We start from the raw sequence: 57,192 nt of genomic DNA on the forward strand, positions 1-57,192 counted from the left end.
CTGCCGCTTGCCTCGATGGAGCTGCGCAAGCCCAACCAGCCGTCCGATGCAAATGCTGCTGAACCTGTGGCGATAAGGGTAACGCCAACTAAAAAGTTTTTCATGCCGATTCTTTGAATTGCTGATGAAGCAACTCTGCAGGCCGCCAGTCCAGAGGGCAGGCCGCTGGTGACCTTGCCCCTGAATTCCGTATCCCATAGCTGGACTACGCGTTGACTTGCCGGCGTTGACCGGCGAGCCAGTTTTATTCGAACTGAGGTGTACTGTCAATTCCGGACAGTCATGGTCTGAGGTGGCCTGACTTTCCCGGACGCCCGCTTGAGGGCGGATTGACCGAAGAGGAAGCGATGAGGAAAACGACGACATACACGCCGGAGTTCAAGGTCGAAGCAGTGAAGCTGGTGACCGACCAGGGGCTGAGTCATCAGGAAGCCGCGGCCAAGCTGGATATCCCGACGGGCACGCTGAGCAACTGGATCAGCCAGCGCCGCAACCGCGGCGCTGGTGGTGCCGCCGCTGCACCTGGAGAGCTCACGCGAGTCGCGGCGCGATGGGGATGCCGCTCAGATTTTCGTCGAGGGGAGGGGCCAGCCAGTCGCCGGTTTACCCATTGGTTTACCCATTGAGCATTCAGCGGGCCGGAAAAGGAAAAAGGACTTAGAGGCTTTCGCTTCTAAGTCCCTGATCTACTTTAATAAAAATGGTCGGGACGGCGGGATTCGAACTCGCGACCCCTTGCACCCCATGCAAGTGCGCTACCAGGCTGCGCTACGCCCCGACTGAGCCTCGCAGTATAGCCCAAATTTTTCGACTCAACTCAAAAGCGAGGCGCGAATTGAAAGAAGTTCGGCCCGGACCTGTTCCAGCGACGTCAGTGGGTCGAGTGAACGCACGGGCAGCGTCATGGAGGCTTCGGTGGCCTTCAGGGGCTGAGCCTGGGCCACAGCGGCACGGGCGGCGGGCAGGTGGGCCAGATCTGCCGGCAGTTCGTTGTCTTCATCCTCGTCAGGACCTTCGTCCAGCGCCTGGGCGGCCTCGGCTTCGTCGCGGAAGTTCTGCGCTGAAGCGGGAGGCAGCCCTTCGTTGAGCTGGTTGCGGGCGCCACTGATGGTGAAGCCCTGGTCGTAAAGCAGATCGCGGATGCGGCGAATCAGCAGCACTTCGTGGTGCTGGTAATAGCGCCGGTTGCCGCGCCGCTTCATCGGCTTGAGCTGGGAGAACTCCTGCTCCCAGTAGCGCAGCACGTAGGGCTTCACACCGCACAGCTCGCTCACTTCACCGATGGTGAAGTAGCGTTTGGCGGGGATGGCGGGAAGCGCCTTTTCCATTGCAAATCAACAGGTTCGCGAGGGGAGGAAGCACTCTACTCGAAGTCTTCTCCGCCGGATGCATCGCCCTGCACCAACCCCTTGAGCTTGTGGCTGGCGTGGAAGGTCACGACGTTGCGAGCCTTGATGGGGATGGATTCGCCGGTGCGTGGGTTGCGCCCGGGGCGTGGAGCCTTGCGTCGGATGTTGAAGTTGCCAAAGCCGGAGAGCTTCACGTCCTGACCCTTGACGAGGCTGTCGTGCAGGATGTCGAAGAAGGCCTCGACCATGTCCTTGGACTCCCGCTTGTTCAGGCCCAGCTTGTCGAACAGCAGCTCGGCCAGTTCCGCCTTGGTCAGCGTGGGCGTTTCCAGGCTGCCGATGACGACGGCAGCCGGGTCCTTCTTGATGTCGTGGTCGTCCATGGTTTCTCCGGTCAACCGCGCAGGCGTGCCGCCAGCTGTTGGGTAGCGGCTGTCACGATGGCGGCTACGGCAGCGTCGATGCGCTCATCGGTCAGCGTGGTGTCGTCGTCGAGCAACTCCAGCCGCACGGCCAGGCTGCGCTCGTCGGCCTGCAGGTCGGTCGTTGCACCTGCTGCGGGCTTGAAGACATCGAACAGGCGGGCCGAGCGCAGCAGTGAGCCGCCAGCGGCTTTGATGGTGGTCATCAGCGCGTCGTGGCTGACGTTGTCTTTGACGACCAGGGACAGATCCCGCTGCACGGCCTGTTGGCGCGGCAACGGCCGGCCGTGCGGCAGCGTGCGGGTCAGCGCGGCGTCCAGATCCAGTTCGAACACTACGGGCGCGCCGCCGGTGATCTCATAGGCCTGGCGCCAGCGCGGATGCAGTTCGCCGACGACGCCGATGACGGCGCCGTTCAGGGCCACGCGCGCGCTGCGACCCGGGTGCAGGGCCGGGTGTTCAGCGGCTTCGAAGCTCAGCGTCTGCGGTGCGAACAGGGCTTCCAGGTCGCCCTTCACGTCGAAGAAGTCGACGGCCCGGTCCTTCTGGCTCCACTGCTGCTGATCGGCCGGGCCCCAGGCCAGGCCGCCCAGGCGCAGCGGCTGCTCGATGCCGGCGACGGATAGCGGGCCGTTGGTGACGGTTGCGTCACGCTTGAACACGCGACCCAGCTCGAACACGCGCACGCGTGTCGCGCGGCGGGCCTGGTTGTGGCGCAGTACCTGCACGAGGCTGCCGATCAGGCTGGTGCGCATCACCGACAGCGGCGCGGCGATCGGGTTCAGCAGCTTGATCGGGTCGGCGACACCGGCCAGCTCGCGCTCCCAGCGTTCCTCGACGAAGCTGAAGTTGATGGTCTCGAAGTAGTCACGCGCAGTAACCGCGCGGCGCAGCGCGTGCTTGGCCTGGCGCGATTCCGACCCTGTGCGGCCGACGATGGGCGCCAGCGGCGCGGTGGACGGCAGCGTCGGGTAGCCCAGCACGCGGATGACTTCTTCGATGAGGTCTTCCTCGATCTGGATGTCGAAGCGCCAGCTCGGCGGGGTCACCGTGATGGTGCCGTCAGCGGATGTGAACGGCAGGCCCAGGCGCGTGAACACGCCTTCGCATTGCGCCTGTGTGAGCGGCATGCCGATGACCTTGGCCGCGCGTGCAACGCGCAGCGTCACCGGCGTGGCGACCGGCACGTTGGGCGACTGGTCGTCGATCGGGCCGACCTGGGTCTCAGCGGTGCCGCAGATGTCGATGATGAGCTGCGTGATGCGCTCGATGTGCTCGACCGTCTTGGACGGGTCGACGCCGCGCTCGAAGCGGTGGCCGGCGTCGGTACTGAAGTTGTAGCGGCGGCCGCGGCCCATGACGGCCTCGGGCCACCAGAACGCAGCTTCGACGTAGACGTTCGTCGTGTCGTCGGACACGGCGGTGTGGTCGCCGCCCATGATGCCGGCCAGGGATTCGACCTCGCGTGCATCGGCGATGACGCCAACCTTCTCGTCGACCGTGATGGTGTTGCCGTTCAGCAGCTTGAGCTGTTCGCCCGCCTTGCCCCAGCGCACCACCAGCTCGCCGCTGATCTTGTCCAGGTCGAAGATGTGCGACGGACGGCCGTACTCGAACATCACGTAGTTCGAGATGTCGACCAGGGCCGTGACCGAGCGCTGGCCGCAGCGCTCCAGGCGTTGAACCATCCAGGCGGGCGTCTTGGCGGCGGTGTTGATGCCCTTGACGACGCGGCCCGAGAAACGGCCGCACAGGTCGGTGGCTTCCACGCGCACGGGGAGCTTGTCGTCGAGCGTCGGCTTGACGGCCGGGAACTCGGGCTTGAGCAGCGGCGCGCCGGTCAGCGCGGCGACTTCTCGCGCGACGCTGTAGACGCTCAGGCAATGGCCCAGGTTGGGCGTGAGCTTGAGCGTGAATAGCGTGTCGTCCAGCGCGAGGTGTTTGCGGATGTCTGTGCCGACGACGGCGTCAGGCGCCAGCTCCAGCAGGCCGCCGTGGTCTTCGCTCAATTTCAGCTCACGAGCCGAGCACAGCATGCCGAAGCTCTCGACGCCGCGCAGCTTGCCCACGCCGATCTTGAAGGGCTTGCCATCAGCACCTGGCGGCAGCTCGGCGCCCACGGTGGCCAGCGGCACCTTGATGCCCACGCGGGCGTTGGGCGCGCCGCAGACGATCTGCAGCGGCTCCGCGCCGCCGGCGTTGACTTTGCAGACCCGCAGCTTGTCCGCATTGGGGTGCTGCTCGGCTTCGAGGATTTCGGCGACGACGATGCCGTGGAAGGGCGGCGCGACGGGGCGCAGCTCTTCGACTTCCATGCCGGACATGGTCAGCAGCTCGGCGAGCTGCTTCGTGTTGAGCGGCGGATTGCAGAATTCGCGCAGCCAGGACTCGGGGAATTGCATAACGTTCTTATTACTTGAACTGCCTGAAGCTGGCGAGGCTCAGCGGAACTGAGCCAGGAAGCGGAGGTCGCCGTCGAAGAAGGCGCGCAGGTCGTTGACGCCGTAGCGCAGCATGGCCAGGCGATCGATGCCGGAGCCGAACGCGAAGCCGATGTAGCGCTCGGGGTCCAGGCCCATGTTGCGGATGACCTGCGGGTGCACCTGACCGGAACCGGACACTTCCAGCCAGCGGCCCTTCAGCGGGCCGCTCTCGAACATGATGTCGATCTCGGCGCTGGGTTCGGTGAACGGGAAGTAGCTGGGGCGAAAGCGCAGCTGCAGCTGGTCCGTCTCGAAGAAGGCGGTGATGAAGTTCAGGTAGACCGCCTTCAGGTCCTTGAACGAGATGTTCTCGCCCACCCACAGGCCTTCAACCTGGTGGAACATCGGCGAGTGGGTCGCGTCGCTGTCGACGCGATAGGTGCGGCCCGGCGCGATGACGCGAATCTCGGGCATCGTTGACTCACCGGCATAGCGCTTGGCATGGGCCTGCGCATAGCGGATCTGCATCGGGCTGGTGTGCGGACGCAGGTTCAGCCACGACCCGTTCTCGTCCTTCATGTCGACGTAGAACGTGTCCTGCATGGAGCGGGCAGGGTGGTTCTCGGGGTTGTTCAGCGCCGAGAAGCTGTACCAGTCGGTCTCGATCTCGGGGCCGTCGGCCACGTCGAAGCCCATGGAGGCGAAGATGGCTTCGATGCGCTCCATCGCACGCGTGATCGGGTGCAGGCCGCCGGTGCCGCGGCTGCGGCCGGGCAGCGTCACGTCCAGCGCTTCGGCCTTCAGTTGCTTTTCGAGCTCGGCGGCTGCCAGTGCGTCGCGGCGGGCGGTCAGGGCGGCCTCGATGGCCACCTTGGTCTGGTTGATCTCGGCGCCGCGGGTCTTCTTTTCCTCGATGCTGAGGGCCGAGAGGCCTTTCATCAGTTCAGTCACGCGACCGGATTTGCCGAGGAACCGGGCCTTGGCGTTTTCCAGCTCGGCGGGCGTGGGAGCGGCGGCGAAGTCGGCTTTGGCAGACTCCAGCAGTGCGTCGAGATCAGACATTCGGAATTCGGGATGACAAGGGCTGTGCCCCTGCGTCGAAGACAAAAAGGGCCGGTCACGCGGTGACCGGCCCCGAAAGGTTGCGTATCCCGACGCGAGCCGGGATGGGTCGCAATCAGGCGAGCGCGGCCTTCACCTTGGCGAAGATGCTGGCGAAACCAGCCGGGTCGTTCACGGCCAGATCGGCGAGGACCTTGCGGTCGATCTCGATCTGGGCCTTCTTCAGACCCGCCACGAACTTGCTGTAGGACAGACCCAGGCCACGCGAGGCGGCGTTGATACGGGCGATCCACAGCTGACGGAACACGCGCTTCTTGGTGCGGCGGTCACGGTAGGCGTATTGGCCCGCCTTCATCACCGCCTGTTTGGCGATGCGGAAAACGTTCTTACGACGACCGCGGAAGCCCTTGGCCAGGGCCAGGACCTTCTTGTGACGGGCGCGAGCGGTAACACCACGTTTGACGCGAGGCATATGTTTCTCCTTCTAGTCTTGGTGGATTACAGGCCGGCGAAAGGCAACATTTGAGCCATGTGGCCCATGTTGGTTTCGTGCACGTTCACAGCGCCGCGCAGCTGACGCTTGTTCTTCGTGGTCTTCTTGGTCAGGATGTGGCGCTTGAACGCCTGACCGCGCTTGACGGTGCCACCCGGACGAACGCGAAAACGCTTCTTCGCGCTGCTCTTGGTCTTCATCTTGGGCATGTGAATGCTCCTTTTAAGTGTGTCCCTGGGGCGGTGGCGGAGAGTCCGTCACGCTTGTTGGCCTCAGGAGACTTGTGAACCCACCGGCGACCAAACCGATGGGTTGAACCTGTTTTGGTCTCAGCGCTTTTTCGGCGCCAGGACCATGATCATCTGCCGACCTTCGAGCTTCGGCATGTTCTCGACCACCGCCACGTCGGCCAGTTCGTCGCGGATGCGCTCCAGCAGGCGCATGCCGATGTCCTGGTGTGTGATCTCGCGGCCGCGGTAGCGCAGCGTGACCTTGCCCTTGTCGCCGTCTTCGGCGATGAAGCGGCGCAGATTGCGCATCTTGATCTGGTAGTCGCCTTCGTCCGTGCCCGGGCGGAACTTGACTTCCTTGATCTCGATGATCTTCTGCTTGGCCTTAGCTTCGGCAGCGCGCTTCTGCTCCTGGTACTTGAACTTGCCGTAGTCCATCAGCCGGCAGACCGGCGGGTTGGCAGTGGCAGAGATTTCGACCAGGTCCACATCCAGATCGCCCGCCATGCGCAGGGCCTCCTGGATGCTGACGATCCCGATGGGTTCGTTCTCGGGGCCGTTCAGACGGACTTCGGGCGCCATGATTTCGCGGTTCAACCGGTGCTTGCGCTCCGGAATCGCACGACGGTCGGCAAACGTAGCGATGGTGTAGACCTTTCAACGGGCCCCAAGGCGAGGAGCCCCAATAAACAGAAGCGCGCCCGACAGGCTGTCAGACCTTGTTGGTGATGTCTGCGGAGATCCGGTCAAGGAAGTCCTGCAGGGGCATCACGCCGAGGTCCTGGTTGCCACGGGCGCGTACCGCAACGCTGCCATTCGCCTTTTCCTTGTCACCCACGACGAGGATGTACGGCAGCTTTTGCATGGAATGCTGGCGGATTTTATAGGTGATCTTCTCGTTGCGCAAATCGGCCTGGGCCCTAAGCCCTTGTTTTTGCAGCGATTTCACAATTTCACCGACGTAATCGGCCTGCGCATCCGTAATGTTGGCGACGACAACCTGCGTCGGAGCCAGCCAGGTGGGCAGCGCGCCGGCGTGTTGCTCGATCAAGATGCCGATGAAACGCTCCAGGCTGCCGACGATGGCGCGGTGCAGCATCAGGGGGCGTTTGTGCTCGCCGTCCTCGTCCACAAACGCGGCGTCCAGGCGCTCGGGCAGGTTGGGGTCGACCTGGATGGTGCCGCACTGCCATTCGCGCCCCAGGGCGTCCTTGAGTGTGTATTCGATCTTGGGGCCGTAGAACGCGCCTTCGCCCGGCAGGTAGGTGAAGTCGCAGCCCGAGGCCTTCAAGCCCTCGGCAAGCGCGGCCTCGGCCTTGTCCCAGCTCTCCTCGGTGCCGATGCGCTTTTCGGGGCGAGTGGAGAGCTTGTAGATGATGTCCGTGAAGCCGAAGTCCTTGTAGACCTTCTGCAGCAGCGTCGTGAACGCGGTGACTTCACCCTGGATCTGGTCTTCCATGCAGAAGATGTGGCCGTCGTCCTGCGTGAAGCCGCGCACGCGCATGATGCCGTGCAGGCCGCCGGTGGGCTCGTTGCGGTGGCATTGCCCGAACTCGCCGTAGCGCAGCGGCAGGTCGCGGTAGCTCTTCACGCCCTGCTTGAAGATCAGGATGTGGCCGGGGCAGTTCATCGGCTTGAGTGCGTAGTCGCGCTTCTCCGATTCCGTCGTGAACATGTTCTCGCGGTACTTGTCCCAGTGGCCGGTGGCTTCCCACAGCGTCTTGTCGAGCAGCTGCGGGCCCTTGACCTCCAGGTAGCCGTTGTCGCGGTAGACGCGGCGCATGTACTGCTCTACCTCTTGCCACACCGTCCAGCCCTTGGGGTGCCAGAAGACGACGCCGGGGGCGTGTTCGTCGATGTGGAACAGGTCGAGTTCCTTGCCGAGCTTGCGGTGGTCGCGCTTCTCCGCTTCCTCCAGCATCGTCAGGTACTTCTGCAGGTCGTCCTTGGTGGCCCAGGCCGTGCCGTAGATGCGCTGCAGCTGCTCGTTGCGGTGGTCGCCGCGCCAATAGGCGCCGGCCACCTTCATCAGCTTGAAGTGCTTGAGCTTGCCCGTGCTGGGCACGTGCGGGCCGCGGCACAGGTCTTCGAAGGCGCCTTCGGCGTACAGCGACACGTCCTGGTCGGCCGGGATGCTCTCGATGATCTCGGCCTTGTAGGCCTCGCCCTGGGCCTTGAAGTGGGCCACGGCTTCGTCGCGCGGCAGCACGCGGCGCACGACCTTCTCGTCTTTCTTGGCCAGCTCGGTCATCTTGGACTCGATGGCGGCCAGGTCTTCGGGCGTGAAGGGGCGCTTGTAGGCGAAGTCGTAATAGAAGCCGTTCTCGATGACCGGGCCGATGGTGACCTGGGCGTCGGGGTAGAGCGACTTGACGGCGTAGGCCAGCAGGTGGGCCGTTGAGTGGCGGATCAGCTCCAGGCCGTCGGCGTCCTTGTCGGTGACGATGGCGACCTGAGCGTCCTTGTCGATGACGTAGGAGAGGTCGACGACCTTGCCGTCGACCTTGCCGCCGAGGGCGGCCTTGGCCAGGCCGGTGCCGATGCTGGCAGCCACATCGCCGACGGTGAGCGCGGCGGGGTACTCACGGCGCGAGCCGTCGGGGAGTTGGATGGAAATCATGGGGTGCTCCGGGAGCGAGAAACAAAAAAGCGCGGCCACTTGCCGCGCTTGATTGGTGAAGTCCGAAAAGGACTGGCGTGACGTGCCGCGGCCGACTAGTTACCGGTGAAGGTGGTGGTCGTAGTTCGCGGTGTCATAACCAGGGTGCCTTTCTCGCTCTTGTTAAGGGAGTCTTGAGGGTGGGAGCGCGGATTCTAAAGCGGCAACGCCTGAACCGTGTCGCGCGCGGTCAACGTGGCGAAATCGTCGGCCAGGCGTTGGCTTTCGCTGACGGCCACGCGCCAGCGGCGGCGCCGCTCGGCGGTGTCCAGCGTCATGAAGTCGTTGCGGTCCGGCAGCTTGGCGCCGGGCAGCGTGGCGATCCACTCCGGCGACGGGCACAGCAGCACGACGTTGTCGAGGAAGGCGGTCGAGCGGTGGCGGTGCTTGAGTGCTTTGTCCAGCCAGCCGGGCACGACCTGCTGCTGGAAATGCGGGTAGAGCACCAGCGGCGCCGGTGCGGCTTGGAGGGCGCGGTAGTCCAGGTGCAGGTGGTAGTCGGTGATGCCGCCGTCCCAATAGGCGCCGCGCGGCGCGCCGGGGAGGTCGTGCTGGGCGCGCAGCCAGAACGGGATGGAGCAACTGGCCAGCAGCGCACCGCGCAGGTTGGCGCGCGACAGGTGCACCTCGCGGGTGGTGAAGTCCTTGAGCTTGAGCGGCAGGCGGTCGCGCGGGTCGGAGAACACGACGCGTTCGAGGAAGCGGCCCAGCAGCGGGCGCGACACGGCATTCGCCGCGAAGGCGCCGAGGTAGCCCAGCGGCGTGCGCAGCCGGCCCTCGCGGGCGAGCAGGCCCAGCCCCTTGTTCTGGCCGCGCGACGTGACGACGTGCAGCCGAAAGCGTGGGTGACCCAGCACCTCGGCCTCGCGGCCTTCGAAGATCTCCGCCAGGATCTCGCCGAAGCGCTGGCTGACGCCCTCGGGCCGCGGCCGCTTCTCGCCGGGGAGCACGTCGTACTCCTGCGTCACATAGGCCTCGGCCATCGTGTTGAAGGCGGTGGCGACGTCGCGGTGGGCCAGCGCCGCCGTGGCCATGCGCCAGGCGCCGATGCTGGCGCCGACGAGATGGACGGTTTGGTGGCTGCGCGTCAGCCAGTCGCCGAAGAGCAGGCGATCCAGGCCGTTGAGGATCAGCCCCTTGGGGCCGCCGGCGGCAGCCGGGATGAGGCCGATGTCCTCGGGCCGCAGCCCGCGCTCGGCGAGGCGGGCGCGGGCTGCGGGGCCGGCGAGGATCTGCAGGGCGGTCATCAACGGGCGCTGGTGCTCAGAGCTTGATCTCCAGGTTCACACCGTACCAGGCGCGGGCTTCGCGGTCGGTGAACGTCGTCGAGCCGTTGGACACCGTGGTCAGCGACTGGGTGTCGAGCGGCGCCAGGTTGTTGGCCGACACGCGCAGCGACAGGCTGGGGTTCAGCACCCACTGCGCGAACAGGTCCAGCGAGCGGTTGCGGGTCTGGTCGAGCACCTGCGTCTGGGTCTGGCGCGTGCTGTAGCCGGGCGTGAACGCGAGGTTGGCGCCGGTCGTCAGCGGCAGCGTGGGCAGGCGGTAGTCGAAGCCCAGGTTGCCGGACCAGGGCTGCTGGCCATCCAGCCGGTTGTCCGGGCCGGGCAGCGCGTCGACGCGCGAGTGGTAGAAGCTGACCGAGCCGCGCAGGTTGAGCGCCGTCTTGGCGTCGAACAACGCCGGCATCAGCTCGGACGCCCGGCCCTTGAGCTCCATCTCGATGCCGCTGGTTTGCGCCTTGGAGAGGTTGATCGGGCGCGACACGTACCGGGCCACCGTGCCGCCGGCCGGCACTTCCCGCGTCGTGGCGTTGCGGATCAGGTCCTGGATGTCGCGGTGGAACAGCGCGATGCTGAACATGCCGCCGCCGGTGAAGTACTTCTCGTAGGCGATGTCCACGCCGGTGGCCAGCTCGGGCTTGAGCAGCGGGTTGCCGACCCGGTCGGGGTAGAGCTCCTCGTTGGTCTGCGCCGCCGAGGGGTATTTGCTGTTCAGCGAGTAGCGCCCCAGCATGGCGCTCAGGTCCGGCGCCTTGTAGCTGCGCGTGAGGCTGCCGCGGATCAGGTCGCGGCCCTTCGGGTCGAGCTTGTAGTTGAGGTGCCACAGCGGCGTCAGCACGCTGCTGACGTTGCGGGCGTCCAGCGCGTTGCCACGGCTCGTGGTGACGATGCGCTCGTTGCGCAGGCCCAGGTAGGTGGACCACTGCGGCGCGATCTCCCACTCGTCCTGCACGAAGAACGCCTGGCGCTCGATGCGCGCGCCGAAGGTCTCGCCGTCGAACTGGGGCAGCTGCGACTGGCCGTTCACGGTGGTCGTGCGGGTCTCGTCGCGGCGGCGCCATTCGAGGTCCCAGCCGACGGTCAGGCTGTGTTCCTCGCCCACCAGCTGGCTGTACTTGCCGGCCTGCGTGAAGTTGCGGTCGATGTTGTCGCCGACGCTGCGCACCGGCGTCGTCGTGTCCACCGTCAGGTTGTCGAAGCCGCCCTTGGCGCGCTGCACGCCGGCCTTCAGCTCCACCTTCTGCGTTTCGCTGAAGCGGTTGTTCCACTGCACATTGCCGCGCAGCATCTGCCAGTGGCCCTTGTTGTCGGCGTCGTCATCGAGCCCGCTGCTGGCGATGCCGCTGCTGGACAGCGTGTCGTAGCGCAGGCGGTTGTTCCACCAGCCTTGCTGGCCGAAGCCCATCAGCGTGAGCGTCTCGTCATCGCTGATGCGCCAGTTCAACCGAGGCGTGGTGTTCAGGCCGTGGCCCCAGTTCAGCTGCTCGCCGCGTTGTTCGGAGTCGCCGCTGCTGCCGTTGTCGCTCACGACGTGGCGCTGCGTCGTCGTCTCGCCGAGGTTGCGCCAGGAGAAGAGCGACACCGGCACCGACAGCGCGGCCGCACCGATCTTCTCGCCGAAGGTCAGCGTGGCCGACGGCGTGGGGCGCTCCACGTTGTAGCCCAGGCCCAGGCGCAGGTCGCGCTGCGAGAGGCGCGGTGCGTCCTTCAGGATGATGTTGATGGCGCCGGCCACGGCCTGGGCGCTCTGGTCGGCGGTCGGCCCTTTCGTGACCTCGATGCGTTCGACCTGCTTGGGGTCCAGCTGGTCGAGCTGGAAGCCCGGGGGGGCCGGGTCGCCGTTGATCAGGATCAGCGTGTAGCCCGAGCCCAGGCCGCGCATGCGCGGCGCGCCACCGGAGACGTTCACGCCGGGCAGGCGCTTGAGCACGTCGGCCACGTTGGTGTCACCGTACTTGTCCAGTTCGTCGCGCCCGAACACCTGCTTGGCCACGGGTGCGCGGCGGCGCAGGTCGGTGTCGCTCAGGGTGCGGCGCACCTCCACACGCTCCAGCTGGTTGTTGTTGCCGGGCAGCGGCGGACCGTTGCGGTCGGCCTCCTGCTGCGCCAGCAGAACGGCGGGGCTGAGCAGCAGCAGCGAAGCGAGTTCGGGGCTTTTCAAGACGGACTCCGGGAAGACGGGACGGCGCGAACGATAGCCAGCCGGACCGGTGCGTTGGTGCGGCTTGCGACCAAACGCGGAATGTGGGGCGCCAGGCGCCGAAAGTGCAGCGTGGCGGGCGCTCGCATGATGGCGATGAGGCCGCGCCATGACGAAGGTCAGTGGCGCGGCAGCGACGCCACTCAGCGCTTGGTTTGCAGCTTGGCGAAGGCGGCCGCCATGGCGCCGCCGGCGGGTGCGGGCGCCGGCGCCGCACGGCCACCGCGCTCCTGGCGGCCGGCGGGCTTGAAGCTGTTGTCGCCGCGGCCGGCACCGGCGCGGGGTGCCTGTGCATCGAGCTTCATCGTCAGCGAAATGCGCTGGCGCGCCAGGTCCACCTCCAGCACCTTGACCTTGACGATGTCGCCCGTCTTGACCACTTCGCGGGCGTCGTTGACAAACTTGTTGGACAGCTGGCTGACGTGGATGAGGCCGTCCTGATGCACGCCCAGGTCGACGAAGGCGCCGAACTGCGCGACGTTGCTGACCGTGCCTTCCAGCAGCATGCCGGGTTGCAGGTCCTTCACGTCCTCGACACCGTCGTTGAAGCGGGCGACCTTGAAGTCAGGGCGCGGGTCGCGGCCGGGCTTCTCCAGTTCGGCCAGCACGTCCTTGACGGTGATGAGGCCGAACTTCTCGTCCGCCAGCAGTTCGGGCTTCAGCGTGCGCAGCACCTCGCTGCGGCCGACGATTTCATCCGCCGTGCGTTTGAGCTGGGCCAGCGCCTTCTCGACGATGGGGTAGGTCTCGGGGTGCACGCCGGAGAAGTCCAGCGGGTTGTCGCCGCCACGGATGCGCAGAAAGCCGGCGGCCTGCTCGAAGGTCTTGGGGCCCAGGCCCGTCACGTCCAGCAGCTGCTTGCGGTTGCGGAAGGCGCCATTGGCATCGCGCCAGCGCACGATGCTGCTCGCGACGGACGCGGACAGGCCCGACACACGCGCCAGCAGCGCCTGCGACGCGGTGTTCAGGTCCACGCCGACCTTGTTCACGCAGTCCTCGACGACGGCGTCCAGCGCGCGGGCCATCTCGCTCTGGTTCACATCGTGCTGGTACTGGCCGACGCCGATGCTCTTGGGGTCGATCTTGACCAGCTCGGCCAGCGGGTCTTGCAGCCGGCGGGCAATGGAGACGGCGCCGCGCAGCGACACGTCGAGGTCGGGCAGCTCCTTGGAGGCGAACTCGCTGGCCGAGTAGACCGAGGCGCCGGCCTCGCTGACCACCACCCGCTCGATCTTCACGTTGGCGTCCAGCGCCTGCAGCTTCTTGATCAGTTCGCCCGCTAGCTTGTCGGTCTCGCGGCTGGCGGTGCCGTTGCCGATGGCGATGAGGTTCACGCCATGCGTGGCGCACAGCTTGGCCAGCGTGTGCAGGCTACCGTCCCAGTCGCGGCGGGGCTCGTGCGGGTAGACGGTGGATGTGTCCAGCACGCGGCCGGTGTCACTGACGACGGCCACCTTCACGCCGGTGCGGATGCCGGGGTCCAGGCCCATGACGACGCGCTTGCCGGCGGGTGCTGCGAGCAGCAGGTCGCGCAGGTTCTCGGCGAACACCTTGATGGCGGTGGCTTCGGCCGTCTCGCGCAGGCGGGCGAACAGGTCGCGCTCCAGGCTCAGCGACAGCTTGACCTTCCAGGTCCAGGCAATGGTCTTGCGGATCAGCGCATCGCTCGCGCGATTGCTGTGGCGCCAGCCCAGGTGCGATGCGATGCGGCCTTCGGCCAGGCCGGGTTGGCCGGCAACGGGCTCTTCATCCAGCACCAGCTTGGCATCCAGCAGCTCCTGCGTGCGGCCGCGGAACACGGCCAACGCGCGGTGCGAGGGCACGGTCTTGATGGGCTCGGCGTAGTCGAAGTAGTCGCGGAACTTGGCGTTGTCGGGCAGCTCGCCATTCTTGCCGTCCATCAGCTTGGACTGGAACAGGCCTTCCTCCCACAGCCATTCGCGCAGCTTGCCCACCAGTACGGCATCCTCGGCCCAGCGCTCGCTGAGCAGGTCGCGCACGCCGTCCAGCACGGCGAAGGCGTCGGCAAAGCCGGCGTCCGGGTTCAGGAACTTGGCGGCCTCGGCCTGCGGGTCCAACGACGGGTCGGCGAACAGCTGGTCGGCCAGCGGCTCCAGCCCGGCCTCGCGCGCGATCAGGCCCTTGGTGCGGCGCTTGACCTTGTAGGGCAGGTAGAGGTCTTCGAGCTCCTGCTTGGTGGGGGCGGCCAGGATGGCGGCCTGCAGTTCGGGCGTCAGCTTGCCTTGCTCGGCAATGCTCTTGAGCACGGCTTCGCGGCGGTCAGCCAGCTCGCGCAGATAGGCCAGCCGGGCCTCCAGCTCGCGCAGCTGGATGTCGTCCAGGCCGTCGGTGGCTTCCTTGCGGTAGCGGGCGATGAAGGGCACGGTGGCTCCGCCATCCAGCAGGTCGACGGCGGCCTGCACCTGCGCGGGCCGAACCTTCAGTTCGGCGGCGATCTGGGAAACGATAGGGTCCACAAACACGAAGGGCGCCGGTTGCAGGGCGCCCTGGGTAACACGCGAGGGCCGCATTCTGCCAAACCGGCTGCGGCGGGCGGCTGGCTCAGGGGGCGCCAGCCTGGCGCCGCCAGCGCTCGAGGATGGACCTGGCCACGCCGTTGGCCTGGATGATGCGCATGCCTTCGTTGAAGGCGGCCAGCGTGGCGGCGGAGGCCGGATGGCGGCGCGAGAACGCGGTGTAGATGCCGAAGGCGTCGAGCTGGCCAACGACCTTGAAACGGCCGTCCAGGTCGGCATGCCGCCTGAACAGCAGCCGCGCGGTGATGTCGGGCGCCAGCGTGTAGGTGGCACGGCCGCGCAGCAGCAGCCGGAAGTTGTTCTCGTCGTGCGCGGTGACGACGCGTGCGATGAGCGGGTTGCTGTCGAACGCGCTGCCGTACTCGTAGCCGCGCGTCACCGCGACCTGCTCGCCCTCGAGATCGCGCACCTGCAGCGCGGGCTGGGGCGCCGGGCCGTCCGCCCGGGCCCAGATCAGGAAGCGCTCCTCGAACATCGGCCGCGCCGGCCAGAGGTAGTCGCCCTCGATCTGCGCGGTGCGTGTGGTGTCGAAGCAGGCCAACAGTGCGCCGGACTTCGTCTGCGCCATGCAGCGCACATACGGCAGCAGGTCGAAGTGCGCGTCGATGCCCACGGCGGCGAATGCGGCGCTGACGAGATCGACGGTGATGCCCTGTGCGCGGCCGCCCACGTTGGACGAGTAGGGCGGCCAGTCGTCCTCGGCGCCGATGACGACCTGCGGCCGCTGAGCCCGCGCGTGGTTCGCGACGGCCAGGGCAGGGGTCAACAGCAGGGTGCGCCGGCGCATCGGTCGTGGGGTTCGAGTCGTGGAGTGACGGGCAGTCTAGGGCCTGTCAACACTACGGGTGTAGGCCATCGGGCTTGTCAACCCCACGTCGCGGCCGGCCGCCCTCTTGTTCGCCGCCACAGGCGGCGCGTGACGGCCGCGTGTCAGTGCGGGCCGGTTCTTCTGCGGGTTAGCGCGGGTTGGCCGAGTCGGGGCGGCGTTCCTAAAGTGACTCCTGCTGACACCACAACATCGACAGGAGACAACGATGACACGCTCTCGCTTGCAACGGTTCCTGATGATCGCCCTGGCGGGCGCCGCGCTGGCTGGCGCGGCGCTGGCCACCAACTATTCGCTGTGGATCAATGGCCGCACCGGCGGCGGCGTGGCCGGCAACTATGCCGACTTCACCTACTGGGGCCCGGCCGGCACGGCCGCTGGCGTCAACAAGAAGGCCGTGAACTGGGACGGCTACAACCACATCTCGGACCAGAACTACCTGGTGCGCAACGCGCTCGACTGCTTCTGCACGGGCAGCAACTGGTGCTACATCGCGGCCCACAGCGCGGGCGATTTGATGATCGGCTACACGCTGTCGCTATACGGCGGCACGTCGCGCTACAAGAAGAACGCGTCGCCCGGCAGCGACGGCAGCTGCGCCAACAGCGATGGCTCGACGCAGACCGGCTGGAACATCAAGTGGGTGAACGTGGCCGCCGGTGCGGGCGGTGGCAGCGAACTGGCCAACGCCGGGGACTGGGCGCTCAGCGAACCGTTGGTGAGCGACCTGAAGACCGGCACGGCGCGTGCGCTGTACGACCACAACAACACGCGCGCCAAGATGTTCTATATGTGGGCCGGGGCCAAGGGCACGCTGTACTCCTTCGTGCTGCCCGGGCAGGACGACGAGGCCGTGGCCTATCACTCGGCGGGTGGCGTGTCGGGTTCGGGCGGCGGCAGCTACTGCAACCCGAGCGACTGGCTGTGCAACGACCTGACGCTGGGCACGGCGGCCACCGAGGGCGGCACGGCCAAGTGGAGCAACCACTCGGTGGTCTTCCGTGACACGGCCGAGGCCTACAACCACTACACCAGCGGCAACTGGCAGGGCACGGTCGGGCTGGTGCGTGCCGACATGGTCCAGAACGCGCAATGAGGGCGGCCGGCTGGCTGGCGGGCGCGGCGCTCGCCGGGGTGATCGCCTGGTGGGCATGGCCCCGTGCCGAGGCGAGGCCGGCGCCGGCCGAGGTGGCGCGGGTGATGCCGCCCGCGCCGTCGGCCACGCCGCGGCCGTCGGCCTCGCGCCCGGCGGGCTCGCCGTTCACCGATGCCGCGCTCAGCGCGCGCCTGGCCCAGCGCGAGCAGCTGCTGCAGCGGCTGGAGCGGGCGAAGCTGACGCTGGCCACCTACCGCGAGCAGACCCGCTACCCGCACGAGTCGCGGCCACTGGCCGAGCATCCGGACCAGGTGCGCCCCTTCGCGCCCATTCGCGAGCGCCTGCCGCTGCGGTTCTCCGGCACCAAGGCTGCGGTGGCGGGCGTGAACATCCTGACGACGCAGGACCGCGTCTTCATGAGCGGTGAAGAGGTGGTGAAGGTCAGCGTCAGCGCGCAGGACGATGCCGGGCAGTCCCTGCCGCTGCTGGTCACGCGGGCGGTGGCCTTCGACCTGCCCGACCCGCGCCAGGCCGCCGGGCGGCCGCAGCTGGCGTTGAACTTCACGGCCAGCGACGGCGTCTACAGCGCGCAGTTCCAGCCCTCGCAGACGGCGTTCGCCGACTTCGCCGGCACCTTGCGGCTGCAGGTGACGTTGAGCCAGGACGGGCGCCAGGGCGTCGTGAACTTCGATGTCGTCTACCAGCCGCTGGTGCCCGCCGACTGGGCCGCCATCACGGAGCGCGTGGCCGAGGGATCGCTGGATTTCCTGGTGGGCCTGAACGTCAGGCAGCCGGGGCGCTACGTGGTCAATGCCCGCGTCGACGATGCGCAGGGCCAGCCCTTCGCGCTGGTCAGCTTCAACGAGGAGTTGGGGGCCGGGGCGCAGACGGCGCGGCTGCGTCTGTTCGGCAAGCTGCTGCGCGACGGCGCGCCTGCCATGCCGCTGCAGCTGCGCGACCTGCAGGGCTTCCTGCTGCTGGAGGACCGCTTCCCCGACCGCGCCATGCTGCTGCGGCGCGAGGGCGTCGTCCATCGCAGCGCCAGCTACGCGCTGAAGGGCTTCTCGGATGCGGAGTGGGCCAGCGAGGAGCGTGACCGCTATCTCGCCGAGCTCGGCAAGGACGTCGCCCAGCTGGAGGCGCAGCTCAAGCCGCCGCCCGCGCCTTGAGCCGCGCGGCCGTGACGTCGCGCACCGGCGGCTGGCCGAACAGTCGCGCGTACTCGCGGGTGAACTGCGGCACGCTCTCGTAGCCCACGGCATAGGCCGCGGTGCTGGCGCTGGCACCGTCGGCCAGCATCAGCCGCCGCGCTTCGATGAGGCGCAGGTTCTTCAGGAACTGCAGCGGCGACAGCGAGGTCGTCGCGCGGAAATGGCGATGGAAGGCCGATGCGCTCATGCCGGCCGCTTGGGCCAGTGCCTCCACCGTCCAGGGCCGGGCGAACTCGGCGCGCATCCGCGCGGCCGCACGGCCGATGCGTTCGGCGTGGCCGCCGGGCCAGCCGAGCTGCCGGATGGCCGCGCCGTGCCGGCCGGCCAGCAGCCAGTAGTGCAGCTCGCGCAGCATGGCGGCCTGCAGCACCGACAGGGCGTCCGGGCGGTCCAGCAGCCGCAGCAGGCGCAGCAAGGCGCCGGCCACCTCGGCGTCGGTGGACAGCACGCGCACCGGCGCGGCCTGGGGTGCCGTGCTGGCCTGCATCTGCCCGGCCAGCTCGGCGATGACGGCCACATCCAGCTCAAGCGCCACGGCGTAATAGGGCGCCGCCAGCGTGGCGCGCGTGATCTGGCTGACGGTGGGCACATCGGCCGTGATCAGCAGCGACTCACCGGCCGCGAAGTCCAGCACCTGCGCCCCCATCGTCACCTGTTTGCGGCCCTGCACCACCACGGCCACCAGTGGCCGCGAGATCGCGAAGAGCAGATCGCTGGGCGCCGTGGCGCGCACGGTGGTCAGGCCAGGGATGGGCGTGCGCGCGATGCCTTGCGCATCGGCCTCGGCATCGGCATGGCGGCGGACAGCATCGAGCAAGTCGGTCATGGGGCAAGCCTACAGCGAGGTGGGCGGTACGTGACAGCAGCGGGCGTGCTCGCGGCAGGATCGGGCAAGCAATGGCGAGCTTCCGGCAACGCATGCGCGGCGCCGGCCTCGAGCATGGAGGCCTTCTTTCATCGGAGCCTTCCATGACCACCATCAGCCTCATCACCGGCGCCAGCCGCGGCCTGGGCCGCAACACCGCCTTGCACATCGCCCGCCGTGGTGGCGATGTCGTCGTCACCTATCACAGCCAGGCCGACGCGGCGCATGCGTTGGTTGCGGAAATTCAGGCGCTGGGCCGGCGCGCCGTTGCGCTGCCGCTGGATGTGGGGCAGGTTGCCGGCTTCCCGGTCTTCGTCGAACGCCTGCGTGCCGCGCTGCGCACGATCTGGGCGCGCGACACCCTGGACCACCTCGTCAACAACGCCGGCCACGGCGACTACGCGCTGGTGGCCGACACCACCGAGGCGCAGTTCGATGGCCTCGTCGACGTGCACTTCAAGGGCGTGTTCTTCCTCACGCAGGCGCTGCTGCCGCTGCTGGCTGACGGCGGTCGCATCGTCAACCTGTCTTCCGGCCTGACGCGGGTGTCCTTCCCGGGCTACGCGGCGTATGCGGCCGTGAAGGGCGCGGTGGAGGTGTTGACCGTCTACCTCGCCAAGGAACTGGGGGCGCGGGGCATCACCGTCAACACCGTGGCGCCCGGCGCCATCGAGACCGATTTCGGTGGCGGCGCGGTGCGCGACAACCCCGACATCAACCGGCTGTTCGCCGGCATGACGGCCTTGGGCCGTGCCGGTGTGCCGGACGACATCGGCCCGATGATCGCGAGCCTGCTGTCGCCAGACAACCGCTGGGTGAACGCCCAGCGCGTCGAGGTGTCAGGCGGGCAGGCGATCTAGAAAGCTGGCGAGCCCATGCGCGGCCGCGCGGCCGCTGGCCATGCTGGCGGTGAGCAGGTAGCCGCCGGTGGGCGCCTCCCAGTCCAGCATCTCGCCCGCCACGAACACGCCGGGCAGCGCGCTCAGCATCAGCTCGGCCGTCAGCGCCTCGAAGCGAACGCCGCCCGCCGTGCTGATGGCCTCGGCCACCGGCCTTGCGGCATGCAGCGTCAGCGGCAGCGCCTTCAGCGCCGCGGCCAGGGTGGCGGCATCGAGCATCTGCTCACGGCTCAGCAACTCGTGCAGCAGGCCCAGTTTCAGCGGGCTGAGGTGCAGCCGGCTCTTCAGGTGCGATGACAGCGAGCGGCTGCCGCGAGGGTGCTTCACCTCGGCGAGCACGCGTTCGGCCGTCAGCTGGGGCAGCAGGTCCAGCTGCAGCGTGGCGCGGCCGTCGCGGGCGATCTGCTCGCGCAGCACGCTGCTGGCGGCGTAGACCAGCGAACCTTCGATGCCGGTGGCGGTGATGACGAACTCGCCGGGCCGGCTGGCGAAGCCCTCGGCGGCCAGCGCCACCGGCTTGACCGGCTGGCCGGCGAACTCGGTGGCGAAGCGTTCGCTCCAGCCCGGGCCGGCCGGGTGGGCCGCCGTGGCGCCGACGTCGAAGCCGCAGTTGGCGGGCTGCAGCGGTGCGACGTCCACGCCGCGCGCGGCCAGCCACGGTGCCCAGGCGCCGTCGGAACCCAGTTGCGGCCAGGACGCGCCGCCCAGTGCCAGCAGCGTCGCTCGCGGCGTGACGAGGCGCTCGCCGTCGGGCGTCTCGAAACGCAGCGCGCCGTCATCCGTCCAGCCGCGCCAGCGGTGGCGCATCGCAAAGCTCACGCCGGCCGCGCGCAGCCGATGCAGCCAGGCGCGCAGCAGCGGCGCGGCCTTCAAGTCCTTGGGGAAGACGCGGCCGGACGTGCCGACGAAGGTCTCCACCCCCAGGCCGGCGGCCCAGGCGCGCAGCGCGTCGGCGTCGAAGGCGCGCAGCAGCGGCTCGATGTGCGGCGCCCGGGCGCCGAAGCGGCCGAGGAAGGGGGCGAAAGGTTCGGCGTGCGTGAGGTTCAGGCCGCCTTTGCCGGCCAGCAGGAACTTGCGGCCCACGCTGGGCTTGGCGTCGAAGACGGTGACGGCGTGGCCGGCGGCGGCCAGCACTTCGGCGGCCATCAGGCCGGCCGGGCCGCCGCCGATGATGGCGACAGGGAATGCAGAAGACATGCGTGATTCTAGGAAGCGCCGCGCCAGCGTTTGCGGTGGGCGGCCCGGCCGACCGGTTGCGGCGTGGCGGCCGGAGCGGCGCGGCAGCGTGAAGAGGACGGGGTGAACGGCGTCACGACCTACAGCCGGCGATCGGTCGACATCCCAGAATTTTTCGCCATGACCTATCTCCGATACGACGCCAGCGTCGAAAGCCCGGCGGAAGACGAGGCTCGGCTAACCGCCGAGATCATCGAACACATGGCGGCTTCGAACCGCTGCACCTTCGAGCGCCACCGCCACGCCATCCGCGATGCGCACGCCAAGTCCCACGCCATCCTCAAGGGCGAGTTGACGGTGCCGGCTGACCTGCCGCCCGAGCTGCGGCAAGGCCTGTTCGCCGCGCCGGGCACGTATGGCGTGGTGGCACGGCTGTCGTCGGCGCACAGCGACATCCATTCCGACGCCGTGCCTGCCCCGCGCGGCTTCGCGTTGAAGGTGATGGGCGTGCCGGGGGAGCGGCTGTCGCCCGAGTTGGGCGCGGCGAATCAGGACTTCCTGATGGTCAACTTCCCGGAGCTGGCCTTCGGCACGCTGCAGAAGTACCAGCAGCTGCTGGGCTTGCTGGAGGCCAATGCGCAAGCGCCCGAGGCGCTGCAGCGCCTGGTGGCTGCGACGGCGCGTGGCGTCAAAGACGTCGTGCAGGCGGTCGGCGGCCGTGTCGGCGCGACGCTCGACGGCCTTGCGCGCGACAACCATCATCCGCTGGGTGAGACCTATCACACCCAGGGTGCGCTGCGTTTTGGCGACCATGTGGCAAAGCTGTCCCTGGCCCCGCTGTCGGCCGACGTGATGGCGCTGACAGGCCAGCCCGTGTCCGGCGACGGCTTCTCGGCGCTGCGCGATGCCATCGCCGAGCACTTCGCTGCGCAGGGCGCGGTGTATGAGTTGCGGGCCCAGCTGTGCACGAACCTGGCCGCCATGCCGGTCGAAGATGCCGCCGTGCACTGGGACCCGGCGCTGTCGCCCCACCGGCCCATTGCCACGCTGCGCTTCGCGCCGCAGCCTGTCTACGGCCCCGCGCGGCAGGTCTACGGCGACGACGTGCTGTCGTTCAACCCGTGGAACGGTGTGCACGCCCACCAGCCCCTGGGCCAGATCATGCGCATCCGTCGCGCTGCTTACGAGCGATCCAGCCGCTTTCGCCACGACATGAACGCCCGCCCGCGCGTGGAGCCCACCGCGCTGACCGACATCCCTGACTGACGAGACGGCTGCCTGATGACCGAACCCACCCGAGACCCGCGCCTGGCAGACGAGACCACGCTGCAGGCCATCCGCCGCCGCATCGAGGAAGTGGCGGCCGACGCGCCGCAGCTGGTCAAGATCGCGCTGGAGGCCATGGTGCGCAAGCACAACCCCGACCTGAAGGGCAACGCCGGCTCGGCGGGCCGCGCGGGCAAGCAGTCCGGCAACGTGTCGGAGCTGACGGCCATTGCGCCGCTGAAGCCGGGCGGCGCCGACCGGCTGCGACGCATCTTCGACCTGACCGGCGGCAACATGGATGGCGCACAGCGCGTATCGACGCTGCACGACATGCGCTTCGTGTTTTTCGATGACGACACGCGCATCCTGTTCGCCACCGCATACGACGGCGACTGGGACGCCTACATCAACGACTTCGCGACCAAGATCCCGGAGCTGATGGACCTGCTGTTCGCCAACATCGAGGGCTGGCCGGGTATCGACAGCCCTGCGGTGAAGGACTTCATCGCTAGCCACCAGATCAACGCCGCAGGCTGGTTCGTCGCCAACCCGCAGGTCACCGTGGTGGACGTGCGCCGGTACCAGCGCATGGACAAGGCCCTGGGTGAGTTCCTGGATGCGATGTCCGGCAACGTCGACGTCGACCCGGTGACGCGTGACGCGCTGGCACGGCTGACCGATGCGCTGTCCCAACCCGAAGGCGTGGACTACTGAGTATGACGGTCATCGAACGCCTGAAAACGCTGTTCAACCCCGAGCCCGTCACGCTGCAACTGGACGACATCCAGGCGTTGATCCTGCGCTCGCGGCCGGAGCCCTATGTGGGCCTGCACGCCATGCTGCACATCGACGACGCGGCGGGTGGCCGCGCGTTGCTCGGTCGGCTGTCGGCGCACATCCCGTCGGCCGCCGGCTGGACGGAAGACCGCGACGCCTGGATCGGCGTGGCGCTGAGCCACGCGGGCCTCGTGGCACTGGGGCTGCCCGACGCGTCGCTGAAGAGCTTCCCGCTGCCGTTCCAGCAAGGCATGGCCGCGCGCGCCGCGCAACTGCGCGACACCGGCAGCAACGCGCCCGAGCATTGGGACGCTGCGTTCAAGCCCGGCACCTGCCACGTGGCGCTGACGATCTATGCGCGCGACGACGCGGCGTTGGCGCTCGCGGTGGCGCGTGCGATGGCCGAGCTAGACGCGGCCCAGGGCGTGACGCTGGTGGCCACGCACCGCTTCGGCGCCGATGCCGACGCGAAGAACCCGTTCGGCTTTCGGGACTCCATTTCGCAACCCGCGGTCGCGGGAAGCGGCGTGCCTGCGTTGCCCGGGCAGGAGCGGGCCATTGCCGCCGGCGAATTCATCCTGGGCGAGCCCAGCGAGACCGGCGCGCCGGTGGCCATGCCCGAGCCCGCTGTGTTGGGGCGCAACGGGTCGTTCGTCGTGCTGCGCAAGTACGAAAGCGACGTGGGCGCGTTCAATGACTTCGTGCGCGCCAACGCCGACGGCGAGGCCGCGCAGGAGAAGCTGGCCGCCAAACTGGTGGGACGCTGGCGCAGCGGCGCGCCGCTGGTGCTGGCGCCCGAGCATGACGACCCGGCGCTGGGCGCGGACCCGCAGCGCAACAACGGCTTCGACTACGCGGCCGATCCCAAGGGGCTGATGTGCCCGCACGCCGCGCACGCGCGCCGCCTGAACCCGCGCGACAGCCAGCTGACCATCCTGACCGACGTCAACATCCACCGCATCATCCGGCGCTCGTCCACATTCGGGCCGAAGTGGACGCCCGACGTGACGGCGGCCGACGATGGCCGCGGCGACCGCGGCATCTTCTTCATCTTCATCAGCGCGCGGGCCTACGACACCATCGAGTTCCTGCAACAGGAATGGATCAATCGCGGCAACTTCATCGACCTGGGCACCGAACGTGACGCCATGGTGGGCCTGCACGGCGACGAACCCGGCAGCTTCACGCTGCCGCAGCAGCCCGCCCGCAGGCGCGTGCAGGGCCTGACGACCTTCAACCACCTGAAAGGCGGCGAATACTTGTTCATGCCGTCGCTGAGCGCGCTGCGCTGGATTGCCGACGCAGGCTGGCGGGAGTCCGGCGGCTGACCTGGGCCAGGGCTTGCCATGGCCCTGGCGTGGGCTCGCGGGTCAGTCGGCGCGCAGGCGCGCTTTCAGGGCCGCACCCACGTCCGGCCGCGCGGCGAAGGGGTCGGTCGGGTTGCGGTTGAGCATCACGTCTTCCAGTCGCGTCTGCACGCCGGCCAGTGCCTGCGGGTGGCTGAAGATGTAGAACTTGCGGTGGTCGATGGCGTCGAACACCAGCGCGGCCACATCGGCTGCGGTCAGCTTGCCCGACGACACGGCCTTGTCCGTCTGCGCCTGCGAGATCAGCTGGCTCTTCGTGGGCCGGGCCATCGGCAGGTCGGCCGGCCGGTTGCGGTGGCTCTGGCTGATGCCGGTGGGCACGAAGAAGGGGCAGAGCACCGAGGCATGCACCTGGTTCGTCACGAGCGCGAGGTCCTGGTAGAGCGTCTCCGACAGCGACACCACCGCGTGCTTGGACACGTTGTAGACGCCCATGTTGGGCGGGTTCAGCAGGCCGGCCATGGACGCGGTGTTGACGATGTGGCCCCGGTAGGCCGCGTCGGCCTCGGCGGCGGCCAGCATCATCGGCGTGAACAGGCGCACGCCGTGCACGACCCCCATCAGGTTCACGCCCAGCACCCACTCCCAGTCGGCCAGGCTGTTCTCCCAGATCAGGCCGCCCGAGCCGACACCGGCGTTGTTGAAGACGACATGCGGCGCGCCGAAGCGCGCCTGCACGGCGGCGGCGAGCGCCGCCATCTCGTCGGCCTTGGCCACGTCCACGACGCGAGCGAGCGCCTCGACCTGGGTGAACTCGGCGGCGGCCTTCTCCAGCGCGTCGGCCTGCACGTCGACGAGCACGAGGTTCATGCCGCGCTGCGCGGCGAGGCGGGCGGTCTCCAGGCCGAAGCCGGAGCCCGCGCCGGTGATGACGGCGGTCTTGCGGGTCATGGCCGGGCTCTCCTCATTTCGACGTGGGGGATGCCGTCTTCGATGTAGGGCTCACCGACGGGCTCGAAGCCGAAGCTGCCGTAGAAGCGCTGCAGGTGCGCCTGTGCATGCAAGGTGATGGCATGGCCCGGCCACAGGCGCTCGCATTGCGTGATGGACTCGGCCATCAGCGCGCGGCCGGTGCCGCCGCCGCGCGCGGCAGGCGCGGTGACGACGCGGCCGATCAGCGCGTCCGGGGCCTTCACGCCGGGCGGGATCAGGCGCGTGTAGGCCAGCAGCTGGCCATCGTCACCGGTGCCGAGCAGGTGCCAGGTCTTGGGGTCGAGGCCGTCGATCTCGAGGAAGACGCATTGCTGCTCGACGACGAAGACCTCCGAGCGCAGCCGCAGCACGTCGTGCAGTTGCTGCACGCCGAGCTCGGCAAAAGGGGTGCAGTGCCAGTTCATCCGACGAGCTTGACGAGCTGCTTGCCGAAGTTGCGGCCCTTGAGCAGCCCCATGAAAGCCTCGGGCGCGCTTTGCAGGCCCTGGGCCACGGTCTCGCGGTACTTCAGCTTGCCGGCAGCCACCAGCCCGCCCAGCTCCTTCAGCGCCTCGGGCCAGACCTCCATGTGCTCGGACACGATGAAGCCCTCGACCTTCATGCGGTTGACGAGGATGAGTTGCGGCGCGGCCATGGGGATGGGCTGGCCGTCGTAGCCGGAGATCATGCCGCACATGGCGACGCGACTGAACGCATTGGCGCGCAGCAGCACGGCGTCGAGGATGTAGCCGCCGACGTTCTCGAAGTAGCCGTCGATGCCGTCGGGGCAGGCCGCCTTCAGCGCCGTCGACAGGGCTTTCACGTCGCCGTGCTGCTTGTAGTCGATGCAGGCGTCGAAGCCCAGTTCATTGACGACATAGGCGCACTTGTCGGCGCCGCCGGCAATGCCCACCGCGCGCGCGCCGCGCGCCTTGGCGAGCTGGCCCACCGCCGAGCCCACGGCGCCGCTGGCGGCGCTGACGACCACCGTCTCGCCGGCCTTGGGGTTGATGATCTTGACGAGCCCGTACCAGGCCGTCACGCCGGGCATGCCCACGGCACCCAGGTAGGCCGACAGCGGGATGTGCGTCGTGTCCACCTTCTGCAGCACGCCGCGCTGCGTGGCGTCGACGGTCTGGAACTCCTGCCAGCCACCCATGCCGACGACCTTGTCGCCGACCTTGAAGTGGTCGTTCCTGGACTCGACCACCTCGCCGACGGTGCCGCCGATCATCACGGCATCGAGCGGCTGCGAGGCGGCGTAGCTCTTGCTGTCGTTCATGCGGCCGCGCATGTACGGGTCCAGGCTCAGGAAGTGGTTGCGCACGCGCACCTGGCCATCGGTCAGCGGCGCGAGTGCGGTCTCGACGAGGCGGAAGTTCTCGGGGGTCACCTCGCCCTTGGGGCGCGAGGCGAGAAGGATCTGGCGGTTGATCTGGCTCATGACGGCTGCTCGTTGAACGACAGCCGGCATTGAATCATCCCCGGGCGGGGCGGGCGAGTCCCAGGGGCGACAACGCCGCCCCGGCCGTGCGTCAGGCGGCGGCCTGCGCCGGGTCCAGCGGGAAGCGCGTGCAGCCCAGCTTCTCGGAGATGTCGCGGCTGGCGGCCTGCAGCAGGCGGATGTAGTCGGGGGCTTTTGCGTCGTCGAAGCGGAAGGTCGGGAACGACACGCTCATGCCGGCGATCGGCTGGCCCAGCCGGTCGAAGATGGGCACGCCCAGGCAGCGGATGTGATCGTCGAACTCCTCGCGGTCTTCGCCGTAGCCCTGGGCCTTCACCTGGGCCAGCTCGGCGAGGAAGGCCGGGCGCTCGGTGATGGTCTTGTCGCGAAAGCGCTTGAACTCGGCGCCGTCGAGGATGCGATCGCGCCGCTCGGGATGTTCCCAGGCCAGCAGCACCTTGCCGATGGCCGTGCAGTGCAGCGGCGCGCGGCGGCCGACGCGGGAGTACATGCCCAGCATGTGCCGCGAGTCGACCTTGTGGATGTAGATGATCTCGCTGTCGATGAGGCTGCCCAGGTGGACGGTCTCGCCGGTGGCGTCGGCCAGCATCTGCATGGGGTGCTTGGCCAGCTCGACGAGATCGGGCGAGGGCAGGGCCTTGGCGCCGATCTCGAACATGCGCATGGCCAGGCCGTAGCGTTCGCTGTCGGGCTCCTGGCGCACATAGCCCAGGCTCTTCATCGTCTGCAGGAAGCGGTAGACGGTGGCCTTGGGCATGGCCAGGCGCACGGAGAGGTCGGTGATGCCGATGTCGCTGCGCTCGCCCAGGGCGTTCAGGATGGCAAACACCTTGAGTACCGCCGCAACCGATTCCGGCTGCTTGGAATCACCAATGTCTTCGTCCATCGTCTTGATGCTTTCGGGCGCTTGTTCCGCGATATGGGATGCGGATTCTCCCTCAGGCCCGGCGGGGGCCCGCTTCCCGCCGGATTTGCTCAGCAAGATGATCAGGCCTGTCCGGCCGCAGCAGGGCTGCATCGTAGGACTCGTCGGGGCGCCAGCCGAGCTCCGCGGAGAGGCTGTCCCCAGGATGTGCGGCACGCCACGCGGCCAGGATGTCGACGGGCTGGCCGTTGAGCCGGCTGTCGCGGTCGGCGAATGCCGTGCCTTTGAGGCGGCGGATGAGCCGGTCCGCCGTGACGCCTGCAGGCAATTCCCAGCGGTTGTGTTCGCTGAACAGCTGCGACTGCACGCCCAGGCCCAGCGAGTAGCCGTAGTCCTCGGCATGCTCGGCGCTGAAGAGGTTGGCGACGACATGGACGCGCCCGAACCGCACGCGTGGCGCGCGCTCCTTGCAGCTGTCAAAGTGGTTGTGGTGCAGCGTCACGCGCAGCCGGCCGGCGTCGCTGGTGCGGCTGTCGCTGCTGCCGATCAGCATGGTCTTGTCGTGGGCCTGGAAACGGCACCAGGATACGGTCACAAGGTCGCTGCCGTTGGTGATGTCCAGCAGGCCGTCGTGGTGCTGCACGCGCTGGCCCAGGCGAATGGGCTCGAGCTTGTCGGGGTGATCCCCATCGTCGAATTGGCAATGGTCCACCCACACGCGTTCGGCGCCGCGAAGCGACAGGCCGTCGTACGCCGAATTCCATTCGCCATGCCCGTTGTCGCGGGGCTGCCATTCGGGGAAATGGTCGTAGGCGTCCGAGAAGCGCAGGTCGCGGATGACGATGTTGCTGACCTGGTCGAGCAGCACCATGCCGTGCTGGAAGCCGGCGCCGGGCGCGGCGCCGAGCAGCGTCGTGTTGGATGGCAGGCGCACGACGGATACGCCGGCCTGGCGCTTCTCGGAGCGCCGGCGTGCGTCTTCCAGCGGGCCGCTGGGGTCGTTGCGGCCCCAGGTGGCGGGGGCGTAGGCGCGATCGAAGGCGTCGGCATCGAAGGCCGGATCGCGGAATGACTCCGCGCCGCCCGGGCAGAGGTCGATGAAGGCATGCACGCGGATGATCTTGGGCCGCTCACCCAGCCGCAGGGCCGCGTCCAGGCCGGCGCGGTCATGCACGTCCACGATGTGTTCGGGTCGGGCGCTGGCGCCGCCCGTCGTGGCACCCACGCCCGCCCAGCCCAGCGGCAGCGCCACCGTGGCGCGGGGTGCGCTGGTGCAGGCGCCCAGCGCGGGCAGGGTGGCCAGGGCGATGAGGTCGCGGCGACGCAGCGTCATGGGCGGTTGTTGAATTCGCTCAGGCGGTGGGTGGTGGCGTCGAACGGCCGCCGCGAGGTGCTGGCCGCCCATGGCCCGACATGGGCGCCGATCTCGCTGTCGCGCACGACGGCCAGGCCGTTGGGGCTGCTGCCGGCGACCCAGGTGCCGGCCTTCACGCCGCTGTCCCAGGCGCGGCCGAGCGCCGTGGCGCCGGGGGCGATGCCCGGTTCGGCCACCAGGCGGCTGTGCGTGACGAGGAAGCCCTGCTGCACGTCCGGCGAGGTGCTGGGCGCGAGGATGATGCCGCCATGGCCCGGCGTGCGGCGGTGGGCGCGCGTCAGGATGGTGGAGTGCTCGATGACGAGGACGGCGTTGCCGAAGATGAAGTCCACGTCGCCCGCGATGAGGCTGTGGCGGATCAACTGCCGCGCCGGCTGGCCGGGGGCGGGGCGGCGCGCGAACAGCGTGTCCTGGTGGCCCAGCAGCCGCACGTTCTCGAGCTGGATGCGGTCGCCGGCCAGCGTGAGTGCCACGGCCTGCGCGCCGCCGCTCTCGCCGACGCCGGGCGGGTAGGGCTCACCGCGGCGCACGCCGTCCATGGCGTCGTTCGCGACCGTCAGCGCGATGAGCTGCACGTCGGGGCTTTGCACGAGCAGCGTCGTGCTGCCGCTGGTGCCGATGCTGGCCTTGCCCAGCTCGGGGATGCAGGGATGGGCAGCTTCCTGCTCGCCCTTGGGCTTGCCGGAGAAGCGCCCGTCCACGAGCACGACGGCGGCCGGGTCCAGCGCCGCGCCGACCAGCGCGAGCGGCGCCTTGTCGCGGATGCACAGCGGGCCGCGGTAGGTGCCGGGTTCGATCTGGATGACCCAGCGCCGGCTGCCCTCCTTGGCCAGCGGCGGCACCTTGTCGATGGCGGCCTGCACGGACTCGCCGGGCCTGACGACGAGATCGGGCGGTGCTGCGGCGAGGTCGGCCAGCGGCGCGGGCGTCCAGTCACCGAGATAGGCCGCCGTCGTGTGGGCGGCGGCCTGCGCTGCGGTGAGCTGGGGGCGGCCCTGGGGGCTGGGTTGGGCCTGGCTCACGCTGGCGGCGAGCAGCAGGCCCAGCGTGAACAGCGTGAGCCGGGGCTTCACAGGTCCGCCAGGTAGACCGCCGGCTCGAAGCCCTTGGCGCGCTCGGCATCGCAGCTGAACAGCACCTGCTTCTCGTCGGGCGTGAAGCTGGGGTGGGGGTGGGTGACCTGGCGGTTGTCCTTGTAGACGTCCCAGCCGCTGTCGTGGCGCGCGATGGGGCGCGTGGTGGCGTGGCCGCTACCGGCGCGCAGGTCGAAGAGGTGGAGGTAGGGGTCGCCCACCAGCATCTCGTTGTCGCCGCTGCTGGCCTTGCCGCAGCCGTCACCGACGATGAGCGTGCCGTCATGGTTGCTCATCAGGTGCGAGCACTGCGGCATGGCGGACAGCAGCTTGTTCTCCAGCGTGACGGGGTCGAGGCTGTAGATCCAGCGTTCGGGCGACTTCTCGTTGTATGACACATAGATCATCGCGCTGCCATCTGGCACCCAGAACTCGTGCGTGCAGCTCTCTCCGTCGGTATGGGCCTTGCCGCAGCGGCGGTTCGTGCCGTCCTCGTTGATGAACCACATGCGCGCGTCGATGAGGTCGTGCGGGCCTTCGTGGCAGTAGGCGACCGTGTTGTCGTCGAACGGCCGGTATTGCGGGTGGCCCAGCCAACCGCGCTGCTCCAGGATGACGCTGCGTTGGCCGGTCTGCAGGTCCACGCTGAACAGCCGGCACAGGGGCTTGCGGTGGAACATCTCGGTGAACTTCTGCCAGGTGTTCAGCGGGAACCAGTCGGCCGCGGCGATCTCGATGCCGACCATCTTCGTGCAGGCGCTGTTGGCCACCCAGGTGCCGTAGCCCACCCAGCCCTCGGGCACGACGTAGGCGACTTCCTCCTTCAGCGTGGCGAGTTCCAGGCGGATGAGGTTGCGGTCGCCGCGCACGAAATAGACGAAGCGGTCGTCCGGGCTCATGAAGGCGCCGAAGGTGTTCTCACCGGCGCCGTCGGTCAGCTGGATGGCGGTCTGCGTGGGCAGGTCCAGCAGGTGCAGGTTCCAGTTGGGGCTGGGCTGTGGCCCGAACTCGCCACCGAACATCAGCTTCGTGCCGTCGTTGGTGAAGCACTTCTGATAGAAGTAATTGCGATGGCAGGTGACGTCCGGCGGCGTCAGCCGCGTGACGCGTGCGCCGGTGTCGGGGTCCTCGTGGGTGACGAATTCAAACTTGCGTTCGGTGGATTTCATGGCGGCATCCTCTTTGATGTGTTGCGCCTTGCGGGCCGCGCGCTGGGCCGCTCCCGAGCCGGCCCGCTTGGCGATGTGCTTGCGGCTCGAAGCCGCAAGCATCGCCGTCCCCTCGGGGGCTGAGGCCGGACACGATAAGTCTGGAGGACTTTTCGTGCCTGTCGAAGGGCAGCCGCTCTGCGGCTGCGCGGTCTGCAAGACCGACCAGCCTCGCCCGTGTTCAGCGGGGCGGGGCTGGGCGAGGGGCCTATTTCACCTGGCCAGCCAGCCGCCGTCGACGGCGACGGTGTAGCCATTCACATAGTCGGATGCGGGGGACGACAGGAAGACGACCGGGCCGGCCAGGTCCTCGGGCTTGCCCCAGCGGCCGGCGGGGATGCGCTCGAGGATGGCGCTGTTGCGTTGTTCGTCGGCGCGCAGTGCGGCCGTGTTGTTGGTGGCCATGTAGCCCGGCGCAATGGCGTTCACGTTGATGCCGTGCGAGGCCCACTCGTTGGCCATCAGCCGCGTGATGCCCATGACGCCGCTCTTGCTGGCGGTGTAGGAGGGCACGCGCACGCCGCCCTGGAAGCTCAGCATGGACGCGATGTTGACGATCTTGCCGCCCTTGCCCTGCGCCATGAAGACCTTGGCGACGGCCTGTGACAGGAAGAACACCGACTTCAGGTTCAGGTCGATGACGTCGTCCCAGTCGGCCTCGGTGAATTTGATGGCGTCTTCGCGGCGGATGATGCCGGCGTTGTTGACGAGGATGTGCACCTCGCCATTGAGCGCCTTGGCCTGGGCCACCAGTTCGGGGATGCAGCTGATGTCGCCCAGGTTGGCGCGCAGGTCCAGGAAGCGACGGCCCAGGGCCTCGATGGCGGCCTTGGTTTCATCCGGCTCGGAGACGTTGACGCCGACGACGTCGGCACCCGCCTGCGCCAGTGCCAGCGCCATGCCCTGGCCGAGGCCCGTGTTGCAGCCGGTCACGATGGCCGTCTTGCCGGCGAGATTGAAGTTGTGAAGGACCATGTCGTTGTTCGAGGTGCGTGGAGCACCGGTTGCGTGGGAAGGGGCCGCCCGGGCGGAAGAAGGACCGATGGCGACAGCGGGGTCGGGGTTGTTCCGATGGATCCGCCGCGCTGGATCGTTAGAGTTGAAACGCGGTTTCGGATTCCGATTTCGAGAAGCTTAGGGCAGCTGGCAAGTGTTGCGGAATCATGGTTTCTATTTAGTGAACCGCCGTTCCGATTTTGCCAGCTTGAACCTATCATCGTCCACAAGCCCTGCAAAAGAGCCTTCCCTTCAGTGCCTGCATAACCCGTCGTGATGTTGTCCAGCGTCACGGCGCAGGCCCGCGGTGAGGCCGCCTTGCCGGGCGTTGCCAGCGGCCGCACGACCCCAGCAGTTGTCGTTGTAGGCCATGGAACGGCGCTCGCACTGCCGCGAAGCCGTTTCCCGATTTGACGGGCGCCCTGCGTGCGCCCGGGTGCCCAGCCCTTGCATAACCCCAGAGCCGCCGGCGCGTGACGCGTCGAGGCGGCCTTGCACCAGGAGACTCTTCATGTCCGCTTTCCGTCCGTACCACCGTCTCGCCCTGAGCCCGGTGGCCCTGGCCGCCACGCTCGTCGCCGCCCCCGTCTGGGCTCAGGACGCCGCCGCCACGAACAACCAGCTCGAGACCGTGACCGTCACCGGCATCCGGGCCTCGCTGGAAAGCGCACTGAACGCCAAGCGCCAGGACAAGGGCATCGTCGATGTCATCAAGGCCGAGGACATGGGCAAGTTCCCGGACACCAACCTGGCCGAATCGCTGCAGCGCGTGCCGGGCGTCGTCATCGACCGCGATGCCGGTGAAGGCCGCAACATCTCCGTGCGCGGCCTGGGCGGTGACTTCACCCGCACGCGCATCAACGGCATCGAGGCGCTGGCCACCACCGGCGGCACCGACAGCTCCGGCGGCGCCAACCGCACCCGCGCGTTCGACTTCAACGTCTTCGCCGCCGACCTCTTCAACTCGCTGACGGTGCGCAAGAGCACCTCGGCCGACGTGGACGAGGGTTCGCTGGGCGCGACGGTGGACCTGCAGACGGCCCGCCCCTTCGATCTGAAGAAGTTCGTGGCCGCCGTGGCCGTGAAGGGCACCTACAACGAGATTCGCGGCAAGGCCACGCCCAAGGCCTCGTTCCTGATCTCCAACACCTTTGCCGACAAGAAGATCGGCGTGCTGCTGTCGGGCGCCTACTCCAAGCGCCAGGTCTACGAAGAAGGCTTCAGCACCGTGCGCTGGGACAACGGCAGCTCCAGCGGCGGCTGGTGCTCGCCGCTGGGCGTGACGCCCGCCAACCCGGCCACCACGGCGGCCACGGCCAACACCTGCGGCTCGGCCGGCGTGGCCTCCGACGCCGCCACGGCGCCCAGCGCGCGCCTGCCGGCCTCGCAGGCCGCCACCGATGCCTACAACGCCGCGTCGCTGGCCACCAACTTCCACCCCCGCCTGCCGCGCTACGGCCGCCTCACGCACGATCAGGACCGCACGGGCCTGACCGGGTCGGTGCAGGTGCGCCCGACCGACACGACGGTGATGACCTTCGACATGCTCTACAGCAAGCTCGACGCGACGCGCCAGGAAGACTTCCTGGAGGCCATCTCGTTCAGCCGCACGCTGGCCCAGGGCGGCAAGCCGCAGACCAGCGTCGTGGAGGCGCAGTTCGCGCCCAGCGGCCAGATGGTCTACGGCAAGTTCAACGGCGTGGACATCCGCTCGGAGTCGCGCTTTGACAAGCTCACCACCGAGTTCACGCAGCCCACGCTCACCGTCGAGCAGGAGCTCACGGAGACCGTCAAGCTCACGCTCAAGGGTGGCCGCGCCACGTCGCGCTTCCGCAACCCCATCCAGACCACCACGACGCTGGATGCGCCCAACGTCAACGGCTATGTCTACGACGCGCGTGGTGACGACCGCTCACCGCTGATCACCTACGGCACGCTCAACCCCAGCGACGTCAACGGCGCGCTGGCCATCCACGGCGTGCCGGTGGGCGCCACCGGCATCACCAACTTCACGCCCAGCGAGATCCGCATCCGCCCGAACGGCGCGACCAACCGGCAGGACGTCGTGACCGCCGATGTGGCATGGGAAGCCATCCCCGACCTGCTGACGATCAAGGGCGGCGTCAGCTACAAGAAGTTCAGCTTCAACAGCTACGAATTCCGCCGCACCGTCGAGACGATGAACACGCTGCCGGCCGGCACGCTGCCGCTGAGCCTCGTGACGACGCTGGATGGCTTCGGCAAGGGGCAGAGCCTGCCCGCGGGCTCGGTCACGTCCTGGGTCATCCCCAACCTGGACGCCATTGCCGGCGCGTATGACATCTACTGCAATTGCCTGAAGACCGGCCAGGCCGGCGGCTCGGGCGACTTCCGGCTGAGCTCCATCACCAACGGCAATGCGCGCGGCAACAACCGCTCCATCACCGAAACCGACACCGGCAGCTGGCTGATGGGTGAGTTCGATACGCGCCTGGGCGGCCTGCCGGTGCGCGGCAACGTGGGTGCGCGCTATGTGAAGACGTCGCTGAGCGCCACCGGCTATCTCGCCACCGGCGGCGGCAGCCCGGTGACGGCCACGCGCCAGTACAACGACTGGCTGCCGTCGGCCAACGTCGGCGTCAACGTGACGAAGGACTTCATCGTGCGCGCCGCGGCGGCCAAGGTGATGTCGCGTCCGCCGCTGCCGAGCCTGAACCCGGGCGGCACGCTGTCCACCACCGGCACGCTGAGCTACACCGGCGGCAACCCGGCGCTCGACCCCTACCGCGCCACCACCTTCGACCTCAGCGGCGAGTGGTACCACTCCAAGAACGGCTTCATCGGCCTGGGTCTGTTCCAGAAGAACATCAAGAGCTTCGTCGTGACCAGCGGCCGCAACGTGGCCTACAAGGACACCGGCCTGCCGATGTCGCTGCTGCCGACCAACTTCACGGGTGACGAGATCTTCACCGTCAGTGCGCCGGTCAACACCGAGGGCGGCAAGCTGCAGGGCTTCGAGATCAACGTTCAACAGCCGTTCAGCTTCCTGCCGAGCTGGGGCAAGAACTTCGGCCTGCTGGCCAACTACACGCAGGTCAAGTCCAAGATGAAGTACCCGTCGTCGCAGACCGCGACGACGACCACCTACATCACCGAGGACCTGATCAACCTGTCGCCGCGCTCGTGGAACATGTCGCTCTACTACGACGACGGCACGTTCAGCGGCCGTATCTCCGGCTCGTCACGCGCGTCGTTCCTGCAGACGGTCGTGTTCCAGAACAACCAGAACGAGCAGGGCAAGAACAAGACCTTCAACCTGGACATGTCGCTGGGCTACAAGGTCAACAGCCAGCTCGAACTCACCTTCGAGGCGACCAACCTGACGAACCAGGCCAACGAGCAGTTCATCTCCCGTGCGATGAACAACGTGGTGGTGAACAACTACACCGGCCGCGAGTACATCCTGGGCGGCCGCTACAAGTTCTGAGCCGCATGACCTGAAAGACCAGGGGCGCAGACCTGCCGTCTGTGCCCCTTTTTGCTTGGGGGACCCTGCCGGTCTCCGGATGGAAGTCGAGCCGCCGACAGAGCGGCCGCACGTCAACAACGGAGACAACGCATGAAGACCCTCAAGACCCTGGCGGTCCTGGCCGCCGCATGCCTGGGCGGCGCCGCTGCGCAGGCCGCTCCCGTGCCCGTGGGCACCGTCATCACGGGCCAGGTCAACGGCGCCAGTTCGGCGCTGTTGGGCCTGGACCACGGCTACGCCGACGAGGCCGGCAGCAACGTCACGGCGCTGTCCGACGGTTTCGGCGATCTGGAGTTCCTGACGGCCGATTACGCGGTCGGCATCGACTTCACCAGCAGCGGGCTGCTGCAGGTCTGGAACAACAGCGGCGCTGCCGCGCTGCCGGGCACTTACGCGCTGACGTTCAGCTTCGCAGGCCTGACGCAGCCGCTGAGCGGTTTCGTGGGCCTGGACCTCAGCGGTATCAGCAGTGGCGGTGTCAGCCTGGCGCGGCTGGATGACCACCGCATCGCGCTGACGCTGAACGACCTGACGTTCAACGACAGCTTCGGCAGCTTCACGGCGCAGCTGAACGTGGCGGCGGTGCCCGAGCCGGCGAGCGGCGCGCTGCTGGCCCTGGGACTGGGCCTGCTGGCGCTGGGCCGCACGAGGAGGGCTGCCGCATGAAGCCGCTGCATCACCTGAGCGGCATCGCGTCGCTGTTGCTGGCCAGCCTGCCGGCCTGGGGCCTCGACGCCGCGCTGCAGACGGCGCCGGCCGACGGCTGGGGCGCCGGCACCGTGGGCGGCAGCGCGGCCACGCCCGAGCACATCTACACCGTGCGCAACCGCGCCGAACTGCTGAACGCGCTGGCCAATGGCGGCAACGCGGCCAAGATCATCAAGGTGGCCGGCAGCATCGACATGACCGCGGGCACGCCGTTCGCGAGCACGGCCGACCAGAAGGTCAGGGCGCGCGTGCGCCTGCCGAGCAACACGACGCTGATCGGCGAGGGGCCCGGCGCCGGCTTCGTCAACGCGTGGATCGACATCACCGGCGTCAGCCAGGTCATCGTGCGCAACCTCACGCTGGTGGCGCCCTGCGATGTGGGGCCCGTCTGGGACCCCACCGATGGCGCCACCGGCAACTGGAATTCCCAGTACGACGCGATCGGCATCGTCACGGCCACGCAGGTCTGGATCGACCGCAACACCATCACCGACGCGCCCGTCACCGACGACACGCTGCCCATCGAGAACGGCAAGACGCGCCAGTGCCACGACGGTGCCATCGACATCACCAAGGGCGCCGATCTCGTCACGGTGTCCTACAACGTTGTGCAGGCGCATGACAAGACGATGCTGATCGGCGGCTCCGACAGCCTCGCGAGCGACGCCGGCAAGCTGCGCGTGACCATCGCCAACAACGTGTTCAGCGGCGTCACGCAGCGCGTGCCGCGCGTGCGCTACGGGCAGGTGCACGTCTTCAACAACTACTTCATCGGCAGCAAGACGGCCAACCCCTATCCGCACAGCTACAGCATCGGTGCGGGCAAGGCGTCCAACCTGCTGTCGCAGGCCAACGTCTTCGCCATCGACGGCGCGACGGGCTGCGACGGCGTCGTCACCTACCCGAGCAGCGACCACTCCGGCGTGTTCCAGGACAGCGGCTCCATGCTCAACGGCGCGCCGCTGGGCGCCTGCAGCGTGTTGGCGGGCACGCCCTTCACGCCGGCCTATGCCTACAAGCCGCGGCCGGCGGCACTCGTCAAGGCCAATGCCGTGGCCCTGGCCGGTGCCGGCAAGCTGACGACGCAGATCAGCGGCAGCGGCAATGTCGGCGACGTGGCCGGCACCCGGCTGCCGGCCGCCAACGAGGCCGGCGTGCACACCGACACGCGGCTGGCGCTGTCCTTCGACGCGCCGCCCACGCTCGGCACGGTGGGCCGCATCAGCGTCTATCGCAGCAGTGACGATGTGCTGGTGGACAGCATCGACGTCAGCAGCGTGCCGTCCGCCAGCGACACGCAGACCGTGCTGGCGCGCAGCAATCTCGAGATCGATGCGCTGGGACTCGGCGCCATGTCGGATGGCGCGACCTGGGCGCGCTATGTCTGGTATCGCCCGGTGGCGATCAGCGGCAGCACGGCGCAGGTGCGGCTGCACAACAACCGGCTGGACTTCGGCACCAGCTACTACGTGACGATGGACGCCTCGGTGCTGGCCGGCAGCATCAAGGGCGCCGCTTTCGCCGGGGTCACCAAGGCGGACGGCTGGAAGTTCACGACGCGTGCCGCGCCCGCGAGCTACACCGATGTTGCCGTGGACGACAACGGCTCGACCGCCGACTTCCGCACGCTGCAGGGCGCGCTGAACTGGGTCATGAAGTACTGCGCCACGAACAGCTCGTCCAGCTACGGCTGCAACACGGTGGCGACGCCCAAGGTCATTCGCCTTGCCGATGGCCGCTACCCCGAGCTCAACATCCTGCGCAAGGTGTCCAACCTGAGCATCGTCGGCGAGAGCCGCGACGGCGTGGTCGTGGGCGACGAGAATTTCGAGTCGCTGAATTCGGGCAGCGGCGCCAGCAGTGCGGCGGCCGGCACGGCGCTGAGCACCTCGGGCAAGACCTTGGGCCATCGCGTGCTGGGCGGCGGCCGGTCGTCCTTCCTCATCGAGACGTCCGACCTGCTGACGCTGCGCAACTTCACGCTGCTGAACCCGCACGAGCGCAGCAACAGCTGGGACAACCAGGCCGAGACGATCTACTTCAACACCAGCACGACCGCGGCGGCCGCGCGGCTGGTGGCCAGGGAGATGGCGTTCTACAGCCAGCAGGACACGCTGCAGCTCAAGGGCTACAACTGGTTCTACCAGTCGCTGGTGGCCGGCAATGTGGACTTCATCTGGGGCAGCGTGATGGCCAGCCTGTTCGAGGAGTGCGAGATCCGCTCGGTGGTGGACACCGCCAGCAGCTCGCCCGGCTATGTGCTGCAGTCGCGCGCGACGGCGGGCGACAAGGGCTTCGTGTTCCTGAACAGCCGGCTGACGTCCGATGGCCTCGTGAGTCAGGCCTATCTGGCGCGCAGCGGCGGCACGGCGGCGACGACCTACACCGACAACATCGCCTTCGTGAACACGCGCATGGGCCCGCACATCCTGCCCGTGGGCTGGTGCGTGGGCACCGGCACCAGCAAGACCGGCGTCGGCACCGGCGGCTGCGGCAGCAACCCGCCGCCCTGGGCGGGCACGGCCGATGGCGCCGCCACCGACACCGCCGGTTGGCGCGAGTTCGGCAGCCTGGACGCCAGCGGCGCGCCGCTGGACGTCAGCGCACGGCTGGGTGTGGCGTCGGTGAAGGTCAATGCCGTGGCGACCGACCTGACGCTGGCCCGGCAGCTGTCTTCGCCTGCGGGCCTGACGACGCGTGCCGAGGTGTTCCAGAACTCGACGATCGCCACCGGCGCGCCGGGCGGCTGGGTGCCCGCGCCCTGAGCCCTGGCGAATCACGCAGTGCCGGCCTGCGCGCTCGCCGGGCCGGCGACGAGACGAAAAAAACAGGAGACGACAACAATGAAGAGCATGAACCGCAGGCCGTGGAACGGCCACCGCGACCCTCGCGCGCTGACCCACCGGCTCAGCCTGTGCGCCGGCGCCGCGCTGTGCCTCGTCAACGCCGCGCACGCCCAGGGCGGCGAGGGCCAGGCGCCCGTCAGCATGGAGCGCGTGCAGGTCACCGGCTCGTCCATCAAACGCTTGTCCGGCGAGACGGCGTTGCCGGTGTCGGTCAACAGGCCGGAGGAGTTGGAGGCGCGCGGGCACACCGAGCTGAAGGATCTGGTGCTGGAGTTGCCGCAGTCGCAGTCGCTGGGCTTCAACACCGGCGCGGCCGGCCCGGTGCTGAACCTGCGCGGCCTGGGGCCCATGCGCACGCTGACGCTGCTCAACGGCCGCCGCCTGGCCAACGAGCCGCTGCAGGATCAGTACGTGTCGGTCAACGTCATCCCGCGCATGGCGCTGGACCGCGCCGAGACGCTGCGCGACGGCGCGTCGTCCATCTACGGCTCCGACGCCATCGGCGGCGTGCAGAACTTCATCATGAAGGAGAGCTTCCGCGGCGCACGCATGAAGGCGGACTGGAACGTGCCGGAGCGCTCCAGCGCCGGAGAGACCCAGGCCGTCGGGGCGATCGTCGGCTTCGGTGACCTCGTGGTCGACGGCTGGAACCTCTACGGCGCGCTGGACCACCAGAGCAAGTCGGCCTTGATGCAGGGCGACCGGCCCGAGCTGTACGACGGCTCGGCGCTGAACCAGCTGGGCCTGCTCGTCACGCCCAGCAACAAGAACCAGAGCCCGATTGCCAACTTCGGCTTCGCGCCGGCCTCGGCCGCAGGCGGCGCGAACAACAACAACTACAACGCCAGCTTCGCCACCGGCTGCGTGGCGCCATGGTCGCTGCCCACGCTGGGTGCCGGCAGCGTCGCGACGCCGGCCACCTACGGCAACGCCGGCTGCTACCGCGACCCGAACTTCTACACGGCGATCAGCGACGGCAGCAAGATCACCAACCTGTTCGCCAAGGGCGCACTGAACGTGGGGCAGGGCCACCGCGTCAGCCTGGAACTGCTGCATTCGGCGTTCACCGTCGAGAAGTACCGCGGCCTGCAGATCAACAGTTCGTCCAACGAACCGTTCAGCTACTACACCATCCCGTCCACCAGCAAGTTCTACCCCGGCAAGGGCATCACGCCGCTGGTCAACGTGGTGGGCAGCAACACCGGCAGCAACTCGCCGGCCATGTTCATCGACGCGACGAAGACGCCCGGCGTCGTCAGCCCGCTCAACATGAACAACCGGCTGGTCTACTTTCAGTGGGGCCCGGGTGAACTGGGCAACGCCTATCGCAACGACGAGCAGGTCAACGATCGGCTGGTGCTGGCGGCCGAAGGCACGCTGTGGAAGTGGGACTACCGCGTGGGCCTGAACTACGGCCACTCGCAGCGCAACACGGCCACGGGTGGCGGCTACATCCTCTACAGCAAGGCGCAGGAAGGCTTCACCAACGGCATCCTGAACCCCTTCGGCCCGCAGGACGCCGCCGGCCTGGCCTACCTGAAGAGCATCGAGCTGCGCGACTACGTCTACCGCAGGAACGAGGCTTTCAACAAGGGCGTCGACGCGACGCTGACCCGCGAGCTGATGCAGCTGGGCGGCGGCCCGCTGACGCTGGCCGTGACCGGCGAGCTGCGCCGCGACGAAGCCAAGGTGCACGCCGCGCCGCTGGACTACGTCGGCAAGCTGGCCGACGGCCGCTACAACATCAGCAGCGCAGGGGTTGTCGTGAAGGACGACATCGTCGGCGAGAACCCCACCGGCGTGGCCGCCAGGCTGCACCGCGACATCAAGTCCGCCGTCGTCGAGCTGGACGCACCGCTGACCAAGGTCTGGAGCGTCAACGGCGCCGTGCGCTCCGACACCTACAGTGACTTGAAGACCACCACGGTCAACCCCAAGCTGTCGCTGCGCTTCCAGCCCAGCGCGCAGCTGATGTTGCGCGCGTCGGCCAATACGGGCTTCCGGGCACCGTCCATCATGGACATCCAGAACCCCACGCCGGAAGTGCGCCAGGCCACCATCGATGACCCGGTGCTGTGCCCCAGCCCGACGCCGCTCATCGCCGGCTCCGGCACGGCGGTCGCCAGTGCGGACCCGGTCAAGGTCTGCAACGCCATCACCGACTACTGGACCAAGTCACCTGACAACAGCCACTTGAAGCCCGAGAAGTCCAGCGGCTGGAGCATCGGCGGCGCGTTCGAGCCGGTGCATGGCCTGCTGGTGACGCTGGACTACTGGAGCATCAAGCTCAGCGACGTGCTGGGCGCGCTGACGCTGCCCGAGGTGCAACAGCAGCCGGCCAAGTACGCGGCCAACATCGTGCGCCGGGCCGACGGCACCATCGACCACATCCTGACCAGCCAGGCCAACCGCGGTGACATGAACATGCGCGGCCTGGATGTCGCCGCGACCTATCAGCTGCGCACCAACAACCTGGGCACATTCAACTTCAAGCTGGACGGCACCTACTACGACAAGTACGCGTTCTCGGTGGAAAAGGGCGGCGAGATGCTGGACGACGTCGGCGTCCTGACCGCCGACGCGCGCTATGTCGGCCCCAACGCCGGCCTGGCCACCACGCAGCAGATCGTCTACCGCTGGAAGCACACCGCCGCCGTGGCCTGGCGCAATGGCGATTGGTCCGCGCAGCTCTCGCAGCGCTACAACAGTGGGCTGACCGACCTGACGCCGCGCGCCGGTTCGGCCTACACCAGCGTCAAGGCGTACAAGCAGTACAACTTCAGCGCCGGCTATGCGGGCTTCAAGAACTGGAAGGTGAATGTCGGTGTCAACAACCTCACCAACGTGGGCCCCGCACTGACAGCCAACACGGGCTACAACGGCTACCTGACCAGCAACGCGGACGTGCTCGGCCGCGCTTACCGCCTGGCGGCCGAGTACACGTTCTATTGAGGCAGAACGGGCAGTCGCCTGATGCGCGCGAAGGCCCCGGTCTTTGCGCGCCATTTCCTTCCAGTCCCATGCTGACCAAAACCTTCTTTCTGACGGCGCTGGCCTTGACCACCGCCTTGAACTGCGCCGCCGCTGAAGCGGCCGTAGCGGTCCCCCACGCGGGCATCCAGCACACCGGCTGGACCCAGACCCAGGGCGGCCGCGGAGGTCGCCTCATCAAGGTCACGACGCTGGCGGCCTCCGGCCCCGGCAGCCTGGCCGAGGCCATCGCCGCGAGCGGCCCGCGCATCGTCGTGTTCGAAGTCGGCGGCGTCATCGACATGGCGGGCCAGCCGCTGAAGATCCAGCAGCCCTTCCTGACGATCGCCGGCCAGACCGCCCCCGACCCCGGCATCCACGTCATCAAGGCCGAGACGACCATCGCCACGCACGATGTCGTCATCCAGCACCTGAGCTTTCGCCCCGGCGAGTTCGGGCGGCCCAAGAAGGGCGGCGGCGACCAGGACGGCATCTCCGGCATCGGTGGCGCGCACGACGTCATCGTCGACCACTGCAGCTTCTCCTGGGCCACCGACGAGAACCTCTCGGCCAGCGGCCCGCGCTTCGAGGGCAACACGCCCGAAGCGTGGCGCCAGGCCACGTCGCACCGCATCACCTACAGCCACAACCTCATCTACGAGGGCCTCGGAAACTCGGTGCACGAGAAGGGCGAGCACAGCAAGGGCTCGCTGATCCACGACAACACCAGCCAGGTGCTGCTCTACGGCAACGTCTACGCGTCCAACCGCCAGCGCAACGCGCTGTTCAAGGGCGGCGCGCAGGGCGCGATGGTCAACAACCTCATCTTCAACCCCGGAGACCGCGCCGTTCACTACAACCTGCTGGCCAAGGAGTGGGCCGGCCAGCCCTGGCAGACCGGCCGGCTCACGCTGGTGGGCAACGCGCTGCGCCACGGCCCGAGCACGGTGGCCGACACGCCGTTCTTCATGCTGCTGGGCCAGGGCGACCTGGAGCTGTACGTGGCCGACAACATCGCGCACGACGTGCAGGGCCAGCCGGTGGGCCTGCTGGGCAGCAACGCGCAGACGACGGCCAAGCTCATCGCCGTGCCGCAGCCCACGCTGCCGGCCGACCTGCCGGCGCTGTTGCCAGCCGCATCATTGGCGACGGCGCTGCCGCCACTCGTCGGCGCCCGCCCGTGGGCGCGCGACCCGCTGGACGCGAAAGTGCTGGCCGACATGGCGCAGGGCCGTGGCAAGCTGATCGACTCCGAAGTCGAGAACGCGCTCGGCTACCCGCGCCACAAGCCCACGCGCCGTGCCTTTGTTGAGGCCGAATGGAACCTCGACGACATGAGCCCCAAAGCCGGCTGGCCGGCGTTGCCCAAGCCTTCCAACTGAAGTACCCCATGAAGCGACTCCTGACCCTCCTCGCCGCCAACCTCAGCCTCACTGCGGCGGCCCAGACGACCTCGGCGCCTGCCGCCTCCGCGCCCAAGGCCGGTGAAACCACCGCCAACGTGGCCACCGGCCCGCGCGTCATCCTCGTCGGCGACTCGACGATGGCGCCGCGCAGCGGCTACGGCAACGCGCTGTGCGCCCGACTGCAGCAGGTCGCCTGCATCAACCTCGCGCGCGGCGGCCGCTCCAGCATGAGCTTCCGTGCCGAAGGTCTGTGGGACACCGTGCTGGCCCTGCTCAACGAAGGCAAGACCCAGGGCACGGCGCGCCAGAAGACGCTGGTGCTGATCCAGTTCGGCCACAACGACCAGCCCGGCAAGCCCGGCCGCTCGACCGACCTGGCCACCGAGTTCGGCCCCAACATGACGGGCTATGTGAAGGACGTGAAAGCCGCCGGCGGCGACGTCGTGCTGCTGACGCCGCTGACGCGCCGCACCTTCAAGGAAGGCGTTCTGCCCAACGACCTGCGCCCCTGGGCCGAGGCCATCCTCAAGGTCGGCGAAGAGCAAGGCGTGCCGGTGCTGGACCTGAACGCCATCAGCCACGCCGCCGTGGCCGCCATGGGCCAGCCTGCTGCCGACACGCTGGCCGAGGCGCCGCCTCGCTTCGACCGCACCCACCTGGGCCCCAAGGGCGCAGCGCTGTTCTCGGAGCAGGTGCTGGACGGGTTGGTCAAGATCAAGCCTGAGCTGGCGGGGGCGAAGACGCTGGTGCCGTAAGGCAGAGACCTACGCTGCGGCGTCTGGCAGGCTGTACGAGATCTTGGTGCCGTTGAGGGCCACGAGTCCGTTGGCCTGAAGTGTGTCGAGCAACGACGTCAGTTCATCCTCGGGCAGTTGCTTCTGGAACAGGGAGCTGACGGTGCTGGTCAGGGTTTTGATCGTTCTCGGCTTGGAAGCACCGCGTTGCCTCAGATTCGCCACGACGACGTCAACCTTCTCGGGCAGAGACTTGCAGTTCGACGCTTTCAGCAGCGGAATGTCTTCGATGGATTTGGAGCGAACGACCGGAATTTTCTCGGCCTTCAGATGCTGGATGAGGGGGTCGAAGCCGGTGTCCTTCGAGATGACGTGGAAGTAGGCCGACGCATCCTGAGCCGCAAGGCGGCCAATGTAGAAGGCGATGTGGAAGTCCAATGCATTGGGCCCGTTTCCCGTGATCTTGATGTACCGAGCGCGAGGCCCCAGTTCCTGCATCGCGGAGACGATGTCGAAAGAGAGCTTGGCTTGGCTGGCGCCGACAAAGAGCAGCACTTTGAAGTGCTCGGCATCGAGGCCGCGAACAAGCTCTGGCTGGACGTTCTCGTAGTCGATCAGCACGTAGTTGGTCCGCAAGTCGATCTCCCTGAGGCTGGCTGGTTATGAGTGGCCGGCATTCTGCGCAAGAACCGCCGTCACCCAGCCCGCATAAGGGGCTGATGCCTCCGCGATCGGCAGCGCAAAAATCGCCGGCACCTCGTACGGGTGCCGTTGGCGCAGCAGCACCTCCAGCGCCGCGTAGTTCGCCTGCGTTGTCTTGAGCATCAGCCTTACCTCCGGCTCGTTGACGATCTCGCCTTGCCAGCGGTAGGTGCTGTGGATGGCCTCGATCTGCACGCATGCCGCGAGCCGTTGCTCAACGGTCGCCCGTGCCAGCAGGTCGGCCTGCTGGCGTGTAGAGACCGTCGTGAAGACGGCCACCAGGTCGGTGGTGCGGCTCACCACAGCTTCCACCAGGGCTTGCCGTGAGGTGGTGGCGGGCTGGCGGGTGCGGCGGCAGGCGCCTTGGAGCGGTCGGCAAGCCAGCCGTTGGACATGTCTTCACGCACCGACGGATCGATGCTCCAGCGGGCGGCGACCTCCATAACGTCTCCTTCGTCGGGAAAGCGGAGGTCATCGCGCTGCCAGTAAGCATCGTGTTGCGCTTCGGCGCAGGCGGGATCGAAGAATCGGTGGCCAAGCACGGTTTCTTCGGCTGTCATGGCTCCGAGATTCAGGATGTCGTCTCCCTGCAAGTGGCCGTACGCCCGCTCGATCTTGCCTCTGCACGCGCGAGCCCATGCGTGGGCGTCAACAACGCGGTAGGTCAGGAAGAACTGCGCCTCGGCGCCAAGTTCCGATGACACGCGTCGCAGCATGTCCAGAAACTGTGGCGGCCGATCGTCGACGAGGTCGAAGAAGCTTCTGCTCATCGCCAACGTCCAGCCATCGATGGCTGACGTGATGAACACCTTGCCGGCAGTGTGATAGCCGGCATGAATAGCGTCAACGGCAGTGGCAGGCGCGAGAGCGACGAGCCCCAGCGCGCTCGCGACGGCCTCGCCGTCTTCGGTGCGCACGGCGAACCATGCGGTCTTGTAGCCAAAGCTCATGCAGCTGCGTCCGGCCGATGTTGGGGCATCGCGCTGCCCTCGTTGCGCGGACGGGAAAGGAAGGTGGGAAGGGGCATGGCGGCCGCTGGCGTCGAGGCCGCCGATTCTGGCACCGGGTCAACGCTTGGTGGCAGGCCTTCGCACCATCGTGCGCTGGAACCAGGCCTCGTTCATGCGCGCCAGGAAGTTGGCGTTGATCGGAAAGCCGCAGCGGTCGCCCAGCACGGCCTCGGAGCCGCAGCGTGGGCACATGGCCGTCTGCTGGCTGATGGCGCTGGGGTCCAGCATGTTGTCGATCGTCAGACCTGTCCAGCCGACGATGTCGTCAGGCTTGAAGATCTGCACGCAGTTGCAGCAGCCGCAGAGGCGGCTGCCTTCGATCTGGCTGTGGTTGTTGGCCGTGTGGCGAAACGCGGCAAGCAGTTCGTTCATGGCGTGACCCTGCAGACGATGAGCCGCAGTGTGGCCGCGGGGGCTGCATGGCGGCTACGTCCGGCGCCCCCCAAAAGCCGGGCTTTTGGGGCGGTTCATCCTCAACCTTGCTGGCGTGCAGGGACATTCAGGCCATGTCGGGTTGCGCCGCCGGGGCTGGCAGGCGATGGCGGTGTGGCGGCCGGGGTTCGCACGCCGCATCAGCGGCGGCCGATGGCTGCGGGTCAATTCAGCTGAAGCGTCAGCCAGGCGGTCGCAGTGGCTTGCTGCGCGGCGTCAAACCGATGGCCGCTCGGCGTGGCCTGCGTGGTCAGCAGGCCGTCCCGCCCGAGCCATGCGCGCCCCAACCGCCGCCAGGCTGCTTGGGTGGCATCCCACGGAAACAGCTTGTCGTCCGGTGAGCCGAACAGCAGCAGCGGGCGCGGCGCGATCAGCGCGGCGATGTCGGGGTGGTCCAGCGCCGCCGCCAGGCCCAGGTGCGCCATGCTGAAGGCGGACTGGCCTTGCAGCGTGTGCTCGCCAGCGCGCAGCAGGCCTTCGCGCGTACACATCCAGTGTGCGGCGACGCAGGCCGGGACGTCATCGCAGACGGCAGCCAGTTGCCAGGCGCGAAAAGCCCCCATCGAGAAGCCGAGCACGGCGACACGCCTGGCGTCGATCCCGGGCTGCTCGCGCAGCCAGCGGTGCGAGCGCAGGTCGTCGCTGGCGATGATGCCGGCCCAGCTGTGGCCCAGCTGCAGCAGGTGATTGGCCAGCGCCTGCTGGTCGTCCTTGGCGAAGCCGGGGCGGCTGCGTTCGCCCCAGCCGAGCGCGTCGATGGCCAGCACGGCGAAGCCGGCGTTCACCAGCGTGTCGCCGACGAACTGCCCCTCGAAGTAGCGCTGCGTCCAGGCGTCGGCGGACGCGTTGGCCGCCAGCGGGCGGATCAGCTTTTCCTTGCCGATGTCGAAGCGCGCGCCGTGGTCGTGCAGCAGCAGCACGGCCGGGTATGGGCCGGGGCCGTTGGGGCGCAGGAAGAGGGCGGGCACGCGGTCGCCTAAAGCGCCGCGCAGCGCGAGTTGCTGGGCGGTGTGGTTGCCGCGGTCTTGCTCGGCCAGCACCTCGGTGGCGAAGGCGCTGCCGTCGTCACCGGGCAGCAGCATCAGCTGGCGGGCGGTGGCGAGCGCCTCGGCGCGCCAGGCGGCGTCGGGCCGCCACGCGAGGCGAGGGCGCCAGCGTTGCTGCAGGCCGGCGAGCGTGGCGTCCAGACCGTCGGCGCCGGCCAGCAGCGGCCAGGCCGTGAGGCCGGCGAGCAGGTGCCGGCGCGAGGTCATCAGCCGGCGACCAGCTTGGGCAGTGCGAGCGACAGCGACGGCAGGTAGGTCGCCGCCAGCAGCGTGACGAGCAGCGCGCCGTAGAACGGGGCGATGGAGCGCATGACCTGACCCACCGACACGCCACCGATCGCGCAGCCGACGAACTGCGTGCTGCCCACCGGCGGCGTGTTCAGGCCCAGCGCGCAGTTCAGCAGCATGACGACGCCGAACTGCGTCGGGTCCATGCCGGCCTTCATGCAGATGGGCAGGAAGATGGGCGTGCAGATCAGGATGGTGGCGGCCATGTCCAGGAAGGTGCCCAGCACGAACAGCAGCAGGTTGACCCACAGGAAGATGGCCCATGCGTTGTTGCCGCTCATCTGCTCCAGCCATTCGCCGGTCTTCTGCGGCACCTCGTACAGCGCCATGAAGTAGCCGAAGGCCGACGAGATGCCGATCAGCAGCAGCACGACACCGGTGGTCTTGCAGGCCTTGGCGCAGGCGGCCAGGAAGCCGCGCCACGACAGTGTGCGGTAGACCGCCGCCGTGACGAGCAGCGCCCAACAGACGGCCGTGGCCGCCGACTCGGTGGCCGTGAAGACGCCGCTCAGGATGCCGCCCAGGATGATGACGATGACCAGCAGCCCCGGCAGCGCCGCCAGGAAGGCCGAGAACACCGCCGGCCAGCCGGGGAAGGTGCCATGCGTCGGGTAGCCGCGCTTGCGTGCGACGGCGTAGGCGGCGACGAGGTTGGCCACCGTCAGCAGCACGGCGGGCAGCACGCAGGCCAGGATGAGGTTGAACACGCTGACCGCCGCGATGCCGGCGGTGGCCAGCACATAGATGATCAGGTTGTGCGAGGTGGGCATCAACGCGCCCACCAGGGCTGCGTGCGTCGTCACGTTGACCGCGTAGTCGGCGTCGTAGCCTTCGCGCTTCATCAGCGGAATCATGACCGAGCCCATGGCCGACACGTCGGCCAGCGGCGAGCCGGCGACGCCGCCGAACAGCGTGCAGCCCAGCACGTTGCTCATGCCCAAGCCGCCGCGCACATGGCCCACCAGCCGGTTGGCGAAGTTGACGATGCGCTCGGCGATGCCGCCGTGCAGCATCAGCTCGCCCGCGAAGATGAAGAAAGGGATCGCGAGGAAGGAGAAGATCTGCATGCCGCCCACCATCTTCTGGAAGACGATGGCCATCGGCAGATCGGCGGCGATCGCGGTGGCGACCGAGGCCAGCCCGATGGCGAAGGCCACCGGCACGCCCAAGAGCAGCAGCAGCACGAAGCTGCCGCACATGACCCAGAGTTCGAATCCACCTTCCACGTCAGACCCCGGCTTCTTCGACGTCCTGGCCGCGCAGCAGCGCGATCAGGTGTTCGATGCAGAACAACACGATGAGCACGCCGGCGATGACCAGCGGCAGATAGTCCAGCCCTTCGGACACGCCCAGCATGGGCTTGGGCTCGTCCCATTTCAGCGTCAGCCATTCCCAGCCGGCCATGGCCATCAGCACGGCGAAGGCCAGCACGCAGGCATGGATGAGTGCTTCGGCCACGCGTTGCGCGGCCTGGGGCAGCAGTGCCACGAGGGACTCCATGCCCAGGTGGCCCGCGTCGCGCACGCCCACCGCCACGGCCAGTGCGGTGATGTAGAGCACCAGCATCAGTGCGACGGGCTCGGTCCAGGTCGGCGAGTCGTTGAACAGATAGCGGCCGATGACCTGCCATTGCACGCAGGCGATCAGCACCACCAGCCCGAGCACGGCCGCGCGCAGCGACCAGCGCGATAGCGCCGCGCAGAACGTCGTATAGGCGCTCATTTGATGTCTTGAATCGACTTGACGAGTGCTTGCAGCTCCGGCGTGTTGACGAACTTCGCCATCACCGGCTGCATGGCCTGACGGAAGGGCTCGCGGTCGACCGTGACGATCTCGCTGCCGGCGGCCTTCACGGCGGCCAGTGCCTTGGCCTCTTGTGCGTCCCACAGCTGGCGCTGCACGGCGACGGAGGCCTTGGCGGCCGCGCGCAGCTGGGCCTGTTGTTCGGGCTTGAGCTTGTCCCAGACCTTCTTGCTGATGAACAGCGCGTCGGGCGTCATCGCGTGTTCGGTGCGGCTGTAGAACTTGGCAGCCTCGAAGTGGCGGAAGCCCTCGTAGCTGGGGATGTTGTTTTCGGCAGCATCGATGAGGCCGGTCTTCAAGCCGGTGTAGACCTCGCCCGGCGGCATGGGCGACGGGTTGGCGCCCAGCGCCGTCATCGCGGCCACTGACAGGTCGCTCTGCTGCACGCGGATCTTCAAGCCCTTGGTGTCGGCCAGCGTGCGCACCGGCTTGCGCGCGTAGATGGAGCGTGAGCCGGAGTCGTACAGCGCCAGGCCCACCATCCCCTGATGTTCGCAAGCCTTCAGGATCTCCTCGCCGGGCGCGCCGTCGTACGCCTTGCGCATGTGTGCCGTGTCGCGGAACAGGAAGGGCAGGGACGGCACCAGCGTCTTGGGGCACATCGCGGCCAGTGGCGCCAGGTTGACGCGTGTCATCGCCAGCGCGCCGAGCTTGACCTGGTCGACGGTTTCTTTTTCGGTGCCCAGCGCGCCCTTGTTGAAGACCTTCACCGTCAGCGTGCCGCTGCTGCTCTTGGCCAACTGCAGGCCCAGGTATTTGACGGCGGCGACGGTGGGGTAGTCGTCGCTGTTGTGCACGTCGGCGGACTTCAGTTCCAGCGCGAAGGCGCCGGTGCTGAGCAACGCGGCGGCCAGTAGGGTGAGGGTCTTCTTCATCACGTTGTCTCCTTGCTCGTGTTAATCCAGGGCTCGATAGCGCAAGTTGGCGAACCGCGCTTCCCCGTTGCCGGCGGCATAGATCGCCGGCCGCAGGCTGGCGAAGCCACCTGCGCTGTTGTGGTGGTAGCCGCTGACGTCCATCTGCACCGGGAACTTGGCCCACGGCAGCGTGGCGTCGGCGCGGCTGAACAGCGTCAGCACATGGCGCACGCAGCGCAGCTTGAGCTGCATCTGGCGGGCCGATGCGGCCATGCCGACAGGCTTGGGCACGGCGCGGATGTCTTGTCCGTAACGATGCAACTGCAAGCTCTTCGCGTTGGCGCCCATGCCGGCGTAGAGCTTTGCGCTGTAGAACATGACGACGCCGGCCTGCACGCCTTCGTCGAAGTCCAGATCGACTTCGAGCTCGAAGGCCGGGTCGCCCTGGATGAAGCCCAGCGGTGCGCTGTCGCCCGGGCCCTTGCCGGGCGTGGCGCGCAGGTGCAGCTTGCCGTCGGCCACACGAGCGCGCGGCGCCTGGCCGCTGCCGCTGAGGAATTGCCAGTGGGCTTGCAGCCGGTTGCCGGCGAAGTCGGCGGACAGCGGCATGCCGTGCGGCAGGGCCTCGCCACCGGCGGGCTTGGGCAAGGGCTGGCCGTCGTCCACGTCGACATGGAACCAGCCGTCGGCGCTGAAGCGCGCGGGCGCCAGCAGCATCTGCCGGCCCAGCGTGTGGAAGCTGTTCTCGTAGCCGTGGTACAGCATCCACCAGTCGCCTTTGGGGCCTTGGACGAGGCTGCCGTGGCCGCGCGACCACCAGCGCTCGCGCGGCGACTTCGTGCGCATCAGCGGGTTGTGCGGCGCCTGCTCCCAGGGGCCGTCGAGCGACCTGCTGCGCGCGGCGATGACCATGTGGCCGGTCGGCGGCCCGGCCGTGCCGCCCACGGCCAGCAGCATGTGCCACCAGCCGCCGTGGCGGATGATCTTCGGGCCTTCGGGGGAGAAGCTCTCCACGTCCCAGTCGTCGGGGTAGCGCCAGGGGTCGTAGATGTGCTCGATGGCGCCGACCGTCTTCAGCCCGTCGTCGCTGAGGCGCACGCGGTCGCCGCCGCTGAGGAACAGCCAGCGCTGACCGTTCTCGTTGGCGACATGCGTCGGGTCGATGTGCTTGGGCAAGCCCAGCGGCTGCGGTGGAGACCACGGCCCCTCGATGCGGTCGGCCCAGGTGACGAGGATGTCGTTGGGCTGCGCCTTGACTGGCAGGTAGAGGTAGTAGCGCCCGCCGTGCTTGCACAGGTCCGGCGCCCAGACGCTGCCCACCGCTTGGTGCAGCGCGTTCGCGACGGGCTGCCAGTTGACGAGGTCGCGCGAGTGCCAGATCAGCAGCCCCGGCACGGCCTCGAAGCTGGAGTGCGTCAGGTAGTAGTCGTCAACGTCCTTCAGCACCGACGGGTCCGGGCGGTCGCCGGCCAGCACGGGGTTCAGGAAGGTGCCGTCGCCCCGGTCGGCACGGCGCTGGCCCTCGATGCCCTTGGGCCACGGCTTGCACGGCGGCAGATAGGGCTGGCCGGGCTCGGCCGCGCAGTCGATGGCGGGGGCGGCCCAGGCGGGCAGCGTCTCCGGCAGGGCCAGCAGGCCCAGCAGCGCGCGCCGGTGTAGTGTCACTTCGAGACCCGTGTGAACAGCGATTCCCAGCCGGCCTTCGGGCTCATGTCCGCCAGGTTCCAGTCGGCCTCGACGAAGGCGCGCTGCGTGGGCTTGCGCAACGGCAGGCCGGCGGGGTTGTTCTGGGTCTCGTCGTCGATGAGCGTGCCGCGGTCCTCGGCGATGTCGCTGAGCTGCTTGAAGTCCAGCGGGTCCCGCGCCCAGGGCCGCGAGCCGACGATCAGCGGCAGCCGTTGCTCCAGCTCGCGTGGCGCCAGCCACTTCAGGCCGGCGGGCAAGTAAGGTTCGCGCGCCGCGATGATCTGCGCCGGGCCGGACGTGTAGCGGCCCGTCATCGGCAGCGGCTGGCCCTGGCGGTCCTGCGCGAGGTTGTCCTGCTCGAACAACTGCACATCGCCCACACCGCCCAGCGTGAACAGCGGCAGGTTGCGCTCGGTGTTGGGGCCGGCCCGGTAGACGTTGCCGGCCAGCGTGATCTTGCCGGTCTGGTAAGCGCGGCCGATCCACTCGTGGGCGATCAGGTTGTAGTGCACCGCGCGCCAGCCGGGGTTGTAGATCAGGTTGTTGACCATCGCGCCCCACACGCCACCCTTGAACAGCGCGTTGCGCTCGCGGTTGGACGCGTAGACGTTGCCCAGCAGCAGGATCTGTGTGGCGTTGTCGTGGATCAGCGTGCCCTTGCTGTGTTCGCCCTTGAGGTGCACGGCCTCGTTCAGCCCCTCGTAGATGAGGTTGTGGCTGTAGGTGATGGCGTGCGAGGTGTGCGCGCGCCAGTCGTCGGGCGTGGCGCCTTCGAAGCGGTGGCCACCGACGGAGAGGTTTTCGTCGGTCGCCCAGGAGAAGCTGCAGTGGTCGACGATGATGCGCTCGGCGCCGTCGCCGGTGGAGAAGCCGTCGTGGTCGTTGCCGCTGCGCTTCGGTCTTCCGTAGGCGCCGGGGCGGATGCTGATGTGCTGGACGATGACGTCCTTGGCGAACACTTCCAGCTCGCCCTTGATCAGCGTGATGCCGGGGTCCGGCGCCGTCTGCCCGGCGATGGTGACCTGGCCTTCACGCAGCTTGACGCTCTTGCCGCCGAGGTCGATGACGCCGCCCACCTCGAACACGATGATGCGCGGCCCGCGGGCCTCCAGCGCCGCCGTCAGGCTGCCCGGGCCCTCGGCGGCCAGCGTGGTCACGCGGATGATCCGGCCGCCCTGGCCGCCGTTGGTCTGCGCCCAGCCGGCGTGCACGTAGGTGGCGGCGTGCAGCGGCGGAGCGTCTTGGGCGTGGCACAGGCCGGCGGTGGCGGCGAGCGCCAGGGTCCAGAACAGCTTCATGGGCGTCAGCTCTTCATGAGATCCCGCATCACGTCGCGCGGGATCAGGGCGCCGGGGTGCTGGATGACCCGGGCGGCCAACTGGTTGCCGAAGGCGGCCGCCTCGGCCTGGCCCAGGCCCTGCAGGCGACGGCTCAGGTAGCCGGCGGCAAAGGAGTCGCCGGCGGCGGTCGTGTCGACGACGCGGGGCACGGCTTCGGTCGCCACTTCCTGCCAATGGCCGTCGCCGCCAACGATGGCCGGCAGTGCGCCGCGCTTGATGGCGATTTCGGGCACAGGCAGGGCCTGCGCGGCGCTGACGGCACTGGCCAGGTCGGGCAGGCCGTGCAGCGCCTGATGGTCGTCGGCCGTGATCAGCGCGATGGAGGCGGCAGCGAACGCGCGGCCATACCAGTAGCGCGCATCGCCCACCGAGTCCCACAGCCGCGGGCGGTAGTTGTTGTCGAATGCGACGACCTTGCCTGCCGCGCGCATGCGCGTCATCAGCGCCAGGGCGCGTTCACGCCCGGCCGGCGGCAGGATGGCCAGGCTGATGCCCGACAGATAGAGCGCGTCCAGTGCGTCGGCCTGTGTTTCCAGCGCCGTGTCGGCCGTCTCGAAATAGGCCCGCGCTGCCGCCTGGCCGCGCCAGTAGTGAAAGCGCCGCTCGCCGCCTTCGTCCAGCTCGATGAGGTAGAGCCCCGGCACACGGCCCGGCAGGCGCTGCACGAGGCCGGTCAGCACGCCTTCGGCCTGCCAGCGCTCCAGCATGCCGGCGCTCAATGAGTCGTCACCCAGCGCGGTGGCGTAGTGCACGCGCAGTGCGTCGCCGCCGCAGCGGGCGAGGTAGACGGCCGTGTTCAGCGTGTCGCCGCCGAAAGTCTGACGCAGGTTGCCGAAGGCTTGGCCCTGCAGTTCGAGCATGCATTCGCCCAGGGCGGCGATGGACACCGGCCGCGTGACGGCCGTGGGGGAGAGAGTCACGATTGGAAAATGAAACAGTGGTTCAATAAAGATAGCTTACTCGGTCCACTTCCGTGCCTGTGGTTTACCCAGGCGGTAGGAGGCAACTACCGGCGGCGGTGGTGTTAGCGGGCCGGTTTTGACTAGAGTTCGCACGCCGTCATGGGCGGCTTCAGGGAAAAGACAGTCATGAATGCAAGTCAGATGCGCCGCTGGCGCTGGGTGGCCGCCTGCGCGGTGTTGGGCATGGGCGCGACAGCCGTTCGGGCGGACTGCCATTTGAGCCAGATGGAGATCCCGGTCCGCATCGTCAATCACCGGCCGGTGGCCACGTTGACGCTCAATGGCACCGAGGTGCCCATGCTGCTGGACAGCGGCGCGTACTTCAGCGTGCTGCCGCTGTCGACGGCGACGCAGTTGGGCCTGCGCCTGCAGCCTGCACCCGGCAGGGTGGTGGTGAGGGGCTATACCGGCAAGGTCCAGGACCTGCGCATGACGCGCGTCGACAAGGTCAGCCTGCAAGGCAGCGAGATCGCGGACGTGGACTTCCTTGTCGGCGGCAATGAACTGGGGTCTGGCATCCAGGGCGTGCTGGGGCGCAATTTCCTGTCCATCGCCGACACCGAGTACGACCTGGCCCACGGCATCGTGCGGCTGGTGTTCCCCAAGGGCGATTGCAAGGCCACCAACCTGGCCGACTGGGCTGGCGACGCGCCGGTCATCGTGACGCCGCTGGACAGCAACGTCCGCGAATACGGCAACGAGGTGCGGGTCGCCGTGCGCATCAACGGCGTGTCGATGCACGCATTGATGGACACCGGCGCGCCGGTCACGTCGCTTCGGCTGGCTGCTGCGCGGCGGGCCGGCATCCAGGAAAGCGAGTTGCAGGAAGCCGGCCGCACTGGCGGCATCGGCGAGGGCTGGGTGCGCGCCTGGCAGGGGCCGATGGCGTCGTTCGAGCTCGGCGGCGAGAAGATCGTCGACCAGGTCGTGAAGATCAACGAGGTCGATTACAGCCGCAACGACCTGTTGCTGGGGCTGGACTACTTCCTGTCTCACCACATCTACGTGTCGCGGCTGCAGAAGAAGGTGTATGCCACCTGGAACGGCACGCCCGTCTTTGCGGGCCGCAACGGGCAGGCTCAAGCGAGCAGCGATGGCGTGGGCAGCGCGGCACCAGCCGCCTTGCCGGCCGACGACGCCGAGGCGCTGGCGCGACGCGCCGAGGCCGCGGCGGCGCGTGGTGAGTTCGCCAAGGCGCTGGCGGACTTGAACCGGGCCTGCGAACTGGCGCCCCAGTCGAGCGCCAACCTGCTGGCGCGTGCGCGGGTGCAACTGGCGTTGCGCGATACGGCCCAGGCGCGTCAGGACCTCGACCGGGCCTTGAACCTCCAGCCCGACCTGCATGAAGCCCGGGCCGCGCGGGCCGCGTTGCAGGTGTCGGCCGGCGAGCGGGATGGTGCGCTGGCTGACCTGGCGGCGCTTGACCGGAGCCTGCCGCCAAGCGATCAGCTGCGCGAGCGCGTCGGAGGGCTGTATGCCCGGCTGAGCCTGTTGCCCGAGGCGCTGCGCCAGTGGGAGCTGTGGATGCCGGCCCACCGCACGGATGCTCATCTCGCGGCGGTGTTCAACGAGCGTTGCTGGCTGCGCACCCGGCTCAATCGCGAGGCCAGGCTGGCGCTGGAGGACTGCAAGGCTGCCGTCGACAAGGATGGCGGCGAGGGCCACTACCGCGACAGCCTGGGCTGGGCCTACCTGCGGCTGGACGACGCGCGCAGCGCGGTGGACGCTTTCGATGCCGCGCTCAAGCTCAAGCCCATCGCGTTGGCCCACTATGGCCGTGCGCTGGCCGAGCAGCGCTTGGGCCGTGCGGATGCCGCCCGGCACGATCTGGCCACCGCGCGGCAACTGGACGCCCATGTTGATGAGCGCGTGCAGCGCGCGGGCCTGCCGGTCGTGGCACAGACGCCTTGAGAGGCTGATGGCCTCTTGCCGCGCGGAGGGGCGGCGGGCCGGGGGCTAGAGGGCGCGCGGCCCGGCTCAGCGGGCGGCGCAGTCGGTGGCCAGCCAGCTGCGCAGTTGCGGCAGCCAGTCGTCGACGGCCGATGACAGCGCGCGCACGGCGCCAGCGGCGTCGGGCGCCGCCGGACGTTCCACGCGCCAATGCCTTTGCAGCGCCGGCGCGCCACCGGCGGGCCACCGCGTGGCATGCACGCGCAGCACGGCCAGGCTGCTGCCCGGCTGGGCGAAGACCTGCTCGAATTCGTCGAGGTTGACGGCCAGCAGGCCGGCCGGCACGCCCGGGCACGCCGTGACGGTGGCCAACTGTTCGCGCAGTCGCTGCGTCAGCAAAGCCGCCGGCGGGGCGGCCCACAGGCTGTCGCGGTAGTGCTCCTGGCGCTGGGCCTGCTGGTAGGCCAGGCGATAGGCAATGCCTTCGTCGGCCAGCCAGGGGGGCGCGGTGACATCGGCGATGCGCCAGGCCAGCGCGCCACCGTCGCCAGTGGCGGCCACTGCGGGGCCGAGGTCGTAGACCGCAGGGGCCGGCACCTTGGGCGTCAGCGAGCAGGCACTCAGGCTCAACGCTGCGAGGAGGGTGGTCAGGGGCTTCATGGCGCTGCTGCCTTCAGGCGTTCCTCGAAGCCGCGCTCCCCCGGGCCGGGGGGCCGGGCGCCGCGGCCGAAGAGCAGGCTCTGCGGCTGTTCGCCCAGGTCGTGCGCGGCGCGCTCGATGCTGCGGCTGGCGGCCGACAGGTCGGACACCAGCGGGCGCGTGCGCTGCGGCGTGTCGCCCACCAGCGCGAGCTCCAGATGGCGGCTCGTCGTCTGCACCTGCTGGGCCGCGGCGTCCATGCGATCCAGCACGCCGGTGCGGGCGCGCAGGTCCGCCGCCAGCGCGCGGCCATCGACGGCGAGGGTCTCG

At 68.4% G+C, this 57,192-nt stretch carries 50 protein-coding genes and 1 tRNA gene (2 of these 51 cut by a window edge); 14 read left to right on the plus strand and 37 right to left on the minus strand.

The genetic code is table 11. The annotated features are described in order from the left end of the window. Positions 1-104 carry the 5' end (the start) of a PDZ domain-containing protein gene (locus ACG00X_RS02000; RefSeq protein WP_394486252.1) on the minus strand. It extends 253 nt beyond the left edge of the window, so 104 of the gene's 357 nt are visible here — the first part of the coding sequence; the start codon lies at positions 102-104; the stop codon falls past the left edge of the window. A 225-nt stretch (positions 105-329) separates the two neighbouring features. On the opposite strand from ACG00X_RS02000, the gene ACG00X_RS02005 reads away from it, so the two are divergent. After that, positions 330-626, plus strand: coding sequence for a transposase (locus ACG00X_RS02005; protein WP_394486253.1), 297 nt, complete (start codon positions 330-332; stop codon positions 624-626). Between the two features lie 75 nt (positions 627-701). Here the strand turns inward: ACG00X_RS02005 and ACG00X_RS02010 are convergent. From ACG00X_RS02010 to ACG00X_RS02070, 13 genes are all read right to left on the minus strand, one after another. Then, a tRNA-Pro gene (locus tag ACG00X_RS02010) sits at positions 702-778 on the minus strand. A gap of 34 nt (positions 779-812) precedes the next feature. Then, entirely contained in the window at positions 813-1,328 is a 516-nt protein-coding gene (locus ACG00X_RS02015) for a MerR family transcriptional regulator (RefSeq protein WP_394486254.1), read from the minus strand. A gap of 35 nt (positions 1,329-1,363) precedes the next feature. Then, the gene (locus ACG00X_RS02020; protein WP_394486255.1) at positions 1,364-1,732 is read right to left on the minus strand and encodes an integration host factor subunit alpha; all 369 of its coding nucleotides are present in this window, start codon (positions 1,730-1,732) and stop codon (positions 1,364-1,366) included. 11 nt (positions 1,733-1,743) lie between these two features. Next, positions 1,744-4,173, minus strand: coding sequence for a phenylalanine--tRNA ligase subunit beta (gene pheT, locus ACG00X_RS02025; RefSeq protein ID WP_394486256.1), 2,430 nt, complete (start codon positions 4,171-4,173; stop codon positions 1,744-1,746). A gap of 39 nt (positions 4,174-4,212) precedes the next feature. Beyond that, positions 4,213-5,256, minus strand: a complete 1,044-nt coding sequence (gene pheS / locus ACG00X_RS02030; RefSeq protein ID WP_394486257.1) for a phenylalanine--tRNA ligase subunit alpha — start codon at positions 5,254-5,256, stop codon at positions 4,213-4,215. Positions 5,257-5,371: 115 nt separating this feature from the next. Continuing rightward, on the minus strand, positions 5,372-5,728 hold the full coding sequence (rplT, locus tag ACG00X_RS02035; protein ID WP_025564000.1) for a 50S ribosomal protein L20: 357 nt from the start codon (positions 5,726-5,728) through the stop codon (positions 5,372-5,374). Positions 5,729-5,754: 26 nt separating this feature from the next. Further along, positions 5,755-5,958, minus strand: a complete 204-nt coding sequence (gene rpmI, locus ACG00X_RS02040) for a 50S ribosomal protein L35 (RefSeq protein ID WP_028601240.1) — start codon at positions 5,956-5,958, stop codon at positions 5,755-5,757. A gap of 120 nt (positions 5,959-6,078) precedes the next feature. After that, positions 6,079-6,624: a translation initiation factor IF-3 gene (infC, locus tag ACG00X_RS02045; RefSeq protein WP_268166444.1), complete on the minus strand. Its 546-nt coding sequence runs from the start codon at positions 6,622-6,624 to the stop codon at positions 6,079-6,081. Between the two features lie 67 nt (positions 6,625-6,691). Next, positions 6,692-8,599, minus strand: coding sequence for a threonine--tRNA ligase (gene thrS / locus ACG00X_RS02050; protein ID WP_394486258.1), 1,908 nt, complete (start codon positions 8,597-8,599; stop codon positions 6,692-6,694). Positions 8,600-8,793: 194 nt separating this feature from the next. Beyond that, complete coding sequence (locus tag ACG00X_RS02055) at positions 8,794-9,885, minus strand: patatin-like phospholipase family protein (RefSeq protein ID WP_394486259.1); 1,092 nt, start codon at positions 9,883-9,885, stop codon at positions 8,794-8,796. Between the two features lie 16 nt (positions 9,886-9,901). After that, a complete protein-coding gene (locus ACG00X_RS02060) occupies positions 9,902-12,082 on the minus strand; it encodes a TonB-dependent receptor plug domain-containing protein (RefSeq protein ID WP_394486260.1) in 2,181 nt (726 codons plus the stop codon). A gap of 182 nt (positions 12,083-12,264) precedes the next feature. After that, a complete protein-coding gene (locus ACG00X_RS02065) occupies positions 12,265-14,598 on the minus strand; it encodes a Tex family protein (protein WP_394486358.1) in 2,334 nt (777 codons plus the stop codon). 85 nt (positions 14,599-14,683) lie between these two features. After that, positions 14,684-15,445, minus strand: coding sequence for a substrate-binding periplasmic protein (locus ACG00X_RS02070; RefSeq protein ID WP_394486261.1), 762 nt, complete (start codon positions 15,443-15,445; stop codon positions 14,684-14,686). A 247-nt stretch (positions 15,446-15,692) separates the two neighbouring features. Between ACG00X_RS02070 and ACG00X_RS02075 the strand changes: the two genes are divergently transcribed. Together ACG00X_RS02075 and ACG00X_RS02080 are read left to right on the plus strand one after the other, a co-directional pair. Continuing rightward, the gene (locus ACG00X_RS02075) at positions 15,693-16,580 is read left to right on the plus strand and encodes a hypothetical protein (RefSeq protein WP_394486262.1); all 888 of its coding nucleotides are present in this window, start codon (positions 15,693-15,695) and stop codon (positions 16,578-16,580) included. Then, positions 16,577-17,749 carry a hypothetical protein gene (locus tag ACG00X_RS02080; RefSeq protein WP_394486263.1) on the plus strand — a complete coding sequence of 391 codons (1,173 nt, stop codon included), beginning with the start codon at positions 16,577-16,579 and terminating at the stop codon, positions 17,747-17,749. The genes ACG00X_RS02075 and ACG00X_RS02080 overlap by 4 nt, the downstream gene beginning before the upstream one ends. On the opposite strand, the gene ACG00X_RS02085 is transcribed toward ACG00X_RS02080, so the two are convergent. After that, positions 17,727-18,617, minus strand: coding sequence for an AraC family transcriptional regulator (locus ACG00X_RS02085; protein WP_394486264.1), 891 nt, complete (start codon positions 18,615-18,617; stop codon positions 17,727-17,729). The genes ACG00X_RS02080 and ACG00X_RS02085 overlap by 23 nt on opposite strands. Positions 18,618-18,760: 143 nt before the next feature. Between ACG00X_RS02085 and ACG00X_RS02090 the strand changes: the two genes are divergently transcribed. Beyond that, positions 18,761-19,516 (plus strand): SDR family NAD(P)-dependent oxidoreductase, encoded by a 756-nt coding sequence (locus ACG00X_RS02090; RefSeq protein WP_394486265.1) that lies wholly within the window; start codon positions 18,761-18,763, stop codon positions 19,514-19,516. Here ACG00X_RS02090 and ACG00X_RS02095 read toward each other — a convergent pair. Continuing rightward, positions 19,496-20,752, minus strand: coding sequence for a TIGR03862 family flavoprotein (locus ACG00X_RS02095; RefSeq protein WP_394486266.1), 1,257 nt, complete (start codon positions 20,750-20,752; stop codon positions 19,496-19,498). The genes ACG00X_RS02090 and ACG00X_RS02095 overlap by 21 nt on opposite strands. A gap of 159 nt (positions 20,753-20,911) precedes the next feature. On the opposite strand from ACG00X_RS02095, the gene ACG00X_RS02100 reads away from it, so the two are divergent. The 3 genes from ACG00X_RS02100 to ACG00X_RS02110 are packed head-to-tail and all read left to right on the plus strand — an operon-like array spanning position 20,912 to position 24,102. Continuing rightward, positions 20,912-21,997, plus strand: a complete 1,086-nt coding sequence (locus tag ACG00X_RS02100; protein ID WP_394486267.1) for a catalase family protein — start codon at positions 20,912-20,914, stop codon at positions 21,995-21,997. A 15-nt stretch (positions 21,998-22,012) separates the two neighbouring features. Next, the gene (locus ACG00X_RS02105; RefSeq protein WP_394486268.1) at positions 22,013-22,711 is read left to right on the plus strand and encodes a hypothetical protein; all 699 of its coding nucleotides are present in this window, start codon (positions 22,013-22,015) and stop codon (positions 22,709-22,711) included. 2 nt (positions 22,712-22,713) lie between these two features. Next, positions 22,714-24,102 carry a Dyp-type peroxidase gene (locus tag ACG00X_RS02110; protein WP_394486269.1) on the plus strand — a complete coding sequence of 463 codons (1,389 nt, stop codon included), beginning with the start codon at positions 22,714-22,716 and terminating at the stop codon, positions 24,100-24,102. Positions 24,103-24,144: 42 nt separating this feature from the next. Here ACG00X_RS02110 and ACG00X_RS02115 read toward each other — a convergent pair whose 3' ends face one another. The 8 genes from ACG00X_RS02115 to kduD all read right to left on the minus strand — a co-directional run bounded on the left by ACG00X_RS02115 (position 24,145) and on the right by kduD (position 32,014). Continuing rightward, on the minus strand, positions 24,145-25,032 hold the full coding sequence (locus ACG00X_RS02115; RefSeq protein ID WP_394486270.1) for an SDR family oxidoreductase: 888 nt from the start codon (positions 25,030-25,032) through the stop codon (positions 24,145-24,147). Further along, the gene (locus ACG00X_RS02120; protein ID WP_394486271.1) at positions 25,029-25,478 is read right to left on the minus strand and encodes a GNAT family N-acetyltransferase; all 450 of its coding nucleotides are present in this window, start codon (positions 25,476-25,478) and stop codon (positions 25,029-25,031) included. Before ACG00X_RS02120 ends, ACG00X_RS02115 begins: the two co-directional genes overlap by 4 nt. Beyond that, positions 25,475-26,497 (minus strand): NADP-dependent oxidoreductase, encoded by a 1,023-nt coding sequence (locus ACG00X_RS02125; RefSeq protein ID WP_394486272.1) that lies wholly within the window; start codon positions 26,495-26,497, stop codon positions 25,475-25,477. Before ACG00X_RS02125 ends, ACG00X_RS02120 begins: the two co-directional genes overlap by 4 nt. A 91-nt stretch (positions 26,498-26,588) precedes the next feature. Beyond that, positions 26,589-27,404 carry a DNA-binding transcriptional regulator KdgR gene (gene kdgR, locus ACG00X_RS02130; protein ID WP_394486273.1) on the minus strand — a complete coding sequence of 272 codons (816 nt, stop codon included), beginning with the start codon at positions 27,402-27,404 and terminating at the stop codon, positions 26,589-26,591. 52 nt (positions 27,405-27,456) lie between these two features. Continuing rightward, positions 27,457-28,716 (minus strand): pectate lyase family protein, encoded by a 1,260-nt coding sequence (locus ACG00X_RS02135; protein WP_394486274.1) that lies wholly within the window; start codon positions 28,714-28,716, stop codon positions 27,457-27,459. Beyond that, a complete protein-coding gene (locus tag ACG00X_RS02140; RefSeq protein ID WP_394486275.1) occupies positions 28,713-29,831 on the minus strand; it encodes a pectinesterase family protein in 1,119 nt (372 codons plus the stop codon). The genes ACG00X_RS02135 and ACG00X_RS02140 overlap by 4 nt, the downstream gene beginning before the upstream one ends. Next, entirely contained in the window at positions 29,828-31,000 is a 1,173-nt protein-coding gene (locus ACG00X_RS02145; RefSeq protein WP_394486276.1) for an oligogalacturonate lyase family protein, read from the minus strand. The genes ACG00X_RS02140 and ACG00X_RS02145 overlap by 4 nt, the downstream gene beginning before the upstream one ends. Positions 31,001-31,252: 252 nt before the next feature. Continuing rightward, complete coding sequence (kduD, locus tag ACG00X_RS02150; RefSeq protein ID WP_394486277.1) at positions 31,253-32,014, minus strand: 2-dehydro-3-deoxy-D-gluconate 5-dehydrogenase KduD; 762 nt, start codon at positions 32,012-32,014, stop codon at positions 31,253-31,255. Between the two features lie 532 nt (positions 32,015-32,546). Between kduD and ACG00X_RS02155 the strand changes: the two genes are divergently transcribed. From ACG00X_RS02155 to ACG00X_RS02180, 6 genes are all read left to right on the plus strand, one after another. Beyond that, positions 32,547-35,501 (plus strand): TonB-dependent receptor, encoded by a 2,955-nt coding sequence (locus ACG00X_RS02155; protein WP_394486278.1) that lies wholly within the window; start codon positions 32,547-32,549, stop codon positions 35,499-35,501. Between the two features lie 132 nt (positions 35,502-35,633). Further along, positions 35,634-36,209, plus strand: coding sequence for a PEP-CTERM sorting domain-containing protein (locus tag ACG00X_RS02160; RefSeq protein WP_394486279.1), 576 nt, complete (start codon positions 35,634-35,636; stop codon positions 36,207-36,209). Further along, positions 36,206-39,016, plus strand: coding sequence for a pectate lyase family protein (locus ACG00X_RS02165; protein ID WP_394486280.1), 2,811 nt, complete (start codon positions 36,206-36,208; stop codon positions 39,014-39,016). Before ACG00X_RS02160 ends, ACG00X_RS02165 begins: the two co-directional genes overlap by 4 nt. 87 nt (positions 39,017-39,103) lie before the next feature. Next, the gene (locus ACG00X_RS02170) at positions 39,104-42,049 is read left to right on the plus strand and encodes a TonB-dependent receptor domain-containing protein (protein ID WP_394486281.1); all 2,946 of its coding nucleotides are present in this window, start codon (positions 39,104-39,106) and stop codon (positions 42,047-42,049) included. A 68-nt stretch (positions 42,050-42,117) separates the two neighbouring features. Next, on the plus strand, positions 42,118-43,449 hold the full coding sequence (locus tag ACG00X_RS02175; protein ID WP_394486282.1) for a pectate lyase family protein: 1,332 nt from the start codon (positions 42,118-42,120) through the stop codon (positions 43,447-43,449). 8 nt (positions 43,450-43,457) lie between these two features. Then, on the plus strand, positions 43,458-44,228 hold the full coding sequence (locus ACG00X_RS02180; protein ID WP_394486283.1) for a rhamnogalacturonan acetylesterase: 771 nt from the start codon (positions 43,458-43,460) through the stop codon (positions 44,226-44,228). Between the two features lie 9 nt (positions 44,229-44,237). Here ACG00X_RS02180 and ACG00X_RS02185 read toward each other — a convergent pair whose 3' ends face one another. From ACG00X_RS02185 to ACG00X_RS02235, 11 genes are all read right to left on the minus strand, one after another. Then, on the minus strand, positions 44,238-44,843 hold the full coding sequence (locus tag ACG00X_RS02185) for a PIN domain-containing protein (RefSeq protein WP_394486284.1): 606 nt from the start codon (positions 44,841-44,843) through the stop codon (positions 44,238-44,240). Positions 44,844-44,867: 24 nt separating this feature from the next. Continuing rightward, positions 44,868-45,209, minus strand: coding sequence for a divalent-cation tolerance protein CutA (cutA, locus tag ACG00X_RS02190; RefSeq protein ID WP_394486285.1), 342 nt, complete (start codon positions 45,207-45,209; stop codon positions 44,868-44,870). Beyond that, entirely contained in the window at positions 45,206-45,859 is a 654-nt protein-coding gene (locus tag ACG00X_RS02195) for a hypothetical protein (RefSeq protein ID WP_394486286.1), read from the minus strand. Before ACG00X_RS02195 ends, cutA begins: the two co-directional genes overlap by 4 nt. A gap of 117 nt (positions 45,860-45,976) precedes the next feature. Then, the gene (locus tag ACG00X_RS02200) at positions 45,977-46,291 is read right to left on the minus strand and encodes a hypothetical protein (RefSeq protein ID WP_394486287.1); all 315 of its coding nucleotides are present in this window, start codon (positions 46,289-46,291) and stop codon (positions 45,977-45,979) included. Positions 46,292-46,515: 224 nt separating this feature from the next. After that, positions 46,516-47,604: an alpha/beta hydrolase family protein gene (locus ACG00X_RS02205; protein ID WP_394486288.1), complete on the minus strand. Its 1,089-nt coding sequence runs from the start codon at positions 47,602-47,604 to the stop codon at positions 46,516-46,518. Further along, entirely contained in the window at positions 47,604-48,884 is a 1,281-nt protein-coding gene (locus tag ACG00X_RS02210; RefSeq protein WP_394486359.1) for a TRAP transporter large permease, read from the minus strand. The genes ACG00X_RS02205 and ACG00X_RS02210 overlap by 1 nt, the downstream gene beginning before the upstream one ends. Before the next feature lie 28 nt (positions 48,885-48,912). Continuing rightward, the gene (locus ACG00X_RS02215; RefSeq protein ID WP_394486289.1) at positions 48,913-49,407 is read right to left on the minus strand and encodes a TRAP transporter small permease; all 495 of its coding nucleotides are present in this window, start codon (positions 49,405-49,407) and stop codon (positions 48,913-48,915) included. Continuing rightward, entirely contained in the window at positions 49,404-50,363 is a 960-nt protein-coding gene (locus ACG00X_RS02220) for a TRAP transporter substrate-binding protein (protein ID WP_394486290.1), read from the minus strand. The genes ACG00X_RS02215 and ACG00X_RS02220 overlap by 4 nt, the downstream gene beginning before the upstream one ends. Before the next feature lie 21 nt (positions 50,364-50,384). Next, positions 50,385-52,010, minus strand: a complete 1,626-nt coding sequence (locus ACG00X_RS02225) for a family 43 glycosylhydrolase (RefSeq protein WP_394486291.1) — start codon at positions 52,008-52,010, stop codon at positions 50,385-50,387. Further along, positions 52,007-53,329 (minus strand): pectate lyase family protein, encoded by a 1,323-nt coding sequence (locus tag ACG00X_RS02230; RefSeq protein ID WP_394486292.1) that lies wholly within the window; start codon positions 53,327-53,329, stop codon positions 52,007-52,009. Before ACG00X_RS02230 ends, ACG00X_RS02225 begins: the two co-directional genes overlap by 4 nt. A 5-nt stretch (positions 53,330-53,334) precedes the next feature. Further along, positions 53,335-54,291: a sugar kinase gene (locus ACG00X_RS02235; protein WP_394486293.1), complete on the minus strand. Its 957-nt coding sequence runs from the start codon at positions 54,289-54,291 to the stop codon at positions 53,335-53,337. A 168-nt stretch (positions 54,292-54,459) separates the two neighbouring features. On the opposite strand from ACG00X_RS02235, the gene ACG00X_RS02240 reads away from it, so the two are divergent. Next, positions 54,460-56,244 carry an aspartyl protease family protein gene (locus ACG00X_RS02240; RefSeq protein ID WP_394486294.1) on the plus strand — a complete coding sequence of 595 codons (1,785 nt, stop codon included), beginning with the start codon at positions 54,460-54,462 and terminating at the stop codon, positions 56,242-56,244. A 66-nt stretch (positions 56,245-56,310) separates the two neighbouring features. Here ACG00X_RS02240 and ACG00X_RS02245 read toward each other — a convergent pair whose 3' ends face one another. Together ACG00X_RS02245 and ACG00X_RS02250 are read right to left on the minus strand one after the other, a co-directional pair. Beyond that, positions 56,311-56,883 (minus strand): ABC-type transport auxiliary lipoprotein family protein, encoded by a 573-nt coding sequence (locus ACG00X_RS02245; RefSeq protein ID WP_394486295.1) that lies wholly within the window; start codon positions 56,881-56,883, stop codon positions 56,311-56,313. Beyond that, a protein-coding gene (locus tag ACG00X_RS02250; RefSeq protein ID WP_394486296.1) for an MlaD family protein crosses the window boundary here: on the minus strand, positions 56,880-57,192 show its final stretch. Its footprint extends 653 nt past the window's final position; only the last 313 of its 966 coding nucleotides appear in the window; its start codon lies off the right edge, out of view; it ends in the stop codon at positions 56,880-56,882. Before ACG00X_RS02250 ends, ACG00X_RS02245 begins: the two co-directional genes overlap by 4 nt.

Origin of the sequence: Pelomonas nitida (assembly GCF_043555975.1) — a bacterium.
GTDB lineage: Bacteria > Pseudomonadota > Gammaproteobacteria > Burkholderiales > Burkholderiaceae_C > Pelomonas > Pelomonas nitida.

Coding starts and splice junctions, on each gene's coding strand:
- ACG00X_RS02245 (WP_394486295.1), bottom strand. CDS start 56,883: ATGAAGCCCCTGACCACCCTCCTCGCAGCGTTGAGCCTGAGTGCCTGC.
- ACG00X_RS02070 (WP_394486261.1), bottom strand. CDS start 15,445: ATGCGCCGGCGCACCCTGCTGTTGACCCCTGCCCTGGCCGTCGCGAAC.
- kdgR (WP_394486273.1), bottom strand. CDS start 27,404: ATGGACGAAGACATTGGTGATTCCAAGCAGCCGGAATCGGTTGCGGCG.
- ACG00X_RS02175 (WP_394486282.1), top strand. CDS start 42,118: ATGCTGACCAAAACCTTCTTTCTGACGGCGCTGGCCTTGACCACCGCC.
- rpmI (WP_028601240.1), bottom strand. CDS start 5,958: ATGCCCAAGATGAAGACCAAGAGCAGCGCGAAGAAGCGTTTTCGCGTT.
- ACG00X_RS02200 (WP_394486287.1), bottom strand. CDS start 46,291: ATGAACGAACTGCTTGCCGCGTTTCGCCACACGGCCAACAACCACAGC.
- ACG00X_RS02115 (WP_394486270.1), bottom strand. CDS start 25,032: ATGACCCGCAAGACCGCCGTCATCACCGGCGCGGGCTCCGGCTTCGGC.
- ACG00X_RS02015 (WP_394486254.1), bottom strand. CDS start 1,328: ATGGAAAAGGCGCTTCCCGCCATCCCCGCCAAACGCTACTTCACCATC.
- ACG00X_RS02080 (WP_394486263.1), top strand. CDS start 16,577: ATGAGGGCGGCCGGCTGGCTGGCGGGCGCGGCGCTCGCCGGGGTGATC.
- ACG00X_RS02085 (WP_394486264.1), bottom strand. CDS start 18,617: ATGACCGACTTGCTCGATGCTGTCCGCCGCCATGCCGATGCCGAGGCC.
- ACG00X_RS02160 (WP_394486279.1), top strand. CDS start 35,634: ATGAAGACCCTCAAGACCCTGGCGGTCCTGGCCGCCGCATGCCTGGGC.
- ACG00X_RS02220 (WP_394486290.1), bottom strand. CDS start 50,363: ATGAAGAAGACCCTCACCCTACTGGCCGCCGCGTTGCTCAGCACCGGC.
- ACG00X_RS02100 (WP_394486267.1), top strand. CDS start 20,912: ATGACCTATCTCCGATACGACGCCAGCGTCGAAAGCCCGGCGGAAGAC.
- ACG00X_RS02205 (WP_394486288.1), bottom strand. CDS start 47,604: ATGACCTCGCGCCGGCACCTGCTCGCCGGCCTCACGGCCTGGCCGCTG.
- ACG00X_RS02230 (WP_394486292.1), bottom strand. CDS start 53,329: ATGAAGCTGTTCTGGACCCTGGCGCTCGCCGCCACCGCCGGCCTGTGC.
- ACG00X_RS02195 (WP_394486286.1), bottom strand. CDS start 45,859: ATGAGCTTTGGCTACAAGACCGCATGGTTCGCCGTGCGCACCGAAGAC.
- ACG00X_RS02105 (WP_394486268.1), top strand. CDS start 22,013: ATGACCGAACCCACCCGAGACCCGCGCCTGGCAGACGAGACCACGCTG.
- rplT (WP_025564000.1), bottom strand. CDS start 5,728: ATGCCTCGCGTCAAACGTGGTGTTACCGCTCGCGCCCGTCACAAGAAG.
- ACG00X_RS02055 (WP_394486259.1), bottom strand. CDS start 9,885: ATGACCGCCCTGCAGATCCTCGCCGGCCCCGCAGCCCGCGCCCGCCTC.
- pheS (WP_394486257.1), bottom strand. CDS start 5,256: ATGTCTGATCTCGACGCACTGCTGGAGTCTGCCAAAGCCGACTTCGCC.
- ACG00X_RS02135 (WP_394486274.1), bottom strand. CDS start 28,716: ATGACGCTGCGTCGCCGCGACCTCATCGCCCTGGCCACCCTGCCCGCG.
- ACG00X_RS02180 (WP_394486283.1), top strand. CDS start 43,458: ATGAAGCGACTCCTGACCCTCCTCGCCGCCAACCTCAGCCTCACTGCG.
- ACG00X_RS02170 (WP_394486281.1), top strand. CDS start 39,104: ATGAACCGCAGGCCGTGGAACGGCCACCGCGACCCTCGCGCGCTGACC.
- thrS (WP_394486258.1), bottom strand. CDS start 8,599: ATGATTTCCATCCAACTCCCCGACGGCTCGCGCCGTGAGTACCCCGCC.
- ACG00X_RS02210 (WP_394486359.1), bottom strand. CDS start 48,884: ATGTGCGGCAGCTTCGTGCTGCTGCTGCTCTTGGGCGTGCCGGTGGCC.
- ACG00X_RS02215 (WP_394486289.1), bottom strand. CDS start 49,407: ATGAGCGCCTATACGACGTTCTGCGCGGCGCTATCGCGCTGGTCGCTG.
- ACG00X_RS02125 (WP_394486272.1), bottom strand. CDS start 26,497: ATGAGCCAGATCAACCGCCAGATCCTTCTCGCCTCGCGCCCCAAGGGC.
- ACG00X_RS02110 (WP_394486269.1), top strand. CDS start 22,714: ATGACGGTCATCGAACGCCTGAAAACGCTGTTCAACCCCGAGCCCGTC.
- ACG00X_RS02120 (WP_394486271.1), bottom strand. CDS start 25,478: ATGAACTGGCACTGCACCCCTTTTGCCGAGCTCGGCGTGCAGCAACTG.
- ACG00X_RS02240 (WP_394486294.1), top strand. CDS start 54,460: ATGAATGCAAGTCAGATGCGCCGCTGGCGCTGGGTGGCCGCCTGCGCG.
- pheT (WP_394486256.1), bottom strand. CDS start 4,173: ATGCAATTCCCCGAGTCCTGGCTGCGCGAATTCTGCAATCCGCCGCTC.
- ACG00X_RS02075 (WP_394486262.1), top strand. CDS start 15,693: ATGACACGCTCTCGCTTGCAACGGTTCCTGATGATCGCCCTGGCGGGC.
- ACG00X_RS02090 (WP_394486265.1), top strand. CDS start 18,761: ATGACCACCATCAGCCTCATCACCGGCGCCAGCCGCGGCCTGGGCCGC.
- ACG00X_RS02020 (WP_394486255.1), bottom strand. CDS start 1,732: ATGGACGACCACGACATCAAGAAGGACCCGGCTGCCGTCGTCATCGGC.
- kduD (WP_394486277.1), bottom strand. CDS start 32,014: ATGGTCCTTCACAACTTCAATCTCGCCGGCAAGACGGCCATCGTGACC.
- ACG00X_RS02145 (WP_394486276.1), bottom strand. CDS start 31,000: ATGAAATCCACCGAACGCAAGTTTGAATTCGTCACCCACGAGGACCCC.
- ACG00X_RS02095 (WP_394486266.1), bottom strand. CDS start 20,752: ATGTCTTCTGCATTCCCTGTCGCCATCATCGGCGGCGGCCCGGCCGGC.
- ACG00X_RS02165 (WP_394486280.1), top strand. CDS start 36,206: ATGAAGCCGCTGCATCACCTGAGCGGCATCGCGTCGCTGTTGCTGGCC.
- ACG00X_RS02155 (WP_394486278.1), top strand. CDS start 32,547: ATGTCCGCTTTCCGTCCGTACCACCGTCTCGCCCTGAGCCCGGTGGCC.